At 71.7% G+C, this 40,555-nt stretch carries 32 protein-coding genes and 1 tRNA gene; 11 read left to right on the plus strand and 22 right to left on the minus strand.

Features of this window, described 5'->3' with window-relative positions:
- The first annotated feature begins 125 nt into the window (after positions 1-125).
- The 6 genes from ACN6LM_RS24260 to ACN6LM_RS24285 all read left to right on the plus strand — a co-directional run bounded on the left by ACN6LM_RS24260 (position 126) and on the right by ACN6LM_RS24285 (position 4,665).
- The gene (locus ACN6LM_RS24260; protein WP_445067513.1) at positions 126-794 is read left to right on the plus strand and encodes an amino acid ABC transporter permease; all 669 of its coding nucleotides are present in this window, start codon (positions 126-128) and stop codon (positions 792-794) included.
- On the plus strand, positions 791-1,702 hold the full coding sequence (locus ACN6LM_RS24265; RefSeq protein WP_445067485.1) for an amino acid ABC transporter permease: 912 nt from the start codon (positions 791-793) through the stop codon (positions 1,700-1,702). Before ACN6LM_RS24260 ends, ACN6LM_RS24265 begins: the two co-directional genes overlap by 4 nt.
- Before the next feature lie 221 nt (positions 1,703-1,923).
- Positions 1,924-3,540: an FAD-dependent monooxygenase gene (locus ACN6LM_RS24270; protein ID WP_445067486.1), complete on the plus strand. Its 1,617-nt coding sequence runs from the start codon at positions 1,924-1,926 to the stop codon at positions 3,538-3,540.
- Between the two features lie 32 nt (positions 3,541-3,572).
- Positions 3,573-3,659, plus strand: coding sequence for a putative leader peptide (locus ACN6LM_RS24275; protein ID WP_311307652.1), 87 nt, complete (start codon positions 3,573-3,575; stop codon positions 3,657-3,659).
- A 104-nt stretch (positions 3,660-3,763) separates the two neighbouring features.
- Positions 3,764-4,279, plus strand: coding sequence for a cysteine dioxygenase (locus tag ACN6LM_RS24280; RefSeq protein ID WP_445067487.1), 516 nt, complete (start codon positions 3,764-3,766; stop codon positions 4,277-4,279).
- On the plus strand, positions 4,276-4,665 hold the full coding sequence (locus tag ACN6LM_RS24285; RefSeq protein WP_445067488.1) for a rhodanese-like domain-containing protein: 390 nt from the start codon (positions 4,276-4,278) through the stop codon (positions 4,663-4,665). The genes ACN6LM_RS24280 and ACN6LM_RS24285 overlap by 4 nt, the downstream gene beginning before the upstream one ends.
- A gap of 41 nt (positions 4,666-4,706) precedes the next feature.
- On the opposite strand, the gene ACN6LM_RS24290 is transcribed toward ACN6LM_RS24285, so the two are convergent.
- Positions 4,707-7,262 carry an FtsX-like permease family protein gene (locus tag ACN6LM_RS24290; RefSeq protein WP_445067489.1) on the minus strand — a complete coding sequence of 852 codons (2,556 nt, stop codon included), beginning with the start codon at positions 7,260-7,262 and terminating at the stop codon, positions 4,707-4,709.
- Entirely contained in the window at positions 7,259-7,891 is a 633-nt protein-coding gene (locus ACN6LM_RS24295; RefSeq protein ID WP_445067490.1) for an ArsR/SmtB family transcription factor, read from the minus strand. The genes ACN6LM_RS24290 and ACN6LM_RS24295 overlap by 4 nt, the downstream gene beginning before the upstream one ends.
- A gap of 398 nt (positions 7,892-8,289) precedes the next feature.
- Here ACN6LM_RS24295 and ACN6LM_RS24300 point away from each other — a divergent pair, with 398 nt between their 5' ends.
- Positions 8,290-8,937: a DUF6197 family protein gene (locus ACN6LM_RS24300; protein ID WP_445067491.1), complete on the plus strand. Its 648-nt coding sequence runs from the start codon at positions 8,290-8,292 to the stop codon at positions 8,935-8,937.
- A gap of 10 nt (positions 8,938-8,947) precedes the next feature.
- On the opposite strand, the gene recX is transcribed toward ACN6LM_RS24300, so the two are convergent.
- The 5 genes from recX to ACN6LM_RS24325 form a co-directional block, all read right to left on the minus strand.
- Positions 8,948-9,589 carry a recombination regulator RecX gene (recX, locus tag ACN6LM_RS24305; protein ID WP_445067492.1) on the minus strand — a complete coding sequence of 214 codons (642 nt, stop codon included), beginning with the start codon at positions 9,587-9,589 and terminating at the stop codon, positions 8,948-8,950.
- A gap of 3 nt (positions 9,590-9,592) precedes the next feature.
- On the minus strand, positions 9,593-10,717 hold the full coding sequence (recA, locus tag ACN6LM_RS24310) for a recombinase RecA (protein ID WP_445067493.1): 1,125 nt from the start codon (positions 10,715-10,717) through the stop codon (positions 9,593-9,595).
- 212 nt (positions 10,718-10,929) lie between these two features.
- Positions 10,930-11,688, minus strand: coding sequence for a hypothetical protein (locus tag ACN6LM_RS24315; RefSeq protein WP_445067494.1), 759 nt, complete (start codon positions 11,686-11,688; stop codon positions 10,930-10,932).
- Between the two features lie 77 nt (positions 11,689-11,765).
- Positions 11,766-12,974 carry an AI-2E family transporter gene (locus ACN6LM_RS24320; RefSeq protein ID WP_445067514.1) on the minus strand — a complete coding sequence of 403 codons (1,209 nt, stop codon included), beginning with the start codon at positions 12,972-12,974 and terminating at the stop codon, positions 11,766-11,768.
- A gap of 174 nt (positions 12,975-13,148) precedes the next feature.
- Positions 13,149-13,343, minus strand: coding sequence for a DUF3046 domain-containing protein (locus tag ACN6LM_RS24325; RefSeq protein WP_445067495.1), 195 nt, complete (start codon positions 13,341-13,343; stop codon positions 13,149-13,151).
- Between the two features lie 79 nt (positions 13,344-13,422).
- Here ACN6LM_RS24325 and ACN6LM_RS24330 point away from each other — a divergent pair, with 79 nt between their 5' ends.
- Positions 13,423-14,337, plus strand: a complete 915-nt coding sequence (locus tag ACN6LM_RS24330) for a hypothetical protein (RefSeq protein WP_445067496.1) — start codon at positions 13,423-13,425, stop codon at positions 14,335-14,337.
- Positions 14,338-14,402: 65 nt separating this feature from the next.
- Here ACN6LM_RS24330 and ACN6LM_RS24335 read toward each other — a convergent pair whose 3' ends face one another.
- Genes ACN6LM_RS24335 through ACN6LM_RS24345 form a run of 3 tightly spaced genes read right to left on the minus strand, consistent with a single transcriptional unit; the run spans position 14,403 to position 16,376 of the window.
- Positions 14,403-14,708: an AzlD domain-containing protein gene (locus tag ACN6LM_RS24335; protein WP_445067497.1), complete on the minus strand. Its 306-nt coding sequence runs from the start codon at positions 14,706-14,708 to the stop codon at positions 14,403-14,405.
- Positions 14,705-15,502 (minus strand): AzlC family ABC transporter permease, encoded by a 798-nt coding sequence (locus ACN6LM_RS24340; protein WP_445067498.1) that lies wholly within the window; start codon positions 15,500-15,502, stop codon positions 14,705-14,707. The genes ACN6LM_RS24335 and ACN6LM_RS24340 overlap by 4 nt, the downstream gene beginning before the upstream one ends.
- Positions 15,503-15,512: 10 nt before the next feature.
- Positions 15,513-16,376, minus strand: a complete 864-nt coding sequence (locus tag ACN6LM_RS24345; RefSeq protein ID WP_445067499.1) for an AraC family transcriptional regulator — start codon at positions 16,374-16,376, stop codon at positions 15,513-15,515.
- 92 nt (positions 16,377-16,468) lie between these two features.
- Here ACN6LM_RS24345 and ACN6LM_RS24350 point away from each other — a divergent pair, with 92 nt between their 5' ends.
- On the plus strand, positions 16,469-21,142 hold the full coding sequence (locus ACN6LM_RS24350) for an Lhr family helicase (protein ID WP_445067500.1): 4,674 nt from the start codon (positions 16,469-16,471) through the stop codon (positions 21,140-21,142).
- 53 nt (positions 21,143-21,195) lie between these two features.
- Positions 21,196-22,026: a DNA-formamidopyrimidine glycosylase family protein gene (locus ACN6LM_RS24355; protein ID WP_445067501.1), complete on the plus strand. Its 831-nt coding sequence runs from the start codon at positions 21,196-21,198 to the stop codon at positions 22,024-22,026.
- Positions 22,027-22,139: 113 nt separating this feature from the next.
- Here ACN6LM_RS24355 and ACN6LM_RS24360 read toward each other — a convergent pair whose 3' ends face one another.
- The 11 genes from ACN6LM_RS24360 to ACN6LM_RS24410 form a co-directional block, all read right to left on the minus strand.
- The gene (locus tag ACN6LM_RS24360) at positions 22,140-22,403 is read right to left on the minus strand and encodes a hypothetical protein (protein WP_445067502.1); all 264 of its coding nucleotides are present in this window, start codon (positions 22,401-22,403) and stop codon (positions 22,140-22,142) included.
- 181 nt (positions 22,404-22,584) lie between these two features.
- On the minus strand, positions 22,585-22,776 hold the full coding sequence (locus ACN6LM_RS24365; RefSeq protein WP_445067503.1) for a CsbD family protein: 192 nt from the start codon (positions 22,774-22,776) through the stop codon (positions 22,585-22,587).
- 43 nt (positions 22,777-22,819) lie between these two features.
- Positions 22,820-23,290 (minus strand): Dps family protein, encoded by a 471-nt coding sequence (locus ACN6LM_RS24370; protein ID WP_445067504.1) that lies wholly within the window; start codon positions 23,288-23,290, stop codon positions 22,820-22,822.
- A gap of 265 nt (positions 23,291-23,555) precedes the next feature.
- Complete coding sequence (locus ACN6LM_RS24375) at positions 23,556-23,939, minus strand: helix-turn-helix domain-containing protein (RefSeq protein WP_018105285.1); 384 nt, start codon at positions 23,937-23,939, stop codon at positions 23,556-23,558.
- A 109-nt stretch (positions 23,940-24,048) separates the two neighbouring features.
- Entirely contained in the window at positions 24,049-24,558 is a 510-nt protein-coding gene (locus ACN6LM_RS24380; RefSeq protein WP_445067505.1) for a CinA family protein, read from the minus strand.
- The gene (gene pgsA / locus ACN6LM_RS24385) at positions 24,555-25,292 is read right to left on the minus strand and encodes a CDP-diacylglycerol--glycerol-3-phosphate 3-phosphatidyltransferase (RefSeq protein ID WP_445067506.1); all 738 of its coding nucleotides are present in this window, start codon (positions 25,290-25,292) and stop codon (positions 24,555-24,557) included. Before pgsA ends, ACN6LM_RS24380 begins: the two co-directional genes overlap by 4 nt.
- Positions 25,289-26,767 carry a 30S ribosomal protein S12 methylthiotransferase RimO gene (rimO, locus tag ACN6LM_RS24390; protein WP_445067507.1) on the minus strand — a complete coding sequence of 493 codons (1,479 nt, stop codon included), beginning with the start codon at positions 26,765-26,767 and terminating at the stop codon, positions 25,289-25,291. Before rimO ends, pgsA begins: the two co-directional genes overlap by 4 nt.
- A 133-nt stretch (positions 26,768-26,900) precedes the next feature.
- Positions 26,901-27,704: a helix-turn-helix domain-containing protein gene (locus ACN6LM_RS24395; RefSeq protein ID WP_445067508.1), complete on the minus strand. Its 804-nt coding sequence runs from the start codon at positions 27,702-27,704 to the stop codon at positions 26,901-26,903.
- 201 nt (positions 27,705-27,905) lie between these two features.
- Positions 27,906-30,653 (minus strand): DNA translocase FtsK, encoded by a 2,748-nt coding sequence (locus ACN6LM_RS24400; RefSeq protein ID WP_445067509.1) that lies wholly within the window; start codon positions 30,651-30,653, stop codon positions 27,906-27,908.
- A 185-nt stretch (positions 30,654-30,838) separates the two neighbouring features.
- Positions 30,839-31,516 (minus strand): response regulator, encoded by a 678-nt coding sequence (locus ACN6LM_RS24405; RefSeq protein WP_445067510.1) that lies wholly within the window; start codon positions 31,514-31,516, stop codon positions 30,839-30,841.
- A 245-nt stretch (positions 31,517-31,761) separates the two neighbouring features.
- The gene (locus tag ACN6LM_RS24410; protein WP_445067511.1) at positions 31,762-37,185 is read right to left on the minus strand and encodes a HAMP domain-containing protein; all 5,424 of its coding nucleotides are present in this window, start codon (positions 37,183-37,185) and stop codon (positions 31,762-31,764) included.
- A 411-nt stretch (positions 37,186-37,596) separates the two neighbouring features.
- Between ACN6LM_RS24410 and ACN6LM_RS24415 the strand changes: the two genes are divergently transcribed.
- The gene (locus ACN6LM_RS24415; RefSeq protein WP_445067512.1) at positions 37,597-40,203 is read left to right on the plus strand and encodes a SpoIIE family protein phosphatase; all 2,607 of its coding nucleotides are present in this window, start codon (positions 37,597-37,599) and stop codon (positions 40,201-40,203) included.
- A gap of 58 nt (positions 40,204-40,261) precedes the next feature.
- On the opposite strand, the gene ACN6LM_RS24420 is transcribed toward ACN6LM_RS24415, so the two are convergent.
- Positions 40,262-40,334 (minus strand) — tRNA-Thr (locus ACN6LM_RS24420).
- Between the last annotated feature and the right edge of the window lie 221 nt (positions 40,335-40,555).

Consider the following 40,555-nt stretch of genomic DNA (forward strand, 5'->3'; position numbering starts at 1 on the left):
CCCCCCCCCCCCCCCCCCCCCCCCCCCCCCCCCCCCCCCCCCCCCCCCCCCCCCCCCCCCCCCCCCCCCCCCCCCCCCCCCCCCCCCCCCCCCGCGCCCTCCTACACGTGGAAGCACGGGAGATCGTGTTCGACTTTCTTGATGGTTATGACCTGTTGGGGGCCTTCTGGGTCACGGTGAAGCTCACCGTGTTCTCCGCCCTCGGCTCCCTCATATGGGGAACGCTGCTGGCCGGCATGAGGGTCAGCCCGGTCCCCCTGATGCGCGGTTTCGCGACCGTCTATGTGAACGTGATCCGGAACATTCCGCTGACCGTGATCATCGTCTTCGCCTCGCTGGGCCTCTTCCAAACCCTTCAGGTCACGCTCGGGGGCGGTGGCGACTTCAAGGTCATCAACTTCCGGCTCGCGGTGCTCGCCTTCACCGTCTACACCGCGTCGTTCGTGTGCGAGGCCCTGCGTTCAGGCATCAACACGGTGCCGGTCGGCCAGGCGGAGGCGGCCCGGGCACTCGGGCTGAGCTTCAGCCAGGTGCTGCGGCTGATCGTGCTCCCGCAGGCGTTCCGGTCGGTGGTCAACCCGCTGTCCAACGTGCTCATCGCGCTGACGAAGAACACCACCGTCGCCGCGGCGATCGGGGTCGCGGAAGCCTCGTACCTGATGAAGGAGATGATCGAGAACGAGGCTCAGCTGCTGCTGATCTCCGGTGTGTTCGTCCTCGGCTTCATCATCCTGACCCTCCCGACCGGTCTCATCCTCGGCTGGGTCGCCAAGAAGGTGGCGGTGAAGCGATGAGTTCCGTCCTCTACGACGCGCAGGGGCCCCGCGCCAAGCGGCGCAACATCCTGTACACCGTTCTCTTCGTGCTGGCCGCCGCGGCGGTGGTGTGGTGGGTGTACGACGGCCTCGCCGAGAAGCACCAGCTCGACTGGGCCAAGTGGAAGCCGTTCTTCGTCGGCACCCAGGCGTGGGAGACGTACATCTGGCCGGGCTTCCAGAACACGATCAAGGCGGCGTTCTACGCGCTGCTCATCGCGCTGCCGCTGGGCGCGCTCTTCGGTATCGGACGGCTCTCGGACCACCGCTGGGTGCGCGTTCCGGGTGGGGCGGTCGTGGAGTTCTTCCGCGCCATTCCCGTGCTGCTCCTGATGATCATCGCCAACGCCATGTACTCCGAGTACACCGACCTCGAACCGGACACGCGTCTGCTGTACGCCGTCGTGACGGGCCTGGTGCTCTACAACGCCTCGGTGCTCGCCGAGATCGTGCGGGCCGGCATCCTGACGCTGCCGCGCGGCCAGACGGACGCGGCCAAGGCGATCGGTATGCGCAAGGGTCAGACGATGATCTTCGTGCTGCTGCCGCAGGCGGTCACCGCGATGCTGCCGGCCATCGTCAGCCAGCTCGTGGTGATCGTGAAGGACACCGCCCTCGGCGGCGCCGTGCTGAGCTACCCGGAGCTGCTGGCCTCGGTACGGCCGATGTCCGCGAACTACGGTTCGAACACCATCGCCTGCTTCACGATCGTCGCGGTGGTCTACCTCGCCCTGAACTTCGCCCTGACGTCCTTCGCGAGCTGGCTGGAGCGGTGGCTCCGGCGCGGCAAGAAGAGCACGGGCGCGGTCGTGGGCACCGGCCCGGGGGGCGAACTGGAGACGATCGGTGCGCCGTCGCTCAAGGTGGACGACGGAAGCGCCGCCTGACGGCTCGTCGTACGACGCCCACGAGGGGCGGTGGCGCACCTGCCACCGCCCCTCGCCGCGTTCCGGCGTCGCTTGACGCAAGCACCGGCAGTAGGTTGCATACGTTCTGTGATCGCGCACCGAGTCCCCGACGCCGCAGCACCCCCTTCGACGCCCGCGCACCTTCCGTTCCGCCTCACCGGAACGTTCGGTTTCACCGCACTTCCGACGGGGGACGCACCGTGGACCCGGTGATCGTCGTCGGTGCCGGGCCGGTCGGCCTGGCGCTCTCGCTGGCCCTCGCCGCGCAGGGCGTGCCGTCCGTGCTGCTCGACGAGGACCCCGAAAGCGACGAGACACGCCCCGCCCGTACGGTCGTGCTGCGCGAGGACACCGCGGCCTTCCTGGAGCGGCTGGGCTGCAAGGCGCTACGGGACGAGGGGCTGCGCTGGTCGGGCTGGCGTTCGGTGCGGCGCAGGCAGCTGGTGCGCGAGCTGCCGCTCGGTGAGGACCCGGTCCCGGGCAGCGGTGTGCCCGCCGCCCCCGTGCACGTACCGCAGCACGCCCTCGTCCGGGGCCTGCGGGACGCGGTGGCCGCTCAGGAGCTGGTGCGGACCGCCGGGCCCAGCCGGATCGACACCCTGGAGCAGGACCCGGCCGGGGTCACCGTGCACACCAGGGAGCCCGGATCGACCTGGTGGCGAGGGAGTTACCTGGTCGGCTGCGACGGGGCCCGGTCCACCGTGCGCAAACTCCTCGACATCCGGTTTCCCGGGCGTACGGCGGTGGAACGGCACGCCGTGGCCGCCCTGCGCGCCGAGCTGCCCCGGCCCGGGGAGGCCGTACTGCACCGGTCGCCGCCCTGGCGCACCGGCGGTGCCGAGGTCACGGCGCGCCCGCTGCCCGACGACGTGTGGCGGCTTGACTGGCTGCTGCCCGCGCGCGGCGAACTGGTCACGCCGGACGCGCTCGTCACCCGGGTCCGGGACACCCTGGCCGGCTGGTGCGGCGAGACACCCCCGTACGAGCTGGTGGACACCGGGGTCTACACGCTGCACCACCGGCTGGCCCGCCGGTGGCGGGTGAAGCGGTCCTTCCTGGCCGGGGACGCCGCCCATCTGCTGGGCGCCCTGGGCACCCAGGGGCTCGACGAGGGGCTGCGGGACGCCGAGAACCTGGCCTGGAAGCTGGCTCTGGCCTGGCATCACGGGGCGTCCGACGCGCTCCTCGACAGCTACCAGGCCGAACGCCGGGCCGCCGTCGCCGCACGGCTGCGCGCCGCCGACCAGTCGCTGCCGATACTGCGGGGCGGCGGAGGTCTGCGGACGCTCGTACCGGGGAGCGCACGGGGGCACGACACGCTGCTGATGGACGGGCATCTGGGCTGCGGCCCCCTCGGTGCGCCCCCTTCCTACGCCTTGTCCCCCCTTGCGCCCGCGCGCACCGAGGCGCACACGTCGGTGGGCACGCCCCCCGGTGCGCCGGTGGCCGATGTGCGGGTCACGGCGCCCGACGGCACCCCGGTGCGGCTGCGCGAACGGCTGGGGCAGGGGCAGCTCCTCGTGGTGCTGGTGGCGCCCGGGACCGGAGTGTGGGACCGGCGCCACTGGATGCGCGCCGGAGTGATGCCCCGGCTGGCGGAGGCGGTCGCCGCGCTGCCGGTGAAGGCCGAACTGCTGGTGGCCGAGAGCTATCCGGGGGCCTCCGCGCACACGGTCCTGCTGGTCAGGCCGGACGGGCATCTCGTGGAGGCGTTCGGCGGGGTGCGTCCGGCCGAGCTGTTCGCGGCGGCGGACGCGGTACGCGGCGGCGCGGCCCGGACGTCGGTGCGTGCCGACAGGACCGCGGACGTCAATTGACCCTCACGGGCGCGCGTGGTCTACTCCCGGTCATGACCGACACCGATGTGCGCCTGTGGCGGAGGGTCCATATGGACCTGCTCCGCTATGCGGGCTGCGTGTGTCGCCCGTCCTGCTGAATCGCCTTCACCTGCCTTCGCCGTGCGCTGTGCCGAACGGCGGGGCGTCCGCGCGAACTCTCAGGACGGTCTCCGTGTCTGCCTCTCCCTTCCCCGCTGTCCCCGTGCCCACGCGCACGTCCGCTCCGGCTCCGACCGCCGCGGAACTGCTCGACTTCGTCCGCCGCACCGCCGAGGACACCGCACTCATCGCCTCCCTTCCCCTCGACCCCGAGGGCCGGACCTGGATCCGGCTCGACGGTCCCGGTGGCAGCGAGGCGTGGCTGATCGGCTGGCCTCCGGGCACCGGCACCGGCTGGCACGACCACGCCGACTCGGTCGGCGCCTTCCTCACCGCGGCCGGCACGCTCAGGGAGCACTCCCTCGCGGCCCGGCTGCCCACCGACGGCTGGAAGACCCTGGAACTGACCGAGGACGTCGACCGCACCCGGGAGCTGACCCCCGGCCGGGGCAGGGCCTTCGGACGCCATCACGTCCACGAGGTGCTGAACGAGTCCTCCACGGAGCACGCCGTCTCCGTCCACGCGTACTATCCGCCGCTGCCGCGCATCCGCCGCTACAGCCGCACCGGCGCGGTGCTGCGCCTGGAGCAGACCGAGGGACCGGAGGACTGGCAGTGAGCGACGGGCCCGTGGGGATCGACGAGTTGCTGGAGCGGGTCAGGGCCGGTTACGAACGGCTCGGCCCGCGGGAAGCCTGGGCGGCGGCCTCCGAGGGCGCCCTGCTCGTGGACATCCGCTACGCGGAGCTGCGCGAGCGGGACGGGCTGATCCCGGGGGCGCTGGTCATCGAGCGCAACGAACTGGAATGGCGGCTGGACCCGCGGGGAAGCCACCGTCTCCCGCAGGCGGTGGACCACGGCCTGCGGGTGGTCGTGATCTGCAACGAGGGTTACGCGTCGAGCCTGGCGGCCGAGTCGTTGCACCGGCTCGGTCTGTACCGGGCGACGGACCTGGTGGGCGGCTTCCAGGCGTGGCGCGCGGCGGGCCTTCCGGTCGGGACATGAGGTGAGGGGGCGGCGCGAGCCCCCCCCTCACGGTCTTCTCGTCACCGGCCCGCGGCCACCTCCACCGGACGGGTCCGCAGCGCGAACCGGCCGGGCAGTGCCGTCGCCACCAGCGCGAGCAGTGCGGCGGCACCGACCACCGTCCCGTACACCAGGGGCAGGAAGCCGGGCGCCGCGCTCCCCGTCATGCCGATGCTGAACGCCGTCAGTACGGCGAGCGCGATACCGGTGCCGAGGGCCGCGGAAACCACCAGGACCGCCAGGGTCTCGGTGCGCAGCATCCGCAGCACCTGACGGCGCGTGGCGCCGGCGAGGCGCAGGAGTGCGAACTCCCTGAAGCGTTCCGACACCGACATGGCCAGCGTGTTGACGACGGCGATCGCGGTGAAGGCGAGAACCAGCCCCATGGCAAGGAGGTTGACCTCGGCGTTCTCCTGGCCTCGGTCGGCCTGGAGCCGGTCGGCGACGGCGGGGGCGACGACCTCGACGCCAGGGAACTTCCTCACGGCGGCCGACAGTTCGGCCCCGGTCGCGTCCCCGGCCACCAGGACCGTCGCGGCGAGCGGGTTGTCCATGTGCCGCGCGAGCAGGTCGTGCGGCAGGGTGAGGTCTCCGAAGCCGAGGCCCCGGTGGTAGACGGCGGCGACGACGAGCGTGGCGGGGGTGCCGTCCCCGAGGTGCAGGACGAGTTCGCTGCCGACGTGCAGCCCGAGCCGGTCGGCGGCCGGTTCACTGATCGCGGCGGCCCGCCCGTTCGCGGCGAACGCGGCGAGGGAACCGCTCGTCACGCCCGGGTCCCAGGTACGGGCGAGCCCCGGTCCGGTGACGCCCTGTGCGGCGTACTTCTCCAGTCCGACCCGCACGGTGGTCCGTACGACCTCCGTGGCGGCGGTGACACCGGGCGTCGCGCGGACCGCCTGCGCCGCCTCCGACGGAACGCCCGGGCCCTGTGCGCCGAGCACCCAGGCGGCGCGGGTGCCCTCCCTTGCCTGGGCACGCGCGGCGTCGCCCACGGTCGGCTGGAGGAAGAGGACCGTGCAGGTCATGCCGATGAGCAGGGTGAGCGGGGTGACGACGGAGGCCATCCGGGTGGAGTTGCCCCGGACGTTCGCGGTGGCCAGGGTGCTCATCGGGCCCGTCCGTCGGAGCACACCCGCCGCCAGGAAGGCGGCGGCCCGTACGAGGAGGGGCCCCAGCAGCGAGACCGCCGTGGCCAGCACCACCACGGCCAGGAAGGTCACCGGGGTCGAGGCGGCCTCGGTGCGCAGCACGCTCAGGACACCGACCAGCGCACCGCCGCCGGCGAGCAGGAGCAGCCCCGCGAGGACGCGTCCCCGGGCGGGGCCGCGGCGCTCGACCGCGGACTCGGCCATCGCCTCCGCCGGACGCAGACCGGCGATCCGGCGGCCGGAGATCCGGGCGGCGGCCCAGGCGCCGAGGAGGGTGACGGCCACGGCGGCGCAGGCGGGGAGGACCCCGGCCGTACGTTCCAGGGTCGGCGGGATCACGCCCATCCCGGTGAACCGGCCGTGCAGCCACGCGGCGAGCGGCAGCCCGGCGAACGCGCCCAGGACCCCGGCGAGGGCCCCGACGACCAGGGCCTCCCTGCCGAGCAGCCGGCGGACCTGCCGCGAGGTGGCGGCGATGGTGCGGAGCAGGGCCAGTTCGCGGTGGCGCTGCTGGATGGAGAGGGCGAACGTCCCGACGACGACGAGCACCGCGACCAGCAGTGAGGTGCCGCCCATGGCTCCGCCCATCGAGACCAGCTTGACGCGGGCGCCCGCCGCGTCGAGGAATTCGACCGGCCCCCGCCCGTCGCCCGTCGCCACCTGGGCGTGGGTGCCCTTGAGGGCCGCCGAGACCTGCTCCTTCAGCGCGCCCGTGCCGGTGCCGGGCGCGGGCAGGACACCGATCGCACTGACCCGGCCCGCGCGGTCGGCGAGCCGCCGGGCCTCCGCGTCGGAGAAGAACAGCGAGCGCTGCTGCCGGAGTCCGCCCCGCCCCTGGGGCGCCGCGATGCCGCTGATCCGGTACGTGCGAGGGGCGCGGGTCGACTGCACGGTGATCCGGTCCCCGGTCGTGAGGCCCGCCCGTACGGCGAGGGTCCTGTCGATCACGACATCGCCGGGGGCCGCCGGGGCGCGGCCGGCGGTCAGCGCGAAGGGCGTCAACGGGGCGGACGACCAGGCGTGCCCGTGGAAGGGGACGTCGTCGTCCGCTCCGTGGGCGGGGAGCCCGAGCGGCTGGGCGAGGAAGGTCAGTTCGGGGACGACCGCGCGGACACCCGGCAGGTGGCGCAGCCGGTCGGCGGTGGCCGCGGGGAGCCAGGCGCGTTCGGCGACGGGCTTCGCCTCGTGCTTGGTCTTCGTCTTGCCGTTGCCCTTGTGCTTGACGGTCGTGCGGTGGACGTTCTGGTCGGCCGAGACGATCAGCGGGGCGGCCGCGTACCGCTCCGTGGCGATCCGGCCGCGCAGGCCGGTCTCCAGCAGGGTGCCGCAGGCGGTGACGAGTGCGGCGGCACACATGAGGGCGAGGAAGGCCCCCAGGAATCCCGCCTTGCGGTGCTGGATCGTCCGCAGGGCATAACGCAGCATCATGAGGCGTCCGTCTCTGGTCGGCCGGTGAAGGCGGGCGGGGTCGCGCGGTCCGGATCGGGGGCCGGGAAGGCGAGCAGCCGGGTGTGAACCGTCCTGGCACCCGGTGCGGTGTCGGCTCCGGGGCGCCTGTAGCGGTTCATCAGGGCGATGTACTCCTCGAAGAACGCGCGGAGCTCAGGGAGGGTGAGGCTCAACGTGCCCCGTGAGTACGCGAAGGCGTCGGCCCATTCGTCCGGCGCGGCGTCGGCCCTCTCACGCTGGAGCCGTTCGAAGAGGGCGAGGTCGGCGGCGTACGCGTGACGGTTCAGCTCGTCGATGACGAGGCTCAGTTCGGGCGTCCGCCGGGACGGCGGCGGAAAGCGCCGGTCCCCGGGGACGGCCCGCCACCACCTGCCCCGACGCCCGGCCGGCTCCTGCGGCACGGTGTCCGCCACGAAGCCGTACCGGGCCAGTTCACGCAGGTGGTAGCTGGTCGCCCCGGTGTTCAGCCCCAGCGCGCGAGCAAGGATCGCGGAGGTCGCGGGGCCGTGCAGGGTGAGGTGCTGCAGGATCTGCTGGCGCCGCGGCTGGGCGAGCGCCTTCAGGGCGGCCAACTCCGTGATCTCGGTACCACCGGGCTTCTCTGGCATGCGTCACACAATGCTCTGTGCACAGATACCTGTGCACTGGAGCAACCCGGCGTCTCCGCAGGGGGGTTGTCCCCCCTGCGGACGCGACTCCTCGCCGGGGGCGCCGCTCACCCGCCCCACGCCGGCACCGCGCCCACGCTCCCGCCGGCCGCACCGTGCCCGGCCGCGCGGAGCTCGCACCCCGCCGGCCCGGGCGCACCACGTCCGGACCGTCCTCGTCTCAGCCCGTGGCCGCCACCGGAATGCCCCGTGACACACCCGTATGGCCTCGCTCAGGTGGAGCGGACCGGGTGGCGGGCGGACATTCGCCTCACGGCGGGTGCGGCCGTTCTGGCCGGCCCGCCCGCCGGAACGCCACCAGGGCGCCGGTACGCCGCTATGACGGGGAGCACGCACCGATGCCGACCACCGACGCCGCCCTCACCCCCGACGCACTCGACGCCCAAGCCGCGCGCCTCCATGACACGGACGCCTGGCAGCAGATCGTCACCGGCTGGGACCTGACCGCGCCCCCCGCGCCCCAGCCCCCGCACCCCGCGCCCGCCGACGCGCCGGACGCAGCCGCCCCCGCCGCCGACTGGCGCGCCCTGCTCTCCGTGCCGGTGGACCGGTTGATCGCCGACACCGTCCGGGCACTGCCCCCCGCCGCGCCGCGCGAGCGCCCGCTCCCGGGGCGCATCGGTGCGATCCTGCCCGACCGGCTCCACGCATGGCGGCGCGTCGGACGGCCCGATGTGCGGCCGTCCGTCCATCTCGCCCATGCCCGGCGGATCCTGACCGAGTGGGGCTGGCAGAACACCCCGTACCGGCTCCGCGACATCCGGGGCGCTCGCTGCGTCTGCGGCGCCATGCTCACCGCGCACCGCTTGGGCTACGGCTCTGCGGAGACGGTCGACCGGGCCGGGGCGTGGCTGATCGCGGAGCTCCGCTCGCAGGGCTGGACCGGGCTGATCGGTCCCTGGAACCGTTACCCGGGACGCACAGCCGAGGACGCCCTCGCGCTGGTCGACGCCACCATCAGCCGAGCGGCCCGCGCCGGCCAGTAGCGGCGCCGGCTCAGAAGGGCTCGTCCAGCCCTTCCGTGTCCTCCCCCTCTTCCTCCAGCGCCCGGCGCACCACGCGCAGCGCCATTCCCTCGCCGTACCCCTTGCGTGCGAGCATGCCCGCAAGGCGGCGCAGGCGTTTGTCGCGGTCCAGCCCCCGGGTGGACCGGAGCTTGCGGGCGACGAGCTCCCGCGCGGTCTCCTCCTCCTGTTCGGAGTCCAGCTGCCCGACGGCTTCGTCGATCACGGCGGCGTCCACCCCCTTGGTCCGCAGCTCACGGACCAGCGCCCGGCGGGCGAGCCCGCGGCCGTGGTGCCGGGACTCCACCCAGGCGTCCGCGAACGCGGCGTCATCGATCAGCCCGACGTCCTCGAAACGGGACAGCACCTCTTCGGCCGCCTCGTCCGGGATCTCCCGCTTGCGCAGGGCGTCCGCGAGCTGCTTGCGGGTGCGCGGCGTGCCGGTGAGCAGGCGCAGGCAGATGTTGCGAGCCTGCTCGACCGGGTCGCGCGGTTCCCCCTTCTCGGCCCTCGACAAGGAGGGGGAACCGCTGTCACTGGGCCGGGAGCGGGAACGGCGTCCCGCTCCCTCACCGGATCCGGGGGCCGCGCCGGGGTCGGCGGCGCCGGCCGGCCACTCTGTACGACGCGTCACGGATCAGCTCTTGGCCGCGGCCGCCTTGGCCGGCTTGGTCTTGCCGGCCGCCGCCGTCGCCGGCTTCGCCGCAGCCTCGGCAGGTGCCGCGGTGCCCGCCGCCTCCGCCCCGGACTCGGCGGCGTCCTCGGGCCGGACCCCGACGCCCAGCTTCGCCAGGATCTTCTTCTCGATCTCGTTGGCGAGGTCGGGATTGTCCTTGAGGAAGTTGCGCGCGTTCTCCTTGCCCTGGCCGAGCTGGTCGCCCTCGTACGTGTACCAGGCGCCCGCCTTGCGGACGAAGCCGTGCTCCACGCCCATGTCGATCAGACCGCCCTCGCGGCTGATGCCCTGGCCGTAGAGGATGTCGAACTCGGCCTGCTTGAAGGGCGGCGCGACCTTGTTCTTGACGACCTTGACGCGGGTGCGGTTGCCGACCGCGTCGGTGCCGTCCTTGAGCGTCTCGATCCGGCGGATGTCGAGGCGCACCGAGGCGTAGAACTTGAGCGCGCGGCCACCGGTGGTGGTCTCCGGCGAGCCGAACATCACACCGATCTTCTCGCGGAGCTGGTTGATGAAGATCGCGGTGGTCTTGGACTGGTTGAGCGCGCTGGTGATCTTCCGGAGCGCCTGGCTCATCAGGCGGGCCTGGAGACCCACGTGCGAGTCACCCATCTCGCCCTCGATCTCCGCGCGCGGCACCAGGGCCGCGACGGAGTCGATGACGATGAGGTCGAGGGCGCCCGAGCGGACCAGCATGTCCACGATCTCGAGGGCCTGCTCACCGTTGTCCGGCTGGGACAGGATGAGGCTGTCGATGTCGACGCCGAGCTTCTTCGCGTACTCGGGGTCGAGGGCGTGCTCCGCGTCGATGAAGGCCACCGAGCCGCCGAGCCGCTGCGCGTTCGCCACGGCGTGCAGCGTGAGCGTCGTCTTACCGGAGGACTCCGGTCCGTACACCTCCACCACACGGCCGCGCGGCAGACCGCCGACGCCGAGCGCGACGTCGAGCGCGGTGGACCCGGTGGGAATCACCTCGATGGGCTCGTTCGGCCGCTCGCCGAGGCGCATCACCGCGCCCTTGCCGAATTGCCGTTCAATCTGTGCGAGTGCGGCGTCCAGCGCCTTCTCGCGGTCGGTTCCTGCCATGGGTTCCACCCGATTTGCTTGAGTCGATCGCTTCACGTCAAAGACGCTAACCCCTGCCACTGACAATGGGCCTCGACGTCCTCCCGGCCTGTGGACAACTCCACGGTCGGGCCCGGGAAAACCCGGCCGGAATCCCATGAGAATGGATGTTCGATTTTAGTGTCAAGCGCACCACGCCGCCTCGCCGCGGGCGGCCCGGAGGGGCGGAATGGTCAGCTCCGGGGCCGGGTGCGAGGGCTGTAGGCAAGCCTGAACTGGGGAAAGCGTTCTCTTCGGGGGTCCAGCAGATCGATCAGCGCGATCAGCTGGATCTGGAGATCCCTGAGGCGGCCGACGGCCTGGGCGGTGTCAGCCGCCAGCCTGTCCACGTCCGCCAGCGGATCGGTGAACCACGCGGCGAACTCCTGGTCGTGTTCCAGCTTCGCGCAGAACTCCGCGTAGCCCAGGCAGCGGCGACGGCCCGGCTCGCTGTCGGGGTGGACCATGAGCTCGCCGATGGCCCGCTGCTGGGCGCGGAACAGACGGAGTTCGTTACTCACCGTGTCGATCCTGGACAAGCTCGAACCGATCCGTGAGATCTGCGTCATGATCTGTGCGTTGGCACGGCTTCTGCCCAGCGCGAGGAACTGGATGTCACGGCGCAGGATCTCCACCCAGCCCAGATACTCGGCCAGTACGAACACCGTGCTGCGCCGGACGAAGTCGGCCTCGCGCGGGGTTCCCCGAGTGAGGAAGCTCGTCATGAAGCCGTGGCCGCGCGCGGGATCCCGATCGGTGTCATGGCCCTGCAGGATGTTGAACAGCCGCCTCTGCAGGTCGTACGCGGCCCACGCCAGGGAAGCCCCGTACCGGTCCATGTAGTCGCGCTGCTCCCTGGACCGCAGGCGGCGCTGCTGCCAGTAGCTGAAGAGCGCGGCCGCCGCCGCACCGCAGACGGCCACGGCCGCCGATGCCAGGGACAGCCACTCCATGTTCCCCCCAGGGTCGGCCCGACATCCCGCGCCTCAGACTACGGGCCCGCCCGGCCCGCTCCGGCGGAACGAGCGCTTCAGGTGCTGCTCGGCCCGGAAGGCCCCTCCGGCCGCCTCGGCTCCTCCGGCTCGGCGCCTTCGGGCCGCCCGTCCGTGCCCCGGCCGTCCTCACCCGCGAAAGCGGTACGCATCCGTCTCAGGCGCGTCCACAAGGGCTCGCCCCGCACGCCGGGGCGGCTGCCGTGGACACGTGGGTCGTCCGTGACGTCGTAGCGCTTCACGTACGCGCCGAGGAACGCCTGGAGCGTGGCCACGGCCGGGATGGCGATCAGGGCGCCGACGGCGCCCATGAGCGCCGTACCGGCGATGACCGAGCCGAACGCCACGGCGGGGTGGATGTCCACCGTCTTGGCGGTGAGCTTGGGCTGCAGCATGTAGTTCTCGAACTGCTGGTACACCACGACGAAACCGAGCACCCACAGCGCGTACCAGGGATCGACGGTGAAGGCGATCAGCATCGGCAGGGCACCCGCGAGATAGGTGCCGATCGTGGGGATGAACTGGGAGACGAGTCCGACCCAGACCGCGAGCGCCGGCGCGTACGGCACCCCGAGGGCGGCCAGCAGGATGTAGTGCGCGATGCCGGAGATGAGCGCCATCAGGCCGCGCGAGTAGAGGTAGCCGCCCGTCTTGTCGACGGCGATCTCCCAGGCCCTCAGCACCTCCGCCTGACGGGCGGGGGGCAGCACGGAGCACAGCCCGCGGCGCAGCCGGGGCCCGTCCGCCGCGAAGTAGAAGGAGAACAGGAAAATGGTCAGCAGGCGGAAGAGGCCGCCGAGGACGGTCGCCGAGACGTCGAGCACGCCGGTCGCGCTGTTCTGGACGTACTTCTGCAGCCAGTCGGAGTGCAGCAGGCTGTCCTGGACCTCCACACGGGAGAGCTCCGTGTGGAAGGTCTGGTTGACCCAGTTGATCACCGAGTCGAGGTACTTCGGGAAGTCCTCCACCATGTCGACGATCTGGCCCGCGAGCATCGAGCCGAGCAGCACGACGAAGCCGGCCCCGGCGATCAGCACGACGAGGAAGACGAGGAAGGTGGCGAAGCCCCGGCGCAGGCCGCGGGCGGACATCCGGCTCACGGCGGGTTCGATGGCGAGCGCCAGGAAGAAGGCGATCAGCATATTGATCAGCAGGCCGATGAGCTGGTCGAACGCCCAGCTGCCGAGCCGGAAGCAGGCGTAGAGGGCCAGGGCGAGGACCATGGCGCGCGGCAGCCAGGCGGGCATGCGGGCCGGCCCGGCTCCGGACGGCGGGGCCGGTGGGGCGGCCGGGGGGACGGGCGGCGTGCGCGGCGGCTGGATCTGAGCGGTCTCGTCTGTGGGTGCCACGGGGCAAGTCTCGCCTATGTGGGTGACAAGGCCTCGCACGCCCCGGAAGGTGGCCTTGCCTTCCCGCCTCCGTCAGCGCCTGTCGGCGGGAATGCCCATCGCGACGCAGACGCCGCGCCAGACGTCCTTCGCCTCCCAGCCGGCCGCCAGCGCCTCATGGACCGTACGTCCGCCCAGCTCGGCCATCACATGGTCGCGTGCGAAGGAGTCCGCGTAGGCCGCGCCGAAGTGGTCCGCCATCCGTTCCCAGAAAATCGTCAACCGCATGCCCTCAGTATCCCGCTCCTGAGAGTGCAGCCGGGCCGCATCGGCCCTGCTCGGGGGCCCGAAGCCCTACGGTCGGTCCATGGCTGCAACTGGAACAAGTCCCCTCGACCGGGCCGAGCGGTTCATCTGGCTCACAGCCCGTGTCCTCGAACAGCGGCGGTTCGCCCATCAATATCTGGAGGGAGGCGCGGACGCGGTGGAGACGGCCCTCACCGCGTACGCCAACGAGGACGGCGGCTACGGCCACGCGCTCGAACCCGACCTGCGGGGCCCCGTCAGTCAGCCCCTGCACACCGCCCACGCGCTCAGCGTCCTCGATTCCATCGGCCGGTGCGGCGGTCTGCGGGTGGAGCGGATCTGCCGCTATCTGACGGAGGTGTCCACCAAGGAGGGCGCCCTGCCCGCGCTGCTGCCCTCCCAGCGCGACTACCCGGCGGCCCCCTTCATCCCGATCGTCGACGATCCGCCGGCCGAACTGCTGGCCACCGGCCCCGTCGTCGGGCTGCTGCACCGCAACGCGGTGTGGCACGCCTGGCTCTTCCGGGCGACCGACTTCTGCTGGTCGGCCGTGGACGCCCTGGAGGTGTCGCATCCGTACGAGATCGAGGCTGCGGTCGCCTTCCTCGACGGAGTGCCGGACCGGCCCCGGGCGGAGGCCGCCGCCGAACGGCTCGGGCACCTGGTACGCGACCAGCGGCTCGCCGTGCTCGATCCGGACCGGCGCACGGAGTACCCGGTGGCCCCCGGGTACGCACCGGGAGAGCAGCACTTCCCGTACGACTACGCCCGTACACCCGCCTCGCTCGCCCGGCGGTGGTTCTCCGACGCCGAGATGGAGCGCTCGCTCGACCATCTGGCCGCCGCACAGGAGGCGGACGGCGGCTGGCCGGTCACCTGGCGCCAGTGGGCGCCCGGGACGGCGCTGGAGGGACGCCCCCTGGTGACCCTCAGGGCGCTGGAGACACTGAGGGCGCACGGCCGCGCCCTGGCGTGAGGGGCCGGCCAGGGCGCGCCGGTAAGGGGCACCCTCCAGGAGGCACGCCCCTTACCGGACACCACCTAGCCCAGCGCGCGCACCCCCGCGGTGACGGCCACCGCAGCACCCACGACCACCAGGAAGGGAGCGCGCAGGACAAGGGCGAGCGCTGCGGCCGCCAAGCCCGCACCCCTGGCGTCCAGGGCCAGGTGCTGTCCGTCGCCGAACGTCTGCTGGGCGGTGAGCGCGGCCAGCAGGGCCACCGGCAGCAAGGCGGCCAGACGCTGCACCAGCGGACGTTCCAGCACGCCGGCGGGCACCAGAAGGCCGAGCAGTTTGGCCAGGTAGCAGCCGACGCAGGTCAACGCGATGGCGATCCAGACGTTCATCGGCCCCCCTCCGCCCCGGTCGCGCCGGCTTCCTCGGTCCCGGCCCCGGCCGGGCCGTGCCCCTTGGCCCGCCCCAGCAGGAACAGGATGACGGGCGCGGCCAGCGCGGACAGCAGCACGGGCACCCCGGCCGGCAGCACCGGCAGGAGCCCGAGGGCGAGCAGGACGGCGAGCGCCGCCGTCACGCGCTCCGTCGTGGACTTCAGCATCGGGGCCAGCAGCGCCAGGAAGACCGCCGGGCTGGCCGCGTCGAGCCCCCAGGCGTCGGTGTCGCCGAGCGCTTCGGCGCCCAGCGCTCCCACCAGGGTGGTCAGGTTCCACAGCACGTAGAGGGTGAGCCCGGTGACGGTGAAGCCGATCCGTGCGGCCCGCCGCGTGGGCTGGGGCAGCGTCACGGCCGTGGTCTCGTCGATGACCCACTGGGCGGCGAGCGGACGCAGGGCGCGCGGCAGGGCGAGGAGCTGGGAGAGCCGCAGGCCGTAGAAGGCGTTGCGCACGCCGAGGAAGAAGGCCCCGGCGGCCGCGGTGTACGGGTTGCCGCCGGCGGCGAGCGCTCCGACCAGGGCGAACTGGGAGGCGCCGGTGAACACGAGCAGGCTGAGCGCGCAGGTCTGGAGCAGGCTCAGGCCGGAGCCCGCCGAGGTGACGCCGAAGGCGAAGCCTGAGAGGCCGACGGCTATGCCGACGCCGAGTGCGTCGCGTACGACGGCCGAGTCCGGCTTGGTCCCGGCGGCGAGCGTGCTGCCGGCGGGAGGTTCTGCGGTCGTGCGGAGGGGTGCTGTCTGTTCTGCCACGTTCAGCACGCTACCGGGGCGGCTCCGGGCCGGTCTTGTACGTTCTTGCACGTTCGCGCTGGTAGGCGCCGGGGGGCACTCCCACGATCCGGGTGAAGTGACGGTTGAGATGCGGCTGGTCGGTGAAGCCGACTTCCGTCGCCGCGACCGAGGGGGCCGTGCCCGCGTCGAGCATCCGCCGCGCACGCCGCACCCGGGCGTCGGTGAGCCAGGTGTGCGGAGGCATGCCGTACTGCTTCTTGAACGCGCGCAGCAGCGCGAAGGGGCTCGTGCCCAGTTCGGCGGCGAGCGCCTCCAGGGTCGGCGGTCCGGCCATCCGGGCTTCCAGGAGGGCCCGGGCGCGGGCCGCGTCGCGGGCGCCCGCGGCCCGGGGGGCCGAGACGGGGAGCGAGGTGCCGTGCCGGGTGAGCAGGCGGGTGACGACGACCCGCAACACGCTGTCGGCGGCCAGGGCGTTGCCCTCCTCGGCCGCCCGGTGGACCTCGGCTATCAGCCGGGCGGCGTACGGGTCGGCCGCGCCGGTCTCGGCGAAGCCGACAGTGCCGCGCAGGCGCGTCGTATCGGCGGCGATGTCGTTGATCACCTGCGCGGACGGGTAGAGCGTGTCGTACACCCAGCCTTCGGGGGCGCCCGCGCGGGCGGTGTGCGGCACTTCCGGGTTGATCATGACGACGGTCCCGGGCCCCGCGTGCAGGGTCCCGGCGGGGGTTCCGATGGCCTCGACACCGTGGCTCACCGTGGCGACGACGTAGCCCTCGTGGCTGTGGCGCGGGAAGGTGTGCCGGATGTAGCGGGCTCGCAGCAGGTCGAGGTCGGGCAGCTCCGCGTAGCTCCAGTGCCGCGCCCACTCCGTCGGTTGCTGTGCTCGCGCCATGGTGGGATTGTCCCAGCCCGCGGGCGGCCCGGCCGTCGGCCCCTCGGCGGTTGCCGGGGCCGTTGTCAGTGGCGGGGTGCACGATGGGGAACATGACCGGCTCCGCACTCGATTCGTTCTCCCCCGCGACCCGCAGCTGGTTCGCGGGGGCCTTCAGCGCGCCGACCGCCGCGCAGGAAGGGGCCTGGCGGGCGATCGGCGAGGGATCGGACGTGCTGGTCGTCGCGCCGACCGGCTCGGGCAAGACGCTGGCCGCCTTCCTCGCCGCCCTGGACCGGCTGGCGGCCGTCCCCCCGCCGGCGGAGGCGAAGAAGCGCTGCCGCGTGCTGTACGTGTCGCCGCTCAAGGCGCTCGCGGTCGACGTGGAGCGCAATCTGCGCTCACCGCTGACCGGCATCCGCCAGGAGTCGGTGCGCCAAGGGCTCCCCGAGCCCGAGGTCAGGGTGGGCATCCGGTCGGGCGACACCCCGGCCGCCGAGCGCCGCTCGATGGCGACCCGCCCGCCGGACATCCTGATCACGACGCCCGAGTCGCTGTTCCTGATGCTGACCTCGTCGGCCCGCGAGGCCCTGTCCGGCATCGAGACGGTGATCCTGGACGAGGTGCACGCGGTCGCGGGCACCAAGCGCGGCGCCCATCTCGCCGTATCCCTGGAACGCCTGGACGAGCTGCTGCCCCGGCCGGCCCGGCGCATCGGCCTGTCGGCCACGGTCCGGCCGGTCGACGAGGTGGCGCGCTTCCTGTCGCCCCGGCGCAAGGCGGAGATCGTCCAGCCGCCGTCCAGCAAGCAGTTCGACCTGTCGGTGGTCGTGCCCGTCGAGGATCTGGGGGAGCTGGGCGGTTCCCCCGCGACCGACGACACCTCGGGGCAGGCCGAGAAGCCGTCGATCTGGCCGCATGTGGAGGAGCGGATCGCCGATCTCGTCCAGGCGCACCGCTCCACGATCGTCTTCGCCAACTCCCGCCGCCTCGCGGAGCGCCTGTGCAACCGGCTCAACGAGATCGCGTACGAGAGAGCCACCGGCGAGACCATGCCCGAGGCCCATTCCCCCGCCGAGATCATGGCGGAGTCCGGAGCGGCCAAGGGCGCTCCCGCCCTGCTCGCCCGGGCCCACCACGGATCGGTCTCCAAGGAGCAGCGCGCACAGGTCGAGGAGGACCTGAAGGCGGGAAGGCTGCCCGCGGTGGTCGCCACCTCCAGCCTGGAGCTGGGCATCGACATGGGGGCGGTCGACCTGGTGATCCAGGTCGAGTCCCCGCCCTCGGTCGCCTCCGGCCTCCAGCGGGTCGGCCGCGCCGGCCACCAGGTGGGCGCGGTCTCCACCGGCGTCGTCTTCCCGAAGTACCGCGGCGACCTGGTGCAGGCTGCCGTGGTCACGGAGCGGATGCGCACGGGCTCGATCGAGGCGCTGCGCGTCCCGGCCAATCCCCTGGACGTGCTGGCCCAGCAGCTGGTCGCGATGGTCGCGCTGGACAGCTGGCAGGTGGACGACCTGCTCGCGGTGGTCCGCAGGGCCGCCCCCTTCGCCTCACTGCCCGAGTCGGCGTTCACGGCCGTCCTCGACATGCTCGCGGGCCGCTATCCTTCCGACGCCTTCGCGGAGCTGCGGCCCCGGGTCGTCTGGGACCGCGTCGCCGGTACGGTCACGGGCCGTCCCGGCGCGCAGCGCCTCGCCGTCACCTCGGGCGGGACCATCCCCGACCGGGGCCTCTTCGGGGTCTTCCTCGCCGGTGCCGACCCCAAGAAGGGCGGCGGCCGGGTCGGTGAGCTGGACGAGGAGATGGTCTACGAGTCCCGGGTCGGCGACGTCTTCACGCTGGGCACGACCTCCTGGCGGATCGAGGACATCACCCGGGACCGGGTCCTCGTCTCCCCCGCGCCCGGTGTCCCCGGGCGGCTGCCGTTCTGGAAGGGCGACCAGTTGGGCCGCCCGTTGGAGCTGGGCCGTGCCCTGGGGGCCTTCCTGCGCGAGCTCGGTGGGCTCTCCCCCGAGGACGCCAGGGACCGTCTGCTCTCCGCCGGCCTGGACACCTGGGCCGTCGACAACGTCCTGGCGTATCTGGACGAGCAGCGCCGGGCCTGCGGTCATGTCCCGGACGACCGCACCATCCTGGTCGAGCGCTTCCGGGACGAGCTGGGCGATTGGCGGGTCGTCGTGCACTCCCCGTTCGGCGCGCAGGTGCACGCCCCGTGGGCGCTGGCGCTGAGCGCCCGCCTCGCCGAGCGGTACGGGATGGACGCGCAGGTCATGCACGCCGACGACGGCATCGTGCTGCGGCTGCCCGACGCGGACATGATGGGCCTGGACCTCCTCGACTTCGACCCGGCAGCGGATCCGGTCCAGGAGCCAGGCAAGGGCGCCTCCGCGCCGCTCGCCCCGGCCAACACCGCCTTCGACAGCGACCAGCCCCCGGTCGGCGCCGCCGATGTCGCCTTCGACAAGGGCGAGATCGAACAGATCGTCACCGACCAGGTCGGCAGCTCCGCCCTCTTCGCCTCGCGGTTCCGCGAGTGCGCCGCCAGGGCGCTGCTGCTTCCCCGCCGCAGCCCCGGCAAACGCACCCCGCTCTGGCAGCAGCGCCAGCGGGCCGCGCAGCTCCTCCAGGTCGCCTCCGAGTTCGGCTCCTTCCCCATCGTTCTCGAAGCGGTCCGCGAGTGCCTCCAGGACGTCTTCGACGTCCCGGGGCTCACTGAGGTGATGGGCGACCTGGAGGCCCGGCGCATCCGCCTGGTCGAGGTCACCACGTCGGAGCCCTCCCCGTTCGCCCGCTCCCTCCTCTTCGGATACGTCGCCCAGTTCCTGTACGAGGGCGACTCGCCGCTCGCCGAACGGCGCGCCGCCGCACTCTCCCTGGACTCCCGGCTCCTCGCCGAGCTTCTGGGCAGGGCGGAGCTGCGCGAACTGCTCGACGCCGATGTGCTCACCGAGCTGGAGCGGGAGCTCCAGTGGCTGGCGGACGACCGCCGGGTCAAGGACGCCGAGGGGGTCGCGGATCTGCTGCGGGTGCTCGGACCGCTCACCGACGAGGAGCTGGCCGAGCGCGGGGCCGGGTCCGCCTGGGCGAAGGAGCTGGAGTCCGCCCGCCGCGCCATCCGCGTCCGGATCGCCGGGGCGCCCCACTGGGCGGCGATCGAGGACGCGGGCCGGCTGCGCGACGCCCTGGGCACGGCGCTCCCGGTCGGAGTCCCCGAAGCGTTCACCGAGCCGGTGAAGGACCCCCTGGGCGACCTCCTCGCGCGGTATGCCCGCACGCACGGCCCGTTCACCTCCACCGCGGCGGCGGCCCGGTTCGGCCTCGGCACGGCCGTCACCGACGGGGCGCTGCAACGGCTCGCGGCATCCGGCCGCATCGTCCAGGGCGAGTTCCACCCCGCCGGCATCGGCCAGGAATGGTGCGACGCCACGGTGCTGCGGCGGCTGCGACGCCGTTCGCTCGCCGCCCTCCGGCACGAGCTGGAGCCGGTCCCGCCCGCCGCCCTGGCCGGGTTCCTGCCGCAGTGGCAGCACCTCGGCGGCAACGGCCTGCGCGGCATCGACGGACTGGCCCGCGCCGTCGAGCAGCTTCAGGGAGCACCGGTTCCCGCCTCCGCTCTGGAACGGCTCGTCCTTCCCGGACGGGTCACCGGATACACCCCCGCGCTCCTGGACGAACTGACCACGACCGGCGAAGTCGTCTGGGCCGGCGCGGGCGCCCTCCCCGGCAAGGACGGCTGGATCTCCCTCTACCTGGCCGACAGCGCGCCCCTGCTCCTCCCCCCGCCACGCCCCCTGGAGCTCAGCGCACTGCACGAGTCCGTGCTGACCGCTCTCGGCGGCGGCTACGGCCTGTTCTTCCGGCAGATCGCCGACCAGGTCCGCGCCACCACCCACCCCGACTGCACCGACCCGCAACTGGCGGACGCCCTGTGGGACCTCGCCTGGTCCGGCCGTCTGACCAACGACACGCTCGCACCGCTGCGCTCCCTCCTGGGCTCGGGCCGCACGGCCGGCTCGACCGCGCACCGGGCCCGGCGGAATGTGCCGCGCGGCCGTTACGGCACCCTCACCGCTGCCGCCCGCCCGGCCTCACGCACCGGGCCGCCCACGGTCTCGGGCCGCTGGTCCCTGCTGCCGGCCATCGAGCCCGAGCCCACGCACCGCGCCCACGCCCTGGCACGCACGCTGCTCGACCGCCACGGGGTGGTGACCCGGGGCGCGGTCCAGGCCGAGGGCGTCGAAGGCGGCTTCTCGGCGGCGTACCGGGTGCTGTCGGCCTTCGAGGACAACGGGCAGGCGCGCCGGGGGTACGTCGTGGAGGGGCTGGGGGCCGCCCAGTTCGCGATGGACGGCGCGGTCGACCGGCTCCGCGCGGTGTCCACGGCCCGGGACCGCACGGAGCCGGGCGCGGACCCCCGCGCCCTCGTCCTCGCGGCGGCCGACCCGGCCAATGCGTACGGCGCTGCCCTCCCGTGGCCTGAGCCGCCGGACGGGGCCGGGCACAAGCCGGGCCGGAAGGCGGGCTCTCTCGTGGTCCTGGTAGACGGCGAGCTGACGCTGTACATGGAGCGCGGCGGCAAGACGCTGCTGGCCTGGGCGACCGATCCGGAGGATCCTGCGCTCCGGGCGGCGGCCGGTGCGCTGGCCTCGGCCGCACGTGCGGGCGCCCTCGGCACCGTGACCGTCGAGCGCACCAACGGCGTCTCCGCCCTGACCTCGCCCCTGGGGCGCACGCTGGAGGCCGCCGGCTTCCTCGCCACCCCGAGGGGCCTGCGCCTGCGCGCGTAACCCGCATCGGGCCCGCCTCACCCCAGGAGCCCCGCCCACCGCATCATGGAGGCATGCCCGAAGGAGACACCGTCCTGCAGACCGCCGCGCGCCTGCACCACGCGCTGGCCGGACAGGTCCTCACCACGTCCGACCTCCGCGTCCCCCGGTTCGCCACGGCAGACCTCACGGGCCGGGCCGTCCTCGACGTCACCGCCCGGGGCAAGCACCTGCTGACCCGGATCGAGGGCGGTCTCACCCTGCACAGCCACCTCCGGATGGACGGCGCCTGGCGGATCTACGCCCCGGGCGAGCGCTGGCGCGGCGGCCCCGCCCACCAGATCCGCGCCATCCTGGGCAACGCGGCCCGCACCGCCGTCGGTTACCGCCTTCCGGTCCTGGAACTCCTGCGCACCCAGGACGAGGAGCAGGCGGTCGGCCATCTCGGCCCCGATCTGCTCGGGCCGGACTGGGACGCCGACACAGCGCTGCGGAATCTGCTGAGCGACCCCGCCCGCCCACTCGGCGAGGCCCTGCTCGACCAGCGCAACCTGGCCGGCATCGGGAACATCTACAAGGCCGAGCTCTGCTTCCTGGCCCGCGCCACGCCCTGGCTTCCCATCGGCGAGCTGCCGGCCCGGACGGCCACCCTGCTGGTCAGCACGGCCCACCAGCTCCTCGACGCCAACCGCGACCGCCCCAACCGCGTCACGACGGCCGGAGGCCGTTCCCGTACCGTCGCGAGCGCCGCCGCCCGCGCGCGGAAGCCGAGCGAGAACCTCTGGGTCTACGGCCGGACGCACCGCCCCTGCCTGCGCTGCGGAACCCCGATCCGCGCTGCCGAACAGGACGACCGCCCCGCCTACTGGTGCCCCGGCTGCCAGACCGGCCCGGGGCCCGCCTGACGCAGCCCCGCTGCCGGAGCGGCCCAGGACCCATCTGACGCCTGACGCACCCACGCTGTCGGATCAGGCGTCCTCCACCTGCCCGCGCAGCCGGAGCGGACAACCCGGGCCCTCTACCTGACCACCCACCGCCGCCACGCCCCCGCCCTCCTCCGCGCCCACGCCGTACCGCGTAGCAGCAGGCCCGTACCCGCGTCGAAGATGCCGAGGGGTCTCGCCGTCGCGGCCACGTGCACGGGCAGGAGGCTGAGCCCCCATCCGCCCGCCGCCACCGCTCCCTCGACCACCCCCGCGTGCGCCGGGGCCAGTATCAGCCGCAGCACGGCCCACCACCACACGCCGCAGAGAACGAGCGCCGGCACCCATCGCCGTACCATGGCTGCCTCCTCCGGCTTGATCCAAACGAAGGACCCTAGTCGCGCCCGTTCCTCCGGGGCGAGAGCGCACCGTTGCACCCCCGGCGCGCGCGGAGCGGGCCGCACCACCCCACCCCGCGCCGCCCCCTCTCAGCACGGAGCCCCCACCGCACGGGTGGGGGCTCCGCCGCGGACCGAGGGGTCAGTCCTTGTCGTCGTTCAGGGAGTCCTTGACGCCGTCCGCCCGGTCACGGGCACCGTCCATGGCGTCCTTGGCCTTGCCCTTGGCCTGGTCGGCCTTGCCCTCGGCCTCCTTGCGACGGTCGCCGGACATCTTGCCCATGGCTTCCTTCGCCTTGCCGGTGACCTTGTCCTTCGCGCCTTCGTTCCTCATGTTCGTACCTCCGTCGAAGTAATCCGGTGAGTGATGGCTTCGTTCAGGCGCTCTCGGCCTGGAACATCCACGCGTGCTTCTCGAGCTCGGCGGTCAGCGCGATCAGGATGTCCTGACTGACCGGGTCCGGGCTCTCGGTCACCTCGATGCGCTCGCGCATCCGCCCGATCACCACGCCGAGGGCGTCGACCAGGGTCTTCACCGCGTCCACGTCCTTGATCCAGCCTTCGGACACGGAGGCGATGGCCGTGCTCTTGGCGATCGTCGCGGCTCGGCCGTCCGGGTTGACGCCGAGCGCGGACGCCCGCTCCGCGACGGTGTCGGAGTGCTGGCGAGCGGTGTCCACGACATCGTCGAGCTGGAGGTGCACGGACCTGAACCGCGGCCCGACCACATTCCAGTGGACCTGCTTGGCCACCAGAGAAAGGTCGAGGAGATCCACCAGAGCGCCCTGAAGGGCGTCTCCGACGGCCTTGAGGTCGGTCTCGGACAGTGGGCTCTTCACCACAGACATGCACGTCTCCGATCTGGAATCCGTTCCGTTCAGCACCACCCACGATGGCACAAACGAAGCAAAACGGTCATTCGAGAAAGCGCCCGACGACTCCGACACGTTCATTCGGGAAGCTTTCTCGGTCTCTCATCCACGCACCTGCCCCTCATCGCCCCGCTGACACACGAGAGGGCTCACGAAATCCACCCGTAGGCGCACGAAAGCCCCGGCCCTCCCCCGTAGCGGGGGGAGAACCGGGGCCTCGGCTTCACACCGAACCGAACGGTCAGGCGGCGACGACGTCCACCGCTTCCGCGGGTGCCTTGATGGTCACCCGCCCCGTCGGTACACCCGCCACCGAGGTAACGGAGACGGAGTTGAGCATGGGGCGCACCGGCACAGGTACCGGATCGCTGGCCGCTGCCGACTCGGCCAGTTCGGCCAGGGACAGCTCATCGCTCACTTCACGCATGAGCTCGGACATCCGTACGTCAAGCGCGTCGCAAATGGCGGAGAGCAGTTCGGAGGATGCCTCCTTCTGCCCCCGCTCCACCTCGGAGAGATAGCCGAGCGAAACTCGGGCGGACGAGGAGACTTCGCGCAGAGTACGGCCTTGGCGCTGGCGCTGCCGACGCAGCACGTCACCCAGCAGGCGACGGAGCAGAATCATCGGTGGCTCCCTCCTCGGACCGCGTAGCCGCATCCTTCACGCCCCACCGTACCGCCTAGCGCTGCGGCCGTGCGGGGAGCGATGTCGTGTTCACTCAGGGCTGCAAACATCAATTCCCCCCGTTCTCTTCCGTATCCTGTGCGCTCGCATTCTCGTGGAGTTCGCCTGAGAGCAGGTCGAGCGCGCTTCGTACGCTCTTCTTACGGATGTCCGCCCGGTCGCCGTTCAACCGCAGCGCGGCCACTTTCCCGGTGCCGTGCGGACCGCTGACCGCGACGAAGACCGTCCCGACGGGTTGGCCGTCCTGGGGTTCGGGGCCGGCGACGCCCGTGGTCGCCACTCCCCAGTCTGCCCCCAGAGCCCGCCGTACGCCTGTCGCCATCTGACGCGCGACGTCCGCGTCGACCGCCCCGCGCTCCGCCAGGAGACCGGCGTCCACCCCCAGGACTTCACTCTTGAGGGGGGTCGCGTAAGCCGTCACCGAGCCCCTGAAGGCTTGGGAGGCGCCCGGTACGGACGTGAGTTCGGCCGCGACCAGGCCGCCGGTCAGCGACTCCGCGACGGCGAGGGTCTGCCCCCGCTCGACGAGCAGCCGCAGCACCCGGCCCGCCGCAGTCACCGCTCGGCCTCCGCCGGGCCCCGGGCCCCCGCCGCCCCGGCGGCCGTGCCGCTCTCCTCGGAGGCGGCCCGCGACACCTCCGAGGCCGCGCGCTCCGCCGCGAGGCCCTGGCGCCGCAGCACAACGGCCTGACGCACGTAGTCCAGACCGGTGACGACCGTCAACACGACGGCCACCGCCATCACCCAGAAGCGCAGGGTGGCCAGCGGACCGGTCAGCGCCAGGACGTACATCCCGACGGCCGTCCCCTGCGCCAGCGTCTTCATCTTGCCGCCGCGGCTGGCGGGAATGACCCCGTGCCGGATCACCCAGAAACGCATCAGCGTGATGCCCAGCTCGCGGAAGAGGATCACGCCCGTGACCCACCACGGCAGGTCGCCCAGATACGACAGACAGACCAGCGCCGCGCCCATGATCGCCTTGTCGGCGATCGGGTCGGCGATCTTCCCGAAGTCGGTGACCAGGTTGTACGTGCGCGCCAGATGCCCGTCGAACAGGTCGGTGATCATGGCGATGGCGAAGGCGGCCCAGGCGAAGGAGCGCCAGGCCGGGTCGTATCCGCCGCCGTGGAGCAGCAGCACCACGAAGCCGGGGACGAGCACGAGCCGGGCCATCGTCAGGAGGTTGGCGATGTTCCACAGACTGGCCTGATTGACCGCCGCGGCGCCCAGCTTTCCGCCGCGGACCGGCGTCGCGCCGGAACCGCCTGCCGCGGATGCCGGGACTCCGGTCATCTGGCTACCTCCACAAGCTCACTGCACTCGGCGATCAGGTCCACCCCTTCGGTGCCCACGACCTTTGCCTCGACCATACGGCCCGGGACCAGGCCCTCGCGTGCGGTGAAGAGCACCTGGCCGTCGGTTTCGGGGGCCTGGTGCGCGGCACGGCCGTAGGCGCGCGGCTCGTCCTCGGTGGGCTCGACGGACTCGACCAGCACCTGGAGCGTCTCGCCCATGCGCTCCTCGGCGCGCTGCGAGGTCAGTTCCTCGGCGAGCTGCGAGATGTGCGCAAGGCGCTCCGCGATGACGTCGGCGTCGAGCTTGTTGTCGTAGCCGACCGCCTCGGTGCCCTCCTCGTCGGAGTAGCCGAAGACGCCGATCGCGTCGAGACGGGCGCCCGTGAGAAACCGTTCCAGCTCCGCGAGGTCGTCCTCGCTCTCGCCGGGGAAGCCGACGATGAAGTTGGACCGGGCGCCGGCCTGCGGTGCCTTGCCCCGGATCGTGTCCAGCAGCTCCAGGAAGCGGTCGGTGTCGCCGAAGCGGCGCATCGCCCGGAGCACGCCGGGCGCGGAGTGCTGGAAGGAGAGGTCGAAGTAGGGCGCGACCTTCGGCGTCGAGGTGAGGACGTCGATCAGGCCGGGCCGCATCTCGGCGGGCTGCAGGTAGCTGACGCGGATGCGCTCGATCCCGTCGACCTCCGCGAGCTCGGGCAGCAGGGTCTCCAGGAGGCGGATGTCACCGAGGTCCTTGCCGTACGAGGTGTTGTTCTCGGAGACCAGCATGACCTCCTTCACACCCTGCTCGGCGAGCCAGCGGGTCTCGCCCAGCACGTCCGAGGGGCGGCGGGAGATGAAGGAGCCGCGGAAGGACGGGATGGCGCAGAAGGAGCAGCGGCGGTCGCAGCCGGAGGCCAGCTTGACCGAGGCGACGGGGCTGGTGCCCAGCCGGCGGCGCAGCGGTGCGCGCGGCCCGGAGACCGGGGCGACGCCCTCCGGCAGGTCGGCGGGGGCGGGGACGATCTCCTGTGCGTGGCCGGGCAGGGAGACGGCGGCGTCCTGCCGCTCGGCGGGGCTGATCGGCAGCAGCTTGCGGCGGTCGCGGGGGGTGTGGGAGGCGTGGACGCCGCCGCTGAGGATGGTCTGGAGGCGGTCGGAGATGTCGGCGTAATCGTCGAAACCGAGGACGCCGTCCGCTTCCGGCAGGGCCTCGGCGAGGTCCTTGCCGTAGCGCTCGGCCATGCAGCCGACGGCGACGACGGCCTGGGTGCGGCCGTGGTCCTTCAGATCATTGGCTTCGAGGAGGGCGTCGACGGAGTCCTTCTTGGCGGCCTCGACGAACCCACAGGTGTTGACGACGGCGACGTCGGCATCGGAGGCATCCTCGACGAGCTCCCAGCCGTCCGCTGCCAGGCGGCCTGCGAGCTCCTCCGAGTCCACCTCGTTACGGGCGCAGCCAAGAGTGACAAGGGCGACGGTACGGCGTTCGGGCATGGACTCAAGACTACTTTGTCCCGGCACCGGCCCCGGCGCGGAGGGTTGTGCCGTTACCCACGGTGACAAAGACGGCGAGCGCCCGGCACGGTGGCCGGGCGCTCGCCGCGCCGCGATGTCTGCGGGTGACCGGTCAGCCGACCTCGGGGTCACCCTTGGTGTACGAAAGGCGTTCGACCTGTCCGGGCTTGAACTCGTCCTCGACCTTCTTCCCGTTCACGAAGAGCTCGATCGAGCCCGCGTTGCCGAGGATGAGGTCGACGCGCTCCTTGTCCTGGAAGGTCTTCGACTGGCCCTGCTGGAGGGTGCCGTCGAAGAGGGACCGGCCGTTGTGGTCCTTGGCGGAGATCCAGCTCTTGCCCTGGGTGGCGCTGAGCTTGACGGTGACCTTGTCCTGGGGCGCCGCGGCGATGGCGCTCTCGGACGGGGCCGGCTTGGGGTCGGCGGGCTTGCTGGCGGAGGGCTTCGGGGCGATCTTGTCGGAGGTCGGGCCCTCGGCGACGCGGCCGGCGGTCGAGGGACCGTCGTCGCCGCCCTTGAAGAACGTGAAGCCGACGAAGCCGACCACGGCGACGATCGCCGCGACCATGGCCGCGGTCCAGTTGGGCCTGCGGGGTTCGGAGCGGATGCGCTCGGCCTCGAACAGCGGCGCCGCCGGCGTGGGCGCGGGACGGCCGCCGTGCTCGGCGTCGTACTGCGCGATCAGCGGTTCCGGATCGGTGCCGACGGCACGGGCGAGCGTACGGATGTGGCCGCGGGCGTACACGTCGCCGCCGCAGCGGGAGAAGTCGTCCTGCTCGATCGCGTGCACGATGGGGATGCGCACCCGGGTGGACGTGCTGACCTCTTCGACCGTGAGACCTGCGGCGAGACGAGCCTGCTGGAGCACTCGGCCGATCGAAGGCCGGTCGTCTTCGGGGGAGTTGCCGATGGACACGGGGGCGCCTTTCGAGCGTGAGCCACCTGCTGGGTGTTCAGTCTAGGGGGGGTACGAAAGGGTGGGGCAACCGGGCGGGTGGACTTTGTACGCCATCAGATTCGAACAGAGCCGGTTTTGCCGGGACGCCCCGGGGAAGGACGTTCCGTCCTTCCCTTCAACTTGACGCACGGCCCGGCGAAACGGTTGCCCGGAAAACTCTTACGAAGCGGTTTCCCCACGAATCTGTGCCAACACCCCGTCGAGCTCGTCGGGTTTCACCAGGACGTCGCGCGCCTTGGAGCCCTCGCTCGGTCCGACGATGTTGCGCGACTCCATCAGGTCCATCAGACGCCCGGCCTTGGCGAAGCCGACCCGCAGCTTGCGCTGGAGCATCGAGGTCGACCCGAACTGGGTGGAGACGACCAGCTCGGCGGCCTGGCACAGCAGGTCGAGGTCGTCGCCGATGTCCTCGTCGATCTCCTTCTTCTGCTTCGTTCCGACCACCACGTCGTCGCGGAAGACCGGGGCCATCTGGTCCTTGCAGTGCTGGACGACCGCCGCGACCTCGTCCTCCGTGACGAAGGCGCCCTGCATACGGGTCGGCTTGTTCGCGCCCATCGGCAGGAACAGACCGTCACCCTTTCCGATGAGTTTCTCGGCGCCGGGCTGGTCCAGGATGACGCGGCTGTCGGCGAGCGAGGACGTGGCGAAGGCCAGCCGCGAGGGGACGTTCGCCTTGATCAGACCGGTGACGACATCCACCGAGGGGCGCTGTGTGGCGAGCACCAGGTGGATGCCGGCGGCGCGGGCCAGCTGGGTGATGCGGACGATCGAGTCCTCGACGTCGCGCGGGGCGACCATCATCAGGTCGGCCAGCTCGTCGACGATCACCAGCAGGTACGGATAGGGCGCGAGCTCCCGTTCGCTGCCCTCCGGCGTCTTGAGCTTGCCGGTGCGCACGGCGTGGTTGAAGTCGTCGATGTGCCGGTAGCCGAACGCCGCGAGGTCGTCGTAGCGCAGATCCATCTCCCGTACGACCCACTGGAGTGCCTCGGCGGCCTTCTTGGGGTTGGTGATGATCGGCGTGATCAGGTGCGGAATGCCTTCGTACGCGGTGAGCTCGACCCGCTTCGGGTCGACCAGGACCATCCGGACGTCCTCCGGCGTGGCCCGCACCATGATCGAGGTGATCAGGCAGTTGATGCAGGACGACTTGCCGGAGCCGGTCGCACCGGCCACCAGGACGTGCGGCATCTTCGCGAGGTTGGCCATCTCATAGCCGCCCTCCACGTTCTTGCCGAGCGCGACGAGCATGGGGTGGTCGTCCTCGGCCGCGTCCGCCAGCCGCAGTACGTCGCCGAGGTTGACCATCTCCCGGTCGGAGTTGGGGATCTCGATGCCGACCGCGGACTTACCCGGAATCGGCGAGATGATGCGGACGTCGGGGCTGGCGACGGCGTACGCGATGTTCTTGGTGAGCGCCGTGATCCGCTCGACCTTCACGGCCGGGCCGAGCTCCACCTCGTACCGCGTCACCGTCGGCCCGCGGGTGAAGCCGGTCACGGCGGCGTCCACCTTGAACTCGGTGAACACGTTGGTCAGCGAGGCGACGATCGCGTCGTTGGCGGCGCTCCGCGTCTTGCCGGGACCGCCGCGCTCCAGCAGGTCGAGCGAGGGCAGCGAGTACGTGATGTCGCCGGAGAGCTGGAGCTGTTCCGCCCGGGCCGGCAGCGACTGGGGCTCGGAGGGCTCGGGGGCCGGCTTGGTCAGATCGGGAACACCGGCCCCGGGCGTGGCTTCCGCCCGCTTCCCGGCCGGCTCCGCCTCCCTGGCACCGGGCACCGGCGTGCCCGCCCGCTCGCGCTCCACCGAGACGCCCTGGGTCAGGTCGGCGACGACCGGCGAGGGCGGCATCCCGTTGAGCACGGCCCCGTCGAGCGCGGCGGCAGCGGCGGCCGCGACGTCCACCGCGTCCATCGTGCGGTTCATCGCGGGCTGCACCGAGGGCCTGCGCGGCCTGCGGCGCTTGGACAGCGCCTCGGACTCCGCGAGGTCCGGCTCGTACGCGTCGGGCGCCTGGGAGCGGCGGGAGCGGGGCGGCAGCGCCTCGCGCCACTGCTCGTCGTACCGCTCGTCGTCGCCCTCCGGCGCCCCTGGGTCGTACGCCGGCTCCACGATGCCCAGCTTGACGCCGAGCAGCCGCAGCCGCTGCGGGATGGCGTTCACCGGGGTCGCCGTGACGACCAGCAGCCCGAAGACGGTGAGCAGCAGGAGCAGCGGCACGGCCAGCACCTCGCCCATGGCGAAGATCAGCGGCTTGGAGGCGGCCCAGCCGATGAGGCCGCCCGCGTCCTGCATGGCCTCGGTCCCCTTGTCGCGCCCCGGCGAACCGCACGCGATGTGGACCTGTCCGAGCACGCCGATGACCAGGGCGGAGAGGCCGATGACGATGCGGCCGTTGGCCTCGGGCCGCTGGGGATACAGGATCAGCCGCACCGCGATGACGCCCAGCAGTATCGGCACGAGCAGGTCGAGCCGGCCGAACGCCCCGGTGACGAGCATCTCCACGAGGTCGCCCACCGGACCGCGCAGGTTCGACCAGGTGCCCGCGGCGACGATCAGCGCGAGGCCGAGCAGCAGCAGCGCGACGCCGTCCTTGCGGTGGGCGGGGTCGAGACCCTTGGCGCCGCGCCCTATGCCGCGGAACATCGCGCCGACGCCGTGGGCCGCGCCGAGCCAGAGCGCCCGCGCCAGCCGGTACACGCCGTTCGTGGGCGAGGGCGCCGGACGCGGCGGGGCAGCCTTCTTCGCCGCGGTCCTCTTGGCCGGCGCCCTCTTCGCGGGCGCCTTCTTCGCTGCGGTCTTCTTGGCGGGCGCGGCTTTCTTCGCCGGACCCGGGCCACCGCCGACGCGCTTCGCGGTGCCCGCCGTGCCCTGGGAACCCTTGCCGGACGTACGTGAGGCCATGGTGCCGAGGTTACCGGTGTCTACGCCCGTGAACAGGTGGGCGTACCGGTTCACCCGTCCGTGTCGCCGCGCGCGGGCCGGAAACTGACGCGCCCTCACCGGCGAGCGCACCCCGACACCCCTCAGCCGCCACCCAGTTGCCCGGGCACACCCGAAGACGGCCCGCCCGCAAGGCGGGTACGCCGTTACGAGGGGAGAACCCCCGAAGCCCCGCCGGTACCCGGCTCCAGCGCGTCGAGCGCGCGGCGCAGACCGGTCAGCTTCCGTTCGAGATGGGCGGCCGTCGCCACCGCGCCCGCGTCGGCGGACTCGTCGTCAAGCTGCTTCGACAGCGCCTCCGCCTGCTCTTCGACGGCCGCGAGCCGCGCGGAGAGCTCGGCCAGCAGACCGGCGGGCTCCCTGTCCTGCTGGGCGCTCGCCCGGCCGCCGCCCTCCAGCTGGAGCCGCAGCAGCGCCGCCTGCTCGCGCAGCTGGCAGTTCTTCATGTACAGCTCCACGAAGACCGAGACCTTGGCGCGCAGCACCCACGGGTCGAACGGCTTCGAGATGTAGTCCACCGCGCCGGCCGCGTAACCCCGGAAGGTGTGGTGCGGGCCGTGATTGATCGCGGTGAGGAAGATGATCGGGATGTCCCGGGTCCGTTCCCGCCGCTTGATGTGCGCGGCGGTTTCGAAACCGTCCATGCCCGGCATCTGGACGTCCAGCAGAATGACCGCGAAGTCGTCCGTGAGCAGCGCTTTGAGCGCCTCCTCCCCTGACGATGCCCGAACCAGTGTCTGATCGAGCGCAGAGAGGATGGCCTCCAGCGCCAGCAGATTCTCCGGCCGGTCATCGACCAGGAGGATCTTGGCCTTCTGCACCATGGCCCGCCCTCCTCGCCCTGGAATTGCACCGGGCGCCGCCCCGGGGGGCGACTCCCTTACGCCGCCCGTCCTTGTGCCGGTCATGGTAGCCGCACCCCGGCGGTCACCACACCCTGTCACCGTGATGTCACTGTGCACGTACCGGAAACGTGGCGGGGGACCAGAAGGTTCCCCGCAATCCGCGTTCCCACACTCCTTCGGACACCACCGGTCAACAAAACTTCATGGATTCTCTCAGTGAGTGCTCACTCTCCGCGCATCCACCCCTCCATGACCGAAAGAAGATGGTCGGGATCGACCGGCTTGGTGACATAGTCGGACGCACCCGATTCGAGCGCCTTCTCCTTGTCGCCCTTCATCGCCTTGGCGGTCAGCGCCACGATCGGCAGCTCGGCGAACTGCGGCATCCTGCGGATCGCCGAGGTCGTCGCGTACCCGTCCATCTCCGGCATCATGATGTCCATCAGTACGACCGTCACATCGTCGTGCTGCTCCAGGACTTCGATGCCCTCGCGCCCGTTCTCGGCGTACAGGACCGTCAGTCCGTGCTGCTCCAGCACGCTGGTCAGCGCGAAGACGTTACGGATGTCGTCGTCGACGATCAGCACCTTCTCGCCGCTGAACCGGAACGTCCTGCGGGTCTCCGGCTCCTCCTGGCCGCCCACGGCCCATGACTCCGGCTCGGCGGCCGGAGCCGGCTGCGCGACGGGGGCGGACACCGGACGCGGCGGCAGTGCGGGCTGCTGCTGCGCGCCCCCGAGGGCCTTGCGCCGGCGGCGCGGGGCGGCCTGGGCGGGGTCCGGCACGTACACCTGTCCGGGCTCCGGCGCCCGGCCGCCCTCGATCACGCCGGTCGGGCCGTCGGCCTGCCCCGGAGCGAGTTGCGGGTAGCCCTGCGGCGGGAGTTCGCTCGGGTGCAGCGGCAGGTACAGCGTGAACGTGGAACCGCGGCCCGGCTCGCTCGCCGCGTGGATCTCGCCGCCCAGCAGCCGCGCGATCTCGCGGCTGATGGACAGGCCGAGGCCCGTGCCCCCGTACTTGCGGCTGGTCGTCCCGTCCGCCTGTTTGAACGCCTCGAAGATGACCCGCATCTTGCTGGCCGCGATCCCGATGCCGGTGTCGGTCACCGAGAAGGCGATCAGCTCGCCGTTCGCGTCCCGCAGCGAACCGGCCTCCAGCAACTGCTCGCGGATGGCGTCCGGCACCTCCTGGCCGGCGTGCCTGATCACCAGCTCGACGGCCCCGCTGTCGGTGAACTTCACCGCGTTGGACAGCAGGTTGCGCAACACCTGGAGGAGCCGCTGCTCGTCCGTGTGCAGCGTTGCCGGCAGCTCCGGCGACACCCGTACGGAGAAATCCAGCCCCTTTTCCGCGGTGAGCGGCCGGAAGGTCGCCTCCACGTAATCGACCAGCTGCACCAGGGCGATCCGCGTCGGACTCACGTCCATCTTGCCCGCCTCGACCTTCGACAGGTCGAGGATGTCGTTGATCAGCTGGAGCAGGTCGGATCCGGCTCCGTGGATCGTCTCGGCGAATTCCACCTGCTTCGGCGAGAGATTGCCCTCGGCGTTGTCCGCGAGCAGCTTGGCCAGAATGAGCAGCGAGTTGAGAGGCGTACGCAGCTCGTGCGACATGTTCGCCAGGAACTCGGACTTGTAGCGCATCGAAACGGCGAGCTGTTCGGCGCGCTCCTCCAGGACCTGCCGCGCCTCCTCGATCTCGGTGTTCTTGACCTCGATGTCGCGGTTCTGCCTGGCCAGCAGCTCGGCCTTCTCCTCCAGTTCGGCGTTGGACGCCTGGAGGGCCTTCTGCCGGTTCTCCAGTTCCTGCGAGCGGTCCCGCAATTGCTCGGTGAGCTCCTGCGACTGTTCGAGCAGCTTCTCGGTCGTCGTGTTGACGCTGATCGTGTTGACGCTCGTGGCGATCATTTCCGCGAGCTGGTTCAGGAAGTCCCGCTGAATGTGCGTGAACGGCTGGAACGAGGCCAGTTCGATGACCCCGAGAACCTTGCCCTCGAAGAGCACCGGAAGCACGATCACATGCGCGGGCGGCGCCTCACCGAGCCCGGAGGAGATCTTCAGGTATCCCGGCGGCACGTTGTCCACCTGGATCGTCCGCTTCTCCTCGGCGGCCGTGCCGATGAGCGTCTCGCCCGGACGGAAGGACGTCGGCATGGAGCCGGCGGAGTAGCCGTAGCTTCCCCGCATGCGCAGCTCGTACGCCCCCTCGGCCTCGGCGCCCAGCGCGTCGGTCTCACCGGTGGGCGTGGCCAGGAAGAACGCGCCGTGCTGGGCGGAGACCACGGGGGTCAGCTCGCTCATGATGAGCGAGGCCACGTCGTCCAGGTCGCGGCGCCCCTGCATCAGACCGGAGATGCGGGCCAGATTGCCCTTCAGCCAGTCCTGCTCCTTGTTCGTGGCGGTGGTGTCGCGCAGGTTCGCGATCATCGTGTTGATGTTGTCCTGGAGGGCCTGGATCTCGCCCGCCGCGTCCACGTCGATCTTCAGGTTGAGGTCGCCGCGCGTCACCGCCGTCGCCACGGCAGCGATCGCCCGCACCTGACGGGTCAGGTTCCCGGCCATCTCGTTCACCGATTCGGTGAGGTCGCGCCAGGTGCCGTCCACGTCGCGCACCCGCGCCTGGCCGCCGAGCTGGCCCTCGGTACCCACCTCGCGGGCGACCCGGGTCACCTGCTCGGCGAACGAGGACAGCTGGTCGACCATCGTGTTGATGGTGTTCTTCAGCTGCTGGATCTCGCCGCGCGCATCGATGTCGATCTTCTTGGTCAGGTCGCCCTTGGCGATGGCCGTCGTGACGGCGGCGATCTGGCGCACCTGGCCCGTCAGGTTGGACGCCATCGAGTTCACGGACTCGGTGAGGTCCTTCCACGTACCGGAGACGCCCGGGACGCGCGCCTGGCCGCCCAGCTCGCCCTCCGTACCCACCTCGCGGGCGACCCGGGTCACCTCGTCCGCGAACGAGGACAGCGTGGTCACCATCGTGTTGACGGTGTCGGCCAGCTCGGCGACCTCGCCGCGCGCCTCGACGGTGACCTTCTTCGTCAGGTCGCCGTTGGCGACGGCGGACGAGACGCGGGAGATGTTGCGCACCTGACTGGTCAGGTTGTTGGCGATCTGGTTGACGTTGTCGCTGAGGTCCTTCCAGATGCCCGTCGCCCCGCGCACCCGCGCCTGGCCGCCGAGGATGCCCTCGGTGCCCACCTCGCGGGCCACCCGGGTCACCTCGGAGGAGAACGACGACAACTGGTCGACCATCGTGTTGACCGTCGTCACCAGTTCGAGGATCTCGCCCTTGGCATCGACGGTGATCTTCTTGGAGAGATCACCGTTGGCGACCGCCGTCGTCACCTCGGCGATGTTGCGCACCTGAATGGTGAGGTTGTTGGCCATGCCGTTGACGGACTGCGTGAGGTCCTTCCACGTACCGGAGACCCCCTGCACCTCGGCCTGGCCACCCAGCATTCCCTCGGTGCCCACCTCGCGGGCCACCCGCGTCACCTGCTCCGCGAAGTTCGAGAGCTGGTCGACCATCGTGTTGAGGGTGTTCTTCAGCTCCAGGATCTCGCCGCGCGCGTCCACATCGATCTTCTGCGACAGGTCACCGCGCGCCACCGCCGTGGCGACCTGCGCGATGTTACGGACCTGAGCGGTCAGGTTCCCCGCCATTCCGTTCACGGAATCGGTCAGGTCACGCCACACACCAGCCACGCCGGGCACCTGCGCCTGGCCGCCGAGGCGCCCGTCCGTACCCACCTCGCGGGCGACCCTGGTCACCTGCTCGGCGAAGGCCGAGAGCTGGTCGACCATCGTGTTGATGGTGTTCTTCAGCTCCAGGATCTCGCCGCGCGCGTCCACGTCGATCTTCTGAGAAAGATCGCCTCGCGCCACCGCGGTCGTGACCTGCGCGATCTGGCGCACCTGGGAGGTGAGGTTCCCCGCCATGAAGTTGACGGAGTCGGTGAGTTCCTTCCACGTACCGGAGACGCCGTCGACCCGCGCCTGACCGCCGAGGCGGCCCTCGGTACCCACGTCACGGGCCATCCGCGTGACCTGATCGGCGAACGAGGAGAGCTGCGCCACCATCGTGTTGACGGTGTTCTTCAGCTCCAGCATCTCGCCCGCGACGTCGACGGTGACCTTCTGCGACAGGTCGCCGTTGGCGACGGCCGTCGTCACCTGCGCGATGTCACGCACCTGCCCGGTCAGGTTGCGGAAGGCCGTGTTCACGGAGTCGGTGAGGTCCTTCCAGGTCCCGGCGGCGCCCGGCACCTCGGCCTGCCCGCCGAGCCGGCCCTCGACGCCGACCTCCCGGGCCACCCGGGTCACCTCCGAACCGAAGGACTGAAGCTGGTCGACCATCGTGTTGACGGTGTTCTTCAGCTCCAGCATCTCGCCGGCCACGTCGACGGTGACCTTCTGCGTCATGTCACCGCTGGCCACCGCCGTGGTCACCTGGGCGATGTCGCGCACCTGTGTCGTCAGGTTCCGGAAGACCGTGTTCACCGAGTCGGTGAGGTCCTTCCAGGTCCCGGCGGCGCCCGGCACCTGCGCCTGGCCGCCGAGCACACCCTGCCCGCCGACCTCGCTGGCCACGCGGGTGACCTCGTCCGCGAAGGTGCGCAGCGTCTCGGTCATCTGGTTGATCGTCTCGGCGAGCTGGGCAACCTCGCCGCGCGCGCTGACCTGGACCTTCTGCGACAGGTCACCGTTGGCGACCGCCGTCGTCACCTCCGCGATGCCGCGCACCTGGGAGGTGAGGTTGCCGGCCATCGTGTTGACGGAGTCCGTCAGGTCCTTCCACACCCCGGCGACCCCGGGCACCACGGCCTGGCCGCCCAGCTCGCCCTCCGTGCCGACCTCGCGGGCGACCCGGGTCACCTCGGAGGAGAACGAGGACAGCTGGTCGACCATCGTGTTGACGGTGTTCTTCAGCTGGAGCATCTCACCGGCCACATGGACGGTGACCTTCCGCGACAGATCGCCCTTGGCCACCGCCGTCGTCACCAGGGCGATGTCGCGCACCTGTGCGGTCAGCCGGTACGCCATGGTGTTGACCGAGTCCGTGAGGTCCTTCCACGACCCGGACATCCCGCGCACCTGCGCCTGGCCGCCGAGCTTGCCCTCGGTCCCCACCTCGACCGCGACCCGCGTCACCTGCTCGGTGAACGCCGACAGCTGGTCGACCAGGTTGTTGACGGTGCGCGCGACCTTCAGGAACTCGCCGCGCAGCGGCCGTACCGTGTCGTCCGCCGTATGGGAGCGCAGCTCCATCCGCTGTTCGAGATCACCGTCGGCCACCGCCGACAGCACCCGCCCCACCTCGGATACCGGACGGGCGAGATCGTCCACCAGCTCGTTCGAGGCGTCGATCGCGGCGGCCCAGGAACCCTCGCAGGCACCCGTCTCCAGGCGTTCGGTGAGCTTGCCCTCCCGTCCGACCACGCGCCGCACCCGCGCCAGCTCACCGGTGAGGTGCACATTGCGGTCGGCGACCTCGTTGAAGACCGCGGCGAGTTCCGCCATCACGCCGTCACCGGAGACCGTGACGCGCCTGCGGAAGTTGCCGTCGCGCATGGCGACCAGACCGGCCAGCAGTCTGTGCAGCGCCGCAGCGTCCACCTCGACGGTTCCATTGCGCTGCTTCTTCACGGACTGACCGCCCTTACTGCGCGCACCTGAACCCCGCGCCGCCACGTCAGACTCCACCGTGTCCCTCCCGCAGGGGTTGACCATCTAGCTAGGACCTCGTCCGAGAGCTTGCCCAGAACTTCCATGGCTCACCGCCACAGCCCACCGTCGACGGGTGACCATGCGGACGTCAAATCGTTGAAACGTACCAGGCGGGAACCGGTCGGGGTGGAACCTCCCATGGTTGTCCCACATCCCTCCGGAGGGAAGCCCATGCTGTCCGGTCATCCGTCCGTTCCCGCCCGGGTCTGTCCGAAGTCCGCCCTCGTGTATCCGGTGCCCGGGGGGAGCGTCTAGCCTGGCAGGCGAATCGAAGCGGCGAGAAACGGGCACGGACTCGGGGAAGCGACGAGACACCATATGGGGAGTGCTGTGATCACGGCGCGTGCGGCTGCCACCTTCGACCCGGTGGCGCGCTCCGTCGCGACGGCCCGTGCCTTTGTCCGCGACACGCTCCAGGGCTGGGGATACACCGACGTCGTCGACGACGCCGTCGTCCTGACCAGTGAGCTCGTCACCAATGCCGTGATCCACGCCGGCACCGCCGCGGACGTGCTGTGTCTGCGCACGGAGGACGGCGTCCGGGTGGAGATCGCAGACCATTACCCGGAACGGGAGATCCCGCTCCGGACGACGGGACTCGATCTCGGCAGCCTCGACAGCGAGAACGGCCGCGGTCTGCTGCTGTGCGCGGCTCTCGCTTCCCGCTGGGGCGTCGAGTACTCCCCCACGCGCAAACACGTCTGGTTCCAGCTCGACCTCCCGGACCGCCCGGTCGGCGTCCGCTCGGCCGGTCCGCTGCTGCCCGTGGGCCTGCTCCCGGTCACCGACGAACGCGTCAGGGTCGCCGTCGTCCAGATCGACAGCGAGGGCGCCGTCGCCGCGTGGAACGACGACGCGGCGTACCTCTTCGGCTACACGGCGGAGCAGGTCACCGGCAAGCAACTCGCCGACTTCACCGCCTGGCCGCAGACCCCCGGCACCAACACCGGCATCGCGGACGCCCTGCGTCTCTCCCGCTGGGAGGGCAGCTACGGCATCCGGGGCGCCGACGGCCGCACCATCCCGGTCTACGGATCCCACCTGCGTGTCCGGGACCCTCAGGGCGAACCGTCCACGGTCTGCCTGCTGGTGCGCGACTACGAGCGCGCGGTTCTCCAGACCCCCGCGCGCACCCCGGTCTCCGACACCGCCGAGAGCCGCAAGACGGACCCCTTCGAGGTCTTCATCGGCTCCCCCGCCCCCGACGATCTCGACGGCCTGCTCCAGCGCACCGTCGAGCGGGCGCGCGACATGCTCGACGCCGACGCCGCCTTCCTCCTGCTCGCCACGGACGACGAGACCGAGCTGGAGGTGCGGGCCACGACCGGCCTGCCCTCCGCCCGTCAGCGCTTCGCCCGCGTTCCCGTCGAGGCCGGCACCGGCCGGTACGGCTCCGCCCGGATGCCCGCCGTCCACGAGGACCTGGACGCCGTCCCCGGCGCGGTCCCGCTGCTCGGCAACACCGGCATGCGCTCGGTGGTCACGGTCCCGCTGAAGGTCGAGGGGCGCCTCACGGGCTCCCTGGGCGTCGCGGCCGAGGGAGCCGGCCGCTATTCCAACGAGGAAGCGCTGCGTCTGCAGTTCGCCGCGGACCGGATCGCCCTCGCGGTCGAGTCGGCGCGCCTGGGCGAGCTGGAGCGGCTGCGCCGTGGCTCGCTCTCCTTCCTCGTCGAGGCGTCGGACCTGCTGGCGGGCACCCTGGACCGGGACCAGACGCTGGCCCTGATGGCCCAGATGACGGTCCCGACGCTGGCGACGTGGTGCGCCGTCTACACGATCGCCGACCCGGCGTCGGACCCGGAGCTCTCCTACGTGCTGCACGAGGACGAGGAACGCATCGACGGACTCAAGAGCCTGCTCACCAGGATCTCCCCGCCGGAGCCCGTACGGACCCCCGGGGCGCGGGTGTGGGCCGCTCCGTCTCAGGCTGCCCACGAGGCGGCGCTGCGGACCTCGATGCGGAGTATCGGCATCGGCGAGCCGGGCGGCCTCGGCTCGACCACGCGTACGACGCTGGCGACCGCGGCGGCGGTGGGCGGCGAGACCGTCGTCCTCCCCCTGGTCGCCCGTAACCGCGTCATCGGCATGCTGACGCTCGGCAAGCCGTCCGACGACCACTTCCGCCAGGAGATCCTGGAGCTGGCCGAGGACCTGTCCCGCCGGGCCGCCCTGGCCCTGGACAACGCCCGCCTCTACTCGGAGCGCACGGCGATCAGCCAGTCCCTTCAGCGCAGCCTCCTCCCGCCGGGCCTCCCCGCCGTGCCCAACGTCGAGGTGGACGTCATCTACCGCGCGGCCGGCGAGGGCAACGAGGTCGGCGGCGACTTCTACGACGTGTTCCCGATCCGGGACGGCGCGTACGGGTTCGCCATCGGCGACGTGTGCGGTACGGGGCCGGAGGCGGCGGCCGTGACGGGCCTCGCACGCCACGCCCTGCGCCTGCTGGCCCGGGAGGGCTTCGGCGGCCCTGCGGTCCTGGAGCGGCTCAACGCCGCGATCCTCGACGAGGGGACCCGCAGCCGCTTCCTCACGCTGCTCTACGGCGAGCTGTGGCCGCAGGAGGACGGCAGCGCGCTCCTGAAGGTCGTGTGCGCGGGACACCCGCTGCCGCTGCGTCTGCGCCAGGACGGCTCGGTGGAGCCGGCGGCGGACCCGCAGCCGCTGCTGGGCGTCATGGAGGACCTGGAGCTGTACGAGCAGACGTTCACGCTGGAGCCGGGCGATGTCCTGCTGTGCGTGACGGACGGTGTGACGGAACGCCGTGAGGGTACACGGATGCTCGGCGACGACGGCCTGGCGGACGTGCTCGCCCACTGCACAGGGCTTACGGCGGGCGCGGTGGCCGCACGCATCCTCCGGGCCGTCGAGCGCTTCGCCGCCGAGCCGCCCTCGGACGACATGGCCATTCTGACCATGAGGGTCCCGGAACCTCACTAGCCAGGTCCCCGGACATGAAGAAAGGCCCCGCCGGATGGCGGGGCCTTTCTTTCTTCTGAGCCCCAATGCGGAATCGAACCGCAGACCTTCTCCTTACCATGGAGACGCTCTACCGACTGAGCTATTGGGGCCTTGCTGCCCTGCGGCAACGAGCTAAAGCATACCCTGATCCAGGGGTTATGCAAAACCGCCCGGGCCAATCGGGCCGGCACTCGGGCCGGCGGCTACGGACCGGTTGTGCGTCCCTGGCCTAAAACGCAGAAAAGCCCCGTGCCATCGGCACGGGGCTTCCCCACAATGATTGTTCGGCGGCGTCCTACTCTCCCACAGGGTCCCCCCTGCAGTACCATCG

It is taken from the genome of Streptomyces sp. SAS_281, assembly GCF_052542855.1.

Coding starts and splice junctions, on each gene's coding strand:
- ACN6LM_RS24265 (WP_445067485.1), top strand. CDS start 791: ATGAGTTCCGTCCTCTACGACGCGCAGGGGCCCCGCGCCAAGCGGCGC.
- ACN6LM_RS24335 (WP_445067497.1), bottom strand. CDS start 14,708: ATGAACGTCTGGATCGCCATCGCGTTGACCTGCGTCGGCTGCTACCTG.
- ACN6LM_RS24370 (WP_445067504.1), bottom strand. CDS start 23,290: ATGTCTGTGGTGAAGAGCCCACTGTCCGAGACCGACCTCAAGGCCGTC.
- ACN6LM_RS24400 (WP_445067509.1), bottom strand. CDS start 30,653: ATGGCCTCACGTACGTCCGGCAAGGGTTCCCAGGGCACGGCGGGCACC.
- ACN6LM_RS24355 (WP_445067501.1), top strand. CDS start 21,196: ATGCCCGAAGGAGACACCGTCCTGCAGACCGCCGCGCGCCTGCACCAC.
- ACN6LM_RS24295 (WP_445067490.1), bottom strand. CDS start 7,891: ATGCCAGAGAAGCCCGGTGGTACCGAGATCACGGAGTTGGCCGCCCTG.
- recA (WP_445067493.1), bottom strand. CDS start 10,717: ATGGCAGGAACCGACCGCGAGAAGGCGCTGGACGCCGCACTCGCACAG.
- ACN6LM_RS24290 (WP_445067489.1), bottom strand. CDS start 7,262: ATGATGCTGCGTTATGCCCTGCGGACGATCCAGCACCGCAAGGCGGGA.
- ACN6LM_RS24360 (WP_445067502.1), bottom strand. CDS start 22,403: ATGGTACGGCGATGGGTGCCGGCGCTCGTTCTCTGCGGCGTGTGGTGG.
- ACN6LM_RS24300 (WP_445067491.1), top strand. CDS start 8,290: ATGCCGACCACCGACGCCGCCCTCACCCCCGACGCACTCGACGCCCAA.
- ACN6LM_RS24345 (WP_445067499.1), bottom strand. CDS start 16,376: ATGGCGCGAGCACAGCAACCGACGGAGTGGGCGCGGCACTGGAGCTAC.
- ACN6LM_RS24330 (WP_445067496.1), top strand. CDS start 13,423: ATGGCTGCAACTGGAACAAGTCCCCTCGACCGGGCCGAGCGGTTCATC.
- ACN6LM_RS24315 (WP_445067494.1), bottom strand. CDS start 11,688: ATGGAGTGGCTGTCCCTGGCATCGGCGGCCGTGGCCGTCTGCGGTGCG.
- ACN6LM_RS24320 (WP_445067514.1), bottom strand. CDS start 12,974: ATGCCCGCCTGGCTGCCGCGCGCCATGGTCCTCGCCCTGGCCCTCTAC.
- pgsA (WP_445067506.1), bottom strand. CDS start 25,292: ATGACCGGAGTCCCGGCATCCGCGGCAGGCGGTTCCGGCGCGACGCCG.
- ACN6LM_RS24325 (WP_445067495.1), bottom strand. CDS start 13,343: ATGCGGTTGACGATTTTCTGGGAACGGATGGCGGACCACTTCGGCGCG.
- ACN6LM_RS24405 (WP_445067510.1), bottom strand. CDS start 31,516: ATGGTGCAGAAGGCCAAGATCCTCCTGGTCGATGACCGGCCGGAGAAT.
- ACN6LM_RS24375 (WP_018105285.1), bottom strand. CDS start 23,939: ATGATTCTGCTCCGTCGCCTGCTGGGTGACGTGCTGCGTCGGCAGCGC.
- ACN6LM_RS24350 (WP_445067500.1), top strand. CDS start 16,469: ATGACCGGCTCCGCACTCGATTCGTTCTCCCCCGCGACCCGCAGCTGG.
- rimO (WP_445067507.1), bottom strand. CDS start 26,767: ATGCCCGAACGCCGTACCGTCGCCCTTGTCACTCTTGGCTGCGCCCGT.
- ACN6LM_RS24365 (WP_445067503.1), bottom strand. CDS start 22,776: ATGAGGAACGAAGGCGCGAAGGACAAGGTCACCGGCAAGGCGAAGGAA.
- ACN6LM_RS24275 (WP_311307652.1), top strand. CDS start 3,573: ATGACCGACACCGATGTGCGCCTGTGGCGGAGGGTCCATATGGACCTG.